General features: G+C 74.3%; 56 protein-coding genes and 1 pseudogene (1 of these 57 cut by a window edge). 25 read left to right on the forward strand and 32 right to left on the reverse strand.

The window, feature by feature from the left end:
• Together J4557_RS08110 and J4557_RS51575 are read left to right on the forward strand one after the other, a co-directional pair.
• Positions 1–181 (forward strand): hypothetical protein (locus J4557_RS08110; protein ID WP_208265820.1); only part of this gene is annotated, 181 nt, incomplete at its 5' end.
• 198 nt (positions 182–379) lie between these two features.
• Positions 380–892, forward strand: a pseudogene (locus J4557_RS51575) (phosphatase PAP2 family protein); the annotation flags it as partial.
• Between the two features lie 59 nt (positions 893–951).
• On the opposite strand, the gene J4557_RS08115 reads toward J4557_RS51575, so the two are convergent.
• The 5 genes from J4557_RS08115 to J4557_RS08135 all read right to left on the reverse strand — a co-directional run bounded on the left by J4557_RS08115 (position 952) and on the right by J4557_RS08135 (position 7,730).
• A complete protein-coding gene (locus J4557_RS08115) occupies positions 952–2,109 on the reverse strand; it encodes a lysylphosphatidylglycerol synthase transmembrane domain-containing protein (protein ID WP_208265821.1) in 1,158 nt (385 codons plus the stop codon).
• The gene (locus tag J4557_RS08120) at positions 2,090–3,268 is read right to left on the reverse strand and encodes a hypothetical protein (RefSeq protein WP_208265822.1); all 1,179 of its coding nucleotides are present in this window, start codon (positions 3,266–3,268) and stop codon (positions 2,090–2,092) included. The genes J4557_RS08115 and J4557_RS08120 overlap by 20 nt, the downstream gene beginning before the upstream one ends.
• A 46-nt stretch (positions 3,269–3,314) precedes the next feature.
• The gene (locus tag J4557_RS08125; RefSeq protein WP_208265823.1) at positions 3,315–6,119 is read right to left on the reverse strand and encodes a bifunctional glycosyltransferase/CDP-glycerol:glycerophosphate glycerophosphotransferase; all 2,805 of its coding nucleotides are present in this window, start codon (positions 6,117–6,119) and stop codon (positions 3,315–3,317) included.
• A gap of 211 nt (positions 6,120–6,330) precedes the next feature.
• Positions 6,331–6,705 carry a BlaI/MecI/CopY family transcriptional regulator gene (locus tag J4557_RS08130; protein ID WP_307799535.1) on the reverse strand — a complete coding sequence of 125 codons (375 nt, stop codon included), beginning with the start codon at positions 6,703–6,705 and terminating at the stop codon, positions 6,331–6,333.
• 80 nt (positions 6,706–6,785) lie between these two features.
• Complete coding sequence (locus J4557_RS08135) at positions 6,786–7,730, reverse strand: LysR family transcriptional regulator (RefSeq protein ID WP_208265824.1); 945 nt, start codon at positions 7,728–7,730, stop codon at positions 6,786–6,788.
• A 103-nt stretch (positions 7,731–7,833) separates the two neighbouring features.
• Between J4557_RS08135 and J4557_RS08140 the strand changes: the two genes are divergently transcribed.
• The 7 genes from J4557_RS08140 to J4557_RS08170 are packed head-to-tail and all read left to right on the forward strand — an operon-like array spanning position 7,834 to position 14,601.
• The gene (locus J4557_RS08140; RefSeq protein ID WP_208265825.1) at positions 7,834–8,829 is read left to right on the forward strand and encodes a fumarylacetoacetate hydrolase family protein; all 996 of its coding nucleotides are present in this window, start codon (positions 7,834–7,836) and stop codon (positions 8,827–8,829) included.
• Positions 8,829–9,788 (forward strand): cyclase family protein, encoded by a 960-nt coding sequence (locus J4557_RS08145; RefSeq protein ID WP_208265826.1) that lies wholly within the window; start codon positions 8,829–8,831, stop codon positions 9,786–9,788. The genes J4557_RS08140 and J4557_RS08145 overlap by 1 nt, the downstream gene beginning before the upstream one ends.
• Before the next feature lie 7 nt (positions 9,789–9,795).
• Entirely contained in the window at positions 9,796–10,923 is a 1,128-nt protein-coding gene (locus J4557_RS08150) for an FAD-dependent monooxygenase (RefSeq protein WP_208265827.1), read from the forward strand.
• The gene (locus tag J4557_RS08155) at positions 10,920–11,945 is read left to right on the forward strand and encodes an amidohydrolase family protein (protein ID WP_208265828.1); all 1,026 of its coding nucleotides are present in this window, start codon (positions 10,920–10,922) and stop codon (positions 11,943–11,945) included. Before J4557_RS08150 ends, J4557_RS08155 begins: the two co-directional genes overlap by 4 nt.
• Positions 11,945–12,883, forward strand: a complete 939-nt coding sequence (locus J4557_RS08160; protein ID WP_208265829.1) for a VOC family protein — start codon at positions 11,945–11,947, stop codon at positions 12,881–12,883. The genes J4557_RS08155 and J4557_RS08160 overlap by 1 nt, the downstream gene beginning before the upstream one ends.
• 15 nt (positions 12,884–12,898) lie before the next feature.
• Positions 12,899–13,837: a fumarylacetoacetate hydrolase family protein gene (locus tag J4557_RS08165; RefSeq protein ID WP_208265830.1), complete on the forward strand. Its 939-nt coding sequence runs from the start codon at positions 12,899–12,901 to the stop codon at positions 13,835–13,837.
• Positions 13,834–14,601 carry an SDR family NAD(P)-dependent oxidoreductase gene (locus tag J4557_RS08170; RefSeq protein ID WP_208265831.1) on the forward strand — a complete coding sequence of 256 codons (768 nt, stop codon included), beginning with the start codon at positions 13,834–13,836 and terminating at the stop codon, positions 14,599–14,601. The genes J4557_RS08165 and J4557_RS08170 overlap by 4 nt, the downstream gene beginning before the upstream one ends.
• A 32-nt stretch (positions 14,602–14,633) precedes the next feature.
• On the opposite strand, the gene J4557_RS08175 is transcribed toward J4557_RS08170, so the two are convergent.
• The 4 genes from J4557_RS08175 to J4557_RS08190 form a co-directional block, all read right to left on the reverse strand.
• Entirely contained in the window at positions 14,634–16,160 is a 1,527-nt protein-coding gene (locus tag J4557_RS08175) for an acyl-CoA synthetase (protein ID WP_208265832.1), read from the reverse strand.
• Between the two features lie 80 nt (positions 16,161–16,240).
• A complete protein-coding gene (locus tag J4557_RS08180; protein WP_190868470.1) occupies positions 16,241–16,696 on the reverse strand; it encodes a MaoC family dehydratase in 456 nt (151 codons plus the stop codon).
• A complete protein-coding gene (locus tag J4557_RS08185; RefSeq protein WP_307799592.1) occupies positions 16,693–17,574 on the reverse strand; it encodes an amidohydrolase family protein in 882 nt (293 codons plus the stop codon). The genes J4557_RS08180 and J4557_RS08185 overlap by 4 nt, the downstream gene beginning before the upstream one ends.
• A gap of 16 nt (positions 17,575–17,590) precedes the next feature.
• Complete coding sequence (locus tag J4557_RS08190) at positions 17,591–18,502, reverse strand: SDR family oxidoreductase (RefSeq protein ID WP_208265834.1); 912 nt, start codon at positions 18,500–18,502, stop codon at positions 17,591–17,593.
• Positions 18,503–18,609: 107 nt separating this feature from the next.
• Between J4557_RS08190 and J4557_RS08195 the strand changes: the two genes are divergently transcribed.
• Positions 18,610–19,056, forward strand: coding sequence for a MarR family winged helix-turn-helix transcriptional regulator (locus J4557_RS08195; protein WP_208265835.1), 447 nt, complete (start codon positions 18,610–18,612; stop codon positions 19,054–19,056).
• A 300-nt stretch (positions 19,057–19,356) separates the two neighbouring features.
• Positions 19,357–19,791 carry a hypothetical protein gene (locus tag J4557_RS08200; protein WP_208265836.1) on the forward strand — a complete coding sequence of 145 codons (435 nt, stop codon included), beginning with the start codon at positions 19,357–19,359 and terminating at the stop codon, positions 19,789–19,791.
• A 23-nt stretch (positions 19,792–19,814) separates the two neighbouring features.
• On the opposite strand, the gene J4557_RS08205 is transcribed toward J4557_RS08200, so the two are convergent.
• From J4557_RS08205 to J4557_RS08220, 4 genes are all read right to left on the reverse strand, one after another.
• Positions 19,815–21,002 carry a ferritin-like domain-containing protein gene (locus tag J4557_RS08205; RefSeq protein WP_208265837.1) on the reverse strand — a complete coding sequence of 396 codons (1,188 nt, stop codon included), beginning with the start codon at positions 21,000–21,002 and terminating at the stop codon, positions 19,815–19,817.
• Positions 20,999–21,835 (reverse strand): phosphate/phosphite/phosphonate ABC transporter substrate-binding protein, encoded by an 837-nt coding sequence (locus J4557_RS08210; protein ID WP_208265838.1) that lies wholly within the window; start codon positions 21,833–21,835, stop codon positions 20,999–21,001. Before J4557_RS08210 ends, J4557_RS08205 begins: the two co-directional genes overlap by 4 nt.
• Positions 21,832–22,974: an acyl-CoA dehydrogenase family protein gene (locus J4557_RS51580; RefSeq protein WP_208265839.1), complete on the reverse strand. Its 1,143-nt coding sequence runs from the start codon at positions 22,972–22,974 to the stop codon at positions 21,832–21,834. The genes J4557_RS08210 and J4557_RS51580 overlap by 4 nt, the downstream gene beginning before the upstream one ends.
• A gap of 91 nt (positions 22,975–23,065) precedes the next feature.
• Positions 23,066–23,248, reverse strand: coding sequence for a hypothetical protein (locus tag J4557_RS08220; protein WP_208265840.1), 183 nt, complete (start codon positions 23,246–23,248; stop codon positions 23,066–23,068).
• A 138-nt stretch (positions 23,249–23,386) separates the two neighbouring features.
• Here J4557_RS08220 and J4557_RS08225 point away from each other — a divergent pair, with 138 nt between their 5' ends.
• Entirely contained in the window at positions 23,387–23,674 is a 288-nt protein-coding gene (locus tag J4557_RS08225) for a Fe-S cluster assembly protein HesB (RefSeq protein ID WP_208265841.1), read from the forward strand.
• Between the two features lie 7 nt (positions 23,675–23,681).
• On the opposite strand, the gene nadE is transcribed toward J4557_RS08225, so the two are convergent.
• The 6 genes from nadE to J4557_RS08255 form a co-directional block, all read right to left on the reverse strand.
• Complete coding sequence (nadE, locus tag J4557_RS08230) at positions 23,682–24,521, reverse strand: NAD(+) synthase (RefSeq protein ID WP_208265842.1); 840 nt, start codon at positions 24,519–24,521, stop codon at positions 23,682–23,684.
• 122 nt (positions 24,522–24,643) lie between these two features.
• The gene (locus J4557_RS08235; protein WP_208265843.1) at positions 24,644–26,473 is read right to left on the reverse strand and encodes an ABC transporter ATP-binding protein; all 1,830 of its coding nucleotides are present in this window, start codon (positions 26,471–26,473) and stop codon (positions 24,644–24,646) included.
• A 304-nt stretch (positions 26,474–26,777) separates the two neighbouring features.
• Positions 26,778–26,918, reverse strand: a complete 141-nt coding sequence (locus J4557_RS08240; RefSeq protein WP_208265844.1) for a hypothetical protein — start codon at positions 26,916–26,918, stop codon at positions 26,778–26,780.
• A gap of 159 nt (positions 26,919–27,077) precedes the next feature.
• Positions 27,078–27,611 carry a S26 family signal peptidase gene (locus J4557_RS08245; protein WP_208265845.1) on the reverse strand — a complete coding sequence of 178 codons (534 nt, stop codon included), beginning with the start codon at positions 27,609–27,611 and terminating at the stop codon, positions 27,078–27,080.
• A 34-nt stretch (positions 27,612–27,645) separates the two neighbouring features.
• Entirely contained in the window at positions 27,646–28,515 is an 870-nt protein-coding gene (locus J4557_RS08250; protein WP_208265846.1) for a PhzF family phenazine biosynthesis protein, read from the reverse strand.
• A 44-nt stretch (positions 28,516–28,559) separates the two neighbouring features.
• Positions 28,560–29,417, reverse strand: coding sequence for a hypothetical protein (locus J4557_RS08255; protein WP_208265847.1), 858 nt, complete (start codon positions 29,415–29,417; stop codon positions 28,560–28,562).
• A gap of 120 nt (positions 29,418–29,537) precedes the next feature.
• Between J4557_RS08255 and J4557_RS08260 the strand changes: the two genes are divergently transcribed.
• The gene (locus J4557_RS08260; protein ID WP_208265848.1) at positions 29,538–30,083 is read left to right on the forward strand and encodes a hypothetical protein; all 546 of its coding nucleotides are present in this window, start codon (positions 29,538–29,540) and stop codon (positions 30,081–30,083) included.
• A gap of 125 nt (positions 30,084–30,208) precedes the next feature.
• Here J4557_RS08260 and J4557_RS08265 read toward each other — a convergent pair whose 3' ends face one another.
• Both J4557_RS08265 and J4557_RS08270 read right to left on the reverse strand, forming a co-directional pair.
• Positions 30,209–30,394: a hypothetical protein gene (locus J4557_RS08265; protein ID WP_208265849.1), complete on the reverse strand. Its 186-nt coding sequence runs from the start codon at positions 30,392–30,394 to the stop codon at positions 30,209–30,211.
• 95 nt (positions 30,395–30,489) lie between these two features.
• Entirely contained in the window at positions 30,490–31,944 is a 1,455-nt protein-coding gene (locus J4557_RS08270; RefSeq protein ID WP_208265850.1) for an MFS transporter, read from the reverse strand.
• Positions 31,945–32,050: 106 nt separating this feature from the next.
• On the opposite strand from J4557_RS08270, the gene J4557_RS08275 reads away from it, so the two are divergent.
• The 6 genes from J4557_RS08275 (at position 32,051) to J4557_RS08300 (ending at position 37,456) form a co-directional block, all read left to right on the forward strand.
• Positions 32,051–32,545, forward strand: a complete 495-nt coding sequence (locus J4557_RS08275) for a winged helix-turn-helix transcriptional regulator (RefSeq protein WP_208265851.1) — start codon at positions 32,051–32,053, stop codon at positions 32,543–32,545.
• Positions 32,546–33,028: 483 nt separating this feature from the next.
• Positions 33,029–33,562: a hypothetical protein gene (locus tag J4557_RS08280; RefSeq protein ID WP_208265852.1), complete on the forward strand. Its 534-nt coding sequence runs from the start codon at positions 33,029–33,031 to the stop codon at positions 33,560–33,562.
• 25 nt (positions 33,563–33,587) lie between these two features.
• Positions 33,588–34,769, forward strand: coding sequence for a sensor histidine kinase (locus J4557_RS08285; protein ID WP_208265853.1), 1,182 nt, complete (start codon positions 33,588–33,590; stop codon positions 34,767–34,769).
• Positions 34,766–35,422, forward strand: a complete 657-nt coding sequence (locus tag J4557_RS08290) for a response regulator (protein WP_208265854.1) — start codon at positions 34,766–34,768, stop codon at positions 35,420–35,422. Before J4557_RS08285 ends, J4557_RS08290 begins: the two co-directional genes overlap by 4 nt.
• Before the next feature lie 118 nt (positions 35,423–35,540).
• Positions 35,541–36,431: an ABC transporter ATP-binding protein gene (locus J4557_RS08295; protein WP_208265855.1), complete on the forward strand. Its 891-nt coding sequence runs from the start codon at positions 35,541–35,543 to the stop codon at positions 36,429–36,431.
• Entirely contained in the window at positions 36,428–37,456 is a 1,029-nt protein-coding gene (locus J4557_RS08300) for an ABC-2 membrane transporter-related protein (protein WP_208265856.1), read from the forward strand. Before J4557_RS08295 ends, J4557_RS08300 begins: the two co-directional genes overlap by 4 nt.
• Before the next feature lie 3 nt (positions 37,457–37,459).
• On the opposite strand, the gene J4557_RS08305 is transcribed toward J4557_RS08300, so the two are convergent.
• Positions 37,460–38,962: an FAD-dependent oxidoreductase gene (locus tag J4557_RS08305; RefSeq protein WP_208265857.1), complete on the reverse strand. Its 1,503-nt coding sequence runs from the start codon at positions 38,960–38,962 to the stop codon at positions 37,460–37,462.
• 23 nt (positions 38,963–38,985) lie between these two features.
• Complete coding sequence (locus J4557_RS08310; protein WP_208265858.1) at positions 38,986–39,948, reverse strand: AurF N-oxygenase family protein; 963 nt, start codon at positions 39,946–39,948, stop codon at positions 38,986–38,988.
• A 104-nt stretch (positions 39,949–40,052) separates the two neighbouring features.
• On the opposite strand from J4557_RS08310, the gene J4557_RS08315 reads away from it, so the two are divergent.
• A complete protein-coding gene (locus tag J4557_RS08315) occupies positions 40,053–40,679 on the forward strand; it encodes a TetR/AcrR family transcriptional regulator (protein ID WP_243775478.1) in 627 nt (208 codons plus the stop codon).
• Here the strand turns inward: J4557_RS08315 and J4557_RS08320 are convergent.
• Positions 40,598–41,674, reverse strand: a complete 1,077-nt coding sequence (locus tag J4557_RS08320) for a LysR family transcriptional regulator (protein ID WP_208265860.1) — start codon at positions 41,672–41,674, stop codon at positions 40,598–40,600. The genes J4557_RS08315 and J4557_RS08320 overlap by 82 nt on opposite strands.
• 117 nt (positions 41,675–41,791) lie before the next feature.
• On the opposite strand from J4557_RS08320, the gene J4557_RS08325 reads away from it, so the two are divergent.
• Complete coding sequence (locus J4557_RS08325) at positions 41,792–42,670, forward strand: NAD(P)H-binding protein (protein WP_208265861.1); 879 nt, start codon at positions 41,792–41,794, stop codon at positions 42,668–42,670.
• Between the two features lie 90 nt (positions 42,671–42,760).
• On the opposite strand, the gene J4557_RS08330 is transcribed toward J4557_RS08325, so the two are convergent.
• Together J4557_RS08330 and J4557_RS08335 are read right to left on the reverse strand one after the other, a co-directional pair.
• Positions 42,761–43,705 carry a Rieske (2Fe-2S) protein gene (locus tag J4557_RS08330; protein WP_208265862.1) on the reverse strand — a complete coding sequence of 315 codons (945 nt, stop codon included), beginning with the start codon at positions 43,703–43,705 and terminating at the stop codon, positions 42,761–42,763.
• A gap of 118 nt (positions 43,706–43,823) precedes the next feature.
• Entirely contained in the window at positions 43,824–45,461 is a 1,638-nt protein-coding gene (locus J4557_RS08335) for a hypothetical protein (RefSeq protein WP_208265863.1), read from the reverse strand.
• 283 nt (positions 45,462–45,744) lie between these two features.
• On the opposite strand from J4557_RS08335, the gene J4557_RS08340 reads away from it, so the two are divergent.
• From J4557_RS08340 to J4557_RS08350, 3 genes are read left to right on the forward strand one after another with little or no spacing between them, the layout of a single operon-like run.
• Positions 45,745–47,013, forward strand: coding sequence for an ABC transporter substrate-binding protein (locus J4557_RS08340; protein ID WP_208265864.1), 1,269 nt, complete (start codon positions 45,745–45,747; stop codon positions 47,011–47,013).
• The gene (locus J4557_RS08345; RefSeq protein ID WP_208265865.1) at positions 47,013–47,948 is read left to right on the forward strand and encodes a carbohydrate ABC transporter permease; all 936 of its coding nucleotides are present in this window, start codon (positions 47,013–47,015) and stop codon (positions 47,946–47,948) included. The genes J4557_RS08340 and J4557_RS08345 overlap by 1 nt, the downstream gene beginning before the upstream one ends.
• Complete coding sequence (locus J4557_RS08350) at positions 47,945–48,790, forward strand: carbohydrate ABC transporter permease (protein WP_208265866.1); 846 nt, start codon at positions 47,945–47,947, stop codon at positions 48,788–48,790. The genes J4557_RS08345 and J4557_RS08350 overlap by 4 nt, the downstream gene beginning before the upstream one ends.
• An 87-nt stretch (positions 48,791–48,877) precedes the next feature.
• On the opposite strand, the gene J4557_RS08355 is transcribed toward J4557_RS08350, so the two are convergent.
• The 6 genes from J4557_RS08355 to J4557_RS08380 are packed head-to-tail and all read right to left on the reverse strand — an operon-like array spanning position 48,878 to position 54,494.
• Positions 48,878–49,639, reverse strand: coding sequence for a DeoR/GlpR family DNA-binding transcription regulator (locus tag J4557_RS08355; protein ID WP_190868246.1), 762 nt, complete (start codon positions 49,637–49,639; stop codon positions 48,878–48,880).
• Positions 49,640–49,695: 56 nt separating this feature from the next.
• Positions 49,696–50,607 (reverse strand): carbohydrate kinase family protein, encoded by a 912-nt coding sequence (locus J4557_RS08360; protein WP_208265867.1) that lies wholly within the window; start codon positions 50,605–50,607, stop codon positions 49,696–49,698.
• Complete coding sequence (locus tag J4557_RS08365) at positions 50,607–51,911, reverse strand: alpha-glucosidase/alpha-galactosidase (RefSeq protein WP_208265868.1); 1,305 nt, start codon at positions 51,909–51,911, stop codon at positions 50,607–50,609. The genes J4557_RS08360 and J4557_RS08365 overlap by 1 nt, the downstream gene beginning before the upstream one ends.
• Positions 51,905–52,753, reverse strand: a complete 849-nt coding sequence (locus J4557_RS08370; protein WP_208265869.1) for a class II fructose-bisphosphate aldolase — start codon at positions 52,751–52,753, stop codon at positions 51,905–51,907. Before J4557_RS08370 ends, J4557_RS08365 begins: the two co-directional genes overlap by 7 nt.
• Positions 52,741–53,625, reverse strand: a complete 885-nt coding sequence (locus J4557_RS08375) for a 1-phosphofructokinase family hexose kinase (protein ID WP_208265870.1) — start codon at positions 53,623–53,625, stop codon at positions 52,741–52,743. Before J4557_RS08375 ends, J4557_RS08370 begins: the two co-directional genes overlap by 13 nt.
• Complete coding sequence (locus tag J4557_RS08380; protein ID WP_208265871.1) at positions 53,625–54,494, reverse strand: SIS domain-containing protein; 870 nt, start codon at positions 54,492–54,494, stop codon at positions 53,625–53,627. The genes J4557_RS08375 and J4557_RS08380 overlap by 1 nt, the downstream gene beginning before the upstream one ends.
• Positions 54,495–54,716: 222 nt before the next feature.
• Here J4557_RS08380 and J4557_RS08385 point away from each other — a divergent pair, with 222 nt between their 5' ends.
• Positions 54,717–54,934, forward strand: the 5' portion of a protein-coding gene (locus tag J4557_RS08385; protein ID WP_208265872.1) for a VOC family protein. Its footprint extends 181 nt past the window's final position; the window shows 218 of its 399 coding nt (coding positions 1–218); its start codon is at positions 54,717–54,719; its stop codon lies beyond the right edge, outside the window.

The following is a 54,934-nucleotide window of genomic DNA, read 5'->3' on the forward strand; positions in this document are numbered from 1 at the left end:
GGCGATCGTGCGGCTGGCGTCCGACGAGGCGCTGCGGGCCCGGATGACCGCCCGTGCCCGCGCGGTCCAGCCGCCGGTGACCTGGCCGGGCGTGCTGCGCCGCACCGAGGACCTGTACGGACTGGCCATCGAACGGCTGGACAGGGCGCCCGACGGGCGGCCCGAGAGAAGGGTGGGCTGAACCGTCCGCGCGTTGCTCCCGCGCCCCGCGGCGCACGGCGCCGGCCCGCGAGCCGCCGCGAGGCCGCGCCGCAAGAGGCCGTGGCTCATCGGCGAGGTGCTGATCGTGCTGGTGCTGCTGAAGGTCTACGACTACGTGCGCTCGCTCGCCGACGCGCGGCGCGGTGCGGCGCTCGCGCACGGACGGGACGTCCTCGGCGTGGAACGCGACCTGCACCTGGACGTCGAGCTCGGGCTGAACAGGTGGCTGACCGGGCACCACGGCACGGCGTGGGCGTCCGTGGAGTGGTACCAGCGGGCGCACATCGGCGTCACGCTGTCCGTCCTGGCCTGGTGCTACATCGCCGGGGCGGACCTCTACCGGCCGGCGCGCAACGCCCTCGTCCTCACGAACCTCGCCGGGATGACGGTCTTCTTCGTCCTGCCGGTGATGCCGCCGCGGCTGCTGCCGGGAGCGGGGTTCGCCGACTCGGTGGCGCTCGCCGGCTTCGGGACCACGCACGGCGGCCCGGTGCCCGCCGACCAGTACGCGGCGATGCCGTCGCTGCATCTGGCTTGGGCGACGTGGGTGGTGGCGGTGGCGGTCGCGCTCCTGCGCCGCCACCGGGCGCGCTGGCTGGCGGCGCTGTACCCTGCGACGACCGCGTTCGTCGTCATGGCGACCGCCAACCACTACCTGCTGGACGTCGTGGCCGGGATGGCGGTGACGGCGGCGGCGGTCCTCGCGACCGGCCTGGTGTGGGCCGGCGAAGGGACGGTCCGCGCGGGCGGTCAGATGATCCGGCGGCGCAGCAGGACGGCGAACACGCAGGCGCCCGGCAGCAGCGGCAGCCAGACGGTGATCAGCCGGTACCCGACGACCGCGCCGAGCGCGGCGGCCGACGGCACGCCCGCCCACACGAGCCCGGCGACCAGCACCACGTCCAGCCCGCCGATGCCGCCGGGCGAGGGCACCAGGGCCGAGACCGAGGAGACCACGAGGTAGACCACGACGACGCTGGTCACCGTGATCGGGACGGACAGGCTGCGCAGCACCGCGAACAGCACGAGGCCGTGCAGGAGCGGCGAGGACAGCGAGCCCAGCCACAGCGCGGTGGCGCGCCCGGGGTGCCGCAGGACCGCGCCGAGCCCGGCGAGCTCGTGCCGCAGCTGGCGCCCGCCCGCGGCGGCGCGGGACCGCAGGGCGCGCGCGAAGCGGGCCGGGCGCAGCCACACCAGCGCGACCCCCGCGGCGACGACGGCGGCCGCGAGACCGCCCTCGATCCACGGGTTCCCGGCCACGGCGGTGGCGACCTCACGGGGGCGCGGCCAGTGCCGCTCCCCCAGCATGCCGAGCGCGGACGGGACGCCCGCGACGGCGACCGCGAGCAGCAGCAGGTGCGTCACCAGCCCGGCCAGCGAGTTCAGCCCGACCGAGCCCATCGCGGCGCCCCGGGTCAGCCCGCAGCGCCGCAGGAACCGCACGTTGATCGCGATGCCGCCGGACCCGGCGGGCAGCAGCTGGTTGGCGAAGGACGCGGCGACCTGCACCGCGAACAGCCGGCCGACCGGGGGGCGCACCGGCATCGAGCCGAGCTGGGTGACGGTGCCCACGCACCACATCGCGGCGGTGGCGAGCGCGGCGACCAGCAGCCAGGCCCGGTCGGCGCCCATCAGGCTCTCACTGCCCGCGTCGAGCGCGACCCGGTGCATGAGCGCGAGGACGACGACCGCGCCCGCGACCGCGGTGCCCAGCACGACGCGCGGCGCCGACGCCTCCGCCGACAGGGCCCGTCCGAGGGCCGCGAGCGCCGCGCGCGGGGAACGGGGCGTGCGCGCGGAACCGGGCCGGCGCGGCGGGCCGGGCGTGCGCGGGGTCGCGCCGCCGCGTCGCGCCGGGGCGTCCGTCCCCTCGCGGGCCGCGTCCTGATCAGCTCCGGAAGGTGTCACTCTCCGCCCCGTCCGCTCGAACGTCCCCTGCTCCGGACCCGTGCGCGCCCTGGCCGGCGGCGTGCCCGGGCGGCGCCGCCGCGGCGTCGGTCACCGCGTCGAGCGCCGCGTTCTGCACCGCCAGGTGGGCGACCAGGCAGCCGGCGGTGAGCACCGCCGCCAGCGGCCGGCGCCGCGCCCGGGTGAGCGCCCGCACGCAGCCCGCGGCGGCGGGCATGGCCGCCAGGGCGCCCGCGGTGAGCAGGAAGCCCGCCGCCGTCCCCGGACCGGCGAGCGCCGCCGGCACCAGCATCCACGCCGCGACGGCCATCGGCAGCAGCGCGTTGCCGGGCCGCCGCCCGCCGGACGCGGCCATCAGCCCGCCGACGGCGAGGAACACCGCCACCGCCGCGAAGCCCGACCAGCCGGGCCATCCGTCCACCCATCCCGACCCGCGCGCCGCCGCCCGCTGGGCGCGCTGGACGGGCTCCGACCCGGACCCGCCGTGCTCGTGCACCAGCCACGCCGTCACGTCCAGGACCAGCCCGGCCAGGACGCTGACCACCGCCTCGCGGTGCCGCCACGCCGGGACGACGGCCAGGGCGGCGCACAGCGGCAGGGCCGGCCACAGCGCCTGCGACGGCCGCATCGCCGCGACGAGCGCGAGGCTCGCCGTCAGCCCGAGCATCGCGGGGTAGTCCTGCCGGTCGCGGGCGACCCGCAGGAGGCAGCCGACCGCGGCGAGCGCCCCGAGCGCGCACCACAGGTCGGGCATCGCCTGGGACCCGTAGAGCTGCGCCGCCCACAGCCCGCCGAACAGCACGCCCGCGCCCGCGAGCGCCTCGGGGCGGTGCAGGGGCCGCCACGCCCACAGCGCGGCGAACAGGCCCGCGCCGGAGGCGACCGCCAGGTAGATCCGCATCGCCGCGGTGGAGGACGTCGCCTGGACGACCGGGGCGACCAGCGCGACGGTCGCGTGCCCGCGCGACACGTCGAGGAACGCGCCCGGGTCGCCGCTGCGGGCCTGCCACACGTTGCCGACCTCGCCGGCGCCGAGCGTCATGCCGGCCGGGACGAAGCGCAGCTGCGCGGCGGTGAACGCCAGCGCGACCGCCGTCACCCAGGCGACGGCGCCGTCGGCGCTCCCCGTCCGGGGCGGTGCGTTCACTGCGGTCGGCATGGTCTCTTTCTACTACAAGGCCGGTAGTACACCAGCGGATCGCCGGTCATCGTCCCCCGCCGACGAAGAACCGCTCGACCACCGCCTTGGCGGCGGTGCCCGTGTCGTACTCGCCGTGGAGCTCGGTGAACCGGCGGCGTGCGGCGGCGTGCCCGCTCCGCACGCCGTCCAGGTCGCCGAGGACGGCCAGGAGCCCGTCCTCGTCCTCGGCGACCGGTCCCGGCACCGGCGCGGGGAGGCCGCCGCGGTCACCGGCCGCGCTCCGGCGGCGCGCACCGTCCGGAGTGTAGAAGACCATCGGCCGGTCCAGCAGCGCGTAGTCGAACATGATCGGGGCCTCGTCGGTGACCAGCGCGTCGGACAGCAGCATCAGGAGCGTCGCGTCGTGGACGGCCGTGGTGTCGATCACGGTGCCGTCCATGCCGGGCGGGATGACGGCGCTCCCGGCGCGGGGCGGGCGGACGAGCAGGACGTGGGTCCCGCCGAGTTCCCGGACGAACCGCTCCAGCGGGAACGCGAGTTCCAGGGAGCGCGCGGGCCGGTCGTCGGCGCCGGTCCGGAGCGCCGGCGCGTACAGCACCGCGTAGCGCCGGTCCCCGCTCAGCCCGAGGCGCCGCCGCAGCGCCGCCAGTTCGTGCGGGTCGCCGCCGGTGATCAGCGGGTCGTTGCGGGGGCAGCCCACCCGGAGCGGTTCGGGGCCCGCGCCGGCCCCCGGGGCGGGAACGTCGTGCTCGGACCGCACGACGAGATGATCGGCGCGGTCGTGGGCGGCGGGCCTGCCCTGCCCGTCCGACGGTCCGTCCGGCGGCGGCGGGGCCGGGCCGCGCGGGATCTGAACGTAGGTGGTCTGCGGGCGCTTCACCAGCCCGGCGGGCAGGCCCTGGTCGTCGACCCAGAACTCGGCGCGGGCCAGCGCCCGGTAGTAGGCCCACGAACCGCGCTTGACCAGCAGCGCGTCGTCGGGGAAGCCGCGCCGGTCGTCGCGGTAGGACCAGATCGCCCGGTACGGGGCGGCGCTGTCGCGCAGCGCCCGGAAGACATACTTGGGATCGCCGCAGTACCGGGCGCCGTGCCGGCTCTCGAACACGACGGTGCCCTTGCTGACCGGGAGCCGGACCAGCACCCGGTTGAACACCGCGATCTTCGTCCGGCGGGACCCGAACCGCTCGCGCAGCCGGCGCTCCGCCAGGACGAACCGGCGCCACCAGCGCCGCCCGGCGCCCGTGCGGGCGACCCGGCGCAGCGCGGGCAGGGTGACGCGGGCGGGCCAGCGCCCGGCCGCCATCCGCAGCGCGAGCTCGCCGGTCGGGGCGACGTAGGCCTCCAGCCGGTCGCCGGCCGCGCGGCCCAGGCGCGGCCGGACGGGCACGGCGAGGTCGCAGTGCGCGGTGCCCTCCGAGGTCAGCCGGACCTCGACGGGGGTGCCGCCGGCCGTCAGCCGGAGCCACAGGCCCCACGTCTGGTCGACCAGCCCGATCGGGCGGATCGCGTGGGAGGGGAAGAAGACCGTCTCCCACGCGATCCGGCCGTTCTCGCGGCGCACGGTCGCCGGGACGTCGAACGCCCGGCCGGGCCGCCGCCGGTCGCGGATCTCCAGCCGGCCGCCGAGCTCGGCGTCCTCGGGGATGCGGCCGAGCGGGTTGACGACGGTGCCGGACATGCGCAGCGCCTTGCCGTCCCGGCGCATCGCGGTGACCCGGCCGCCGAGGACCAGCTCGGACAGCGGCGCCGAGTGCACGCCGAGGCCGGTGATGTCGAGGACGCGGCGGGCCGACGCGGTGCCGAGGTGGTCGCCGGTCCAGTAGATCCGGCCGTCCCGCTCGGCGGGGGCGATCGACAGGACGGGCCGCCCGCCGCCCCTCGGCGCCTGGTCGGCGGCGGCCATCGCCGCCTCGATGTCGCGCTCGCGGACCATCAGCGCGGCGATGGCGGGCATCTTCTCCGCCTTCTCGAACACGGCGTCGTCCAGCCGTTCGAGGTAGGGGCGGGCCAGCCCGGCGAACGCCTCGCGGTGCCAGGGGTCGCGGCTGCGCAGCTCGCGCAGGTAGAGCAGCAGGTCGTGGTTGATGAACTTGACGTCCTTGACGAGGGCGATCTCGTCCGCGCCGTGCGCGCGCAGCGCCGCGTCGATGCGCCGGTGGATCTCCAGCCGGTCGGCGAAGCCGCTCAGCTCGGCGCGCCGGTTGCTGATCGACAGGGTGCCGCCCCGCGGGTCCACCAGCCAGTTGTAGACCCGGTGCGGGATGACCGCGATCCGGTTCGCGGCGAGGTAGGCCTCGGCGCTGAACAGCAGGTCCTCGTAGTGCAGCCGGTCGGCGAAGCGCAGCCCGGCGCGGTCGAGGAACTCGCGCCGGTAGCACTTGTTGGTCGCCAGCGTGTCGTAGAGGAGGTCAGGGTTGTCCAGGATGCCGTCGTAGACGGCGCTCTCCCGGTAGAGCCGGGCGTACCAGGAGTGCTCGCGGTCGGGCAGGACGCGGACGCAGCGGCCGGACACGAGGTCGGCTCCGGAGTCGTCGGCGGCGGCGACCATGTTCCGGCAGGCGTGCGGGTCGAGGGTGTCGTCGCTGTCGAGGAACATCACGTAGCGGCCCTTGGCGTGCCGGAGGCCGATGTTGCGCGGCCGTCCGCAGCCGCCGGAGTTCACCGGCAGGGTGAAGGCGCGGACCCGGCCGGGGTTCCGCGCCGCGAGCCGGGCGGCGACCGCGGCCGTCGCGTCGGTGCTCGCGTCGTCGACGATCACGACCTCCACGCCGGGCAGCGACTGCCCGAGCGCCGAGCGGACGGCGCGGGCCAGCCGCGACGCGTCGTTGTAGACGATCACCACGACGGTCACGTCGGGTTCGGGTGGCATCGGCTCCACCGCCCTCGCTCCTGGTCCGACATCTACTACCGCGATAGTAGAAGTCTCCGGGTAATCGGAACGTAAGCGCCGGGCGCACCGCGCCCGGCCCGGGGATATACCCCGGACCCGGCGGAAACTCCCCGACCGGCGCCCTCGCCCGCGACGGCGGGCGGTGCGTCCGGACGGGGGGATCGAGAAGCCCCTCCCGCGGGGCCGGACCTCAGCCCTCGCCGCCCTCGCTCAGCAGCCGCTGGAGCAGTTCCTCGTCCTCGGGTTCCAGCTCGGACACGAACCGGGCGAGCACGGCGGCGCGGTCGCGGCGGCGGCGCAGCAGCTCGTTCATCGCGGCGGCGGTGTGGCCGGCCTCGTCGACGGCCGCGGAGTACACGAACCCGCGGCCCGCGCGCTCCCGGCTCGCCAGCCCCTTGCGGGCCAGCCGCGCCAGCGTGGTCATCACCGTCGTGTAGGCGGGGGCGCCGGGCAGCACGGCCTGCACGTCGGCGGGGCTCATCGGGCGCGCGCCCTCCCACAGGACGGCCAGCACGGCGTCCTCCAGCATGCCCGCCGGGCGCCGGCCCGGGTCGTCCTCGTTCACCAATGTCCTCGCCCCCGCAGCGGGATTGCCACGTCGATGGTAGGAGGGCCGGGCCCCCGGCCGTCCATGGGGGCATGGTGTCACGCGCCGGGCGCCCGGGCGCCTTCCGCGCCCGGGTCGAGCGCGCCCAGGCCGGCGGCGACGCGCGCGGCGGTCTCGCGGAGCCAGATGTGGGCCGCGTCCTGGGTGTGGACGGGGTGCCACCACAGCGCCTCCTGGACGGGCACCGCCTCGAACGGGCACGGCAGGACGCGGACGTCGGCGATCGGCGCGAGCAGCTCGGCGAGGCGGCGCTGGATGAGGGCGACGCGGCGGGTGCCCGCGACGAGGCTCGGCAGCAGCTGGAAGCTCTGCACCGAGACCTCGACGCGCGGTTCGAGGCCGAGCATGCCGAGCTGGCGGGCGGCCGGCGCGTCGTAGGGGCGCTGGTAGACGACCCAGGGCAGGCGGGCGAGGTCGTCCATGGTGAGGCCGTCGCCGACGTCGGGATGGTCGGCGGCGACCACGCAGACCCACTCGTCGCGGTACAGCTCGACGGTCGGGAGGCCGCTGACGACCCCGTGCGGCATCAGCAGCCCGTCGACAGCGCTGAGCGTCGCGTCGGTGTTCTCCGCGATCTCCGGGCCGACCTGCTGGAACACCAGGCTGGACGCGGGCGAGGCGGCGTGCAGCGCGCGGGCGAGCGCGGCGCCGAACACCGCGACGGCGTAGTCGGAGGCGATGATCGTATACTCGCGCCGCTCGGTGGCCGGGTCGAACTCGGCGCGGCTGGTGAACAGCCGCTCCAGCAGCCCGCACGCGGTCGCGCAGGGCACCACCAGCGCCGTGCCGAGCGGGGTCAGCTCGTAGGCGTTGCCCGTCCGGACGAGCAGGTCGTCGGCGAAGTGGTGGCGGAGCCTCGCGAGCGCGGCGCTGGTGGCGGGCTGGCTGAGCCCGATGCGCCGGCCGGCGCGGGTGACGTTGCGCTCCTCGAGCAGCGCGCGCAGCGCGACGAGGAGGTTCAGGTCGAGGCTCGCCAGGTTCACGGGTCCACCTATCCATCCGGTCGATGGAAGCCATCCGAGGAATCGATTTCCCAGATCTACCTCCGGTGTCCCAAGGTTAGGGCAGACATCGAGAGGACACCCCGTGGAAGATCACGCGCATCCGTCCGGCCCCTTCGCGGTCGGCACGTTCTCCAGCGGCGGCGGCCCGCGGTTCGCGGGCCTGGTCCGGGACGGACGGGTCCTGGACCTGCGCACCGTCCCGGGCCTGCCGGGCGGCGGGGCCACGACCCGCGGCCTGCTGGAGCGCTGGGACGACGCCCTCCCGCTGCTGCACGCCGCGTCGGAGTCCGGCGGCGAGCGGCTGCCGCTCGACGGGCTGGCGGTGCACGCGCCCGTCGAGCCGCGGCAGATCCTGCAGTCGGGCGCCAACTACCGCACGCACGTCATCGACCTCGCGGTGGCGCACGAGCCGGAGGGCGGGCGGCCCGCCGAGCAGGTGCGCGAGGAGACGGCCGCGATGATGGACCGGCGCGCGGCCGAGGACCGGCCGTACATCTTCATCGGGCTGCCCTCGTCGGTGACCGGCCCCTACGACGACGTCGTGATCCCGAGCTGGTGCGAGAAGCCGGACTGGGAGCTGGAGCTGGCCGCAGTGATCGGCCGCCCGGCGTACCGGGTGCCGGCGGACGAGGCGCTGGAGCACGTCGCGGCCTACACGATCGCCAACGACCTGACGGCGCGCGAGGCGGTGTTCCGCCGGGACATGCCGGAGATCGGCACGGACTGGCTGCGCGCGAAGAACCCGCCGACGTTCACCCCGCTCGGCCCGTACCTGGTCCCCTCGGCGTTCGTCGGGGACCCCGGCGACCTGCGCGTGACGCTGCGGCTCAACGGCGACGTCATGCAGGACGAGTCCACCAAGGACATGATCTTCGGCGTGGCGCGGCTGGTGGCGTACGCGTCGCAGGCCGTGCGGCTGCTGCCCGGGGACCTGGTCCTGACCGGCAGCCCTGCCGGCAACGGCATGCACTGGGGGCGGCTGCTGCGGCCCGGCGACGTCATGGAGGGCTCGATCACGGGCCTCGGAGCGCAGCGCAACCTGTGCGTGGCGGAACCCGCGGACGTGAAGGGCGCGTGATGCTCGACCGCACCGACCCCGAAGGCGCGATCGCCGAGGCCGCCGCGAAGTACTCCAACTGGGGGCGCTGGGGCGACGACGACGTCCTCGGCACCGTGAACTTCATCGACGAGGCCAAGCGGCGCGAGGGCGCGGCGCTGGTCCGGCGGGGCGCGTCGTTCTCGCTGTCGCAGCGGTTCGACATGGACGGGCCGCAGAAGGGCTGGCGACGCCGGACCAACCCCGTCCACACGATGCTGGACACCGGGACGGACGCGGCGCTCGGCAACCAGGGCTTCCCGCACGGCATCGGCGGCGCGGACGACGTGGTCGCGATGCCGCTGCAGTGCTCCACGCAGTGGGACGGCCTCGGCCACATCTTCGACCACGGCAAGGCATGGAACGGCCGCCCGGCGGAGAAGGTCGTCACCTCCGACGGCGACCTGGTCACCGGCATCGAGCACATGGCCGCCCCGGTCGCGGGGCGCGGCGTCCTGCTGGACGTGGGACGCGTCGCCGGCGAGGACGGCGAGCTGCCCGACGGCTTCGCCATCACCGAGGAGCATCTCCAGGCGGCCATCGACGCCCACGGCGTGACGGTCGGGCGCGGCGACATCGTGTGCGTCCGCACCGGGCAGCTGACGCGCGCGCGCCGGGACGGCTGGGGCGACTACGCGGGCGGTCCCGCGCCCGGCCTGTCGTTCACCACAGCCGGATGGCTGCACCGCACCGAGATCGCCGCGATCGCCACCGACACGTGGGGGTTCGAGGTGCGGCCCAACGAGTTCGACGACGCGTTCCAGCCGCTGCACCAGGTGGCGATCCCGAACATGGGCCTGCTGATCGGCGAGCTGTGGGACCTGGACGCGCTCGCGGCCGACTGCGCGGCCGACGGCGTGCACGAGTTCTGGCTGACCGCCGGGCCGATCCCGGTCACCGGCGCGGTCGGCGCCCCCGTCAATCCCATCGCGGTGAAGTGAGGTCGGCATGGCAGCAGTCGGGAACGTCCTGATCGTCGGGGGCGGCACGGCCGGTTCGGCGCTGGCCGCCCTGCTGGCGCGGGGCGGCGTGGCGGTGGACGTCGCGGAGATCGAACCGGACGCCGGCGCGCTCGGCTCGGGGATCACCCTGCAGGGCAACGCGCTGCGGATCCTGCGCGACCTCGGCGTGTGGGACCGGGTGAGCGCGTCCGGGTACGCGTTCGACGTGCTCGGCCTGCGGGCACCGGACGGGACGCTGATCGCGGAGTTCCCGGACGCGCGGACCGGCGGCCCGGACCTGCCCGCGACGCTCGGCATGAACCGGCCCGAGCTGGCGGCGGTGCTCGCCGAGGCGGTGCGGGACGCGGGCGCGTCCGTCCGGTTCGGCCTGACCGCCACCGCGCTCGACGACACGGGCGACCGGGTCACCGCGCACCTGTCCGACGGATCGACCGCCACGTACGACCTGGTCGTGGGCGCCGACGGCATCCGCTCCGCGGTGCGGGGGCTGATCGGCGTCGACGCGGCGCCGAAGCCGACCGGGATGGGCATCTGGCGGATCCACACGCGCCGTCCCGAGGACGTCGAGCGCACCGACCTGGTCTACGGCGGGCCGTGCTTCATCGCCGGGTACTGCCCGACCGGCCCCGGCACCATGTACGCGTACCTCGTGGAGAAGGCGCGGCCCCGCGAGTCGGTCGCGGACGCCGACAAGCCGGCGCACATGCGCGCGCTCGCCGAGGGCTACGGCGGCGCCTGGGACGAGATCCGCGCCGACATCGCCGACCCGGACCGGATCAACTACACCTGGTTCGAGTCGCTGCTGGTGGACCGGCCGTGGAACCGGGGCCGGACCGTCCTGATCGGGGACGCCGCGCACGCGTGCCCGCCGACGCTCGCGCAGGGCGCCGCGCAGTGCCTGGAGGACGCCGCCGTCCTCGCCGAGTTGCTGCTGGGCGCCGACCGGCTCGACCAGGCGCTGTTCGACGCGTTCATGGACCGGCGGTTCGAGCGCGCGAAGGCGGTCGTCGAAGCGTCCGTACAGCTCGCGGAGTGGCAGATGCGTCCGTCCCCGGACGCCGACGTCCCCGGCCTGATGGCCCGCATCAGCGCGATCGTGTCGGAGAGGCCGTGAGCGAAGCGAACCCGGCGGCCGCGGGCGTCCCCACCGTCGACGTGCACGCGCACGTGCTGCTGCCGCAGATCGAGGAGGCCGTCGCCGACGCGCCCGGGCACGCCGAGCACCGGGAGCTGGACGCCCGCCGCAACGGCCCGGAGTCGCTGCGGGCCAGCGGCACGATGATCGGCGAGCGGATCGAGCGGCTGACGCGGATCGAGGCGCGCCTCGCCGACATGGACGCCGCCGGGGTGGACGTGCAGATCGTCAGCCCGTCGCCGTCGCACTACCACTACTGGGCCGCGCCCGGCCTGGCGCGCACGGTGTTCCGCATGGCGAACGAGGCCACCGCCGCGCACTGCGCGCGGGCGCCGGGCCGGCTGCGCGGGCTCGGGCTCGTCCCGCTGCAGCATCCGGACCTCGCCGTCGAGGCGCTCGACCACGCGCTGTCGCTCGGGCTGAAGGGCGTCGAGATCTCCTCGCACGCCCCCGGCCGCGAGCTGTCGGACCCGGCGCTGGAGCCGCTGTGGGCGCGGGCCGCCGCGTCCGGCGCGGTGGTGTTCCTGCACCCGTTCGGCTGCACGCTGGACGAGCGGCTCGACCGGTACTACCTGTCCAACATCGTCGGGCAGCCGGCCGAGAACGCCGTCGCGCTGTCGCACCTGATCTTCTCCGGCGTCCTGGACCGGCACCCCGGCCTGAAGGTCGTCGCGGCCCACGGCGGCGGTTACCTGCCGACCTGCCTCGGCCGCGCCGACCACGGCTGGCGGGTGCGCCCCGAGGCGCGGGCCTGCGCGGAACCGCCGAGCACCTACCTGCGGCGGATCTGGTTCGACTCGCTCGTCTACGAGCCGGGCGCGCTGCGCGCCCTGATCGGGGCGGCGGGCGCGTCGCAGGTCGTCCTCGGCTCGGACCATCCCTTCGACATGGGGGTGGACGACCCGCTCGCCCGGCTGCGCGCCGCCCTGCCGCCCGGCCCCGACCTGGACGCCGTGCGCGGCGGCAACGCCGTCGCCCTCTTCGACCTCAAGGAGCACTGATGCCCGACCGCCTCATCACCCATCTGCGGCATGTGGACCTCGCCGTCCCCGACTACGGCAGGCAGCACGCGTTCTACTCGGGCGTCTGGGGCCTGACCGAGGTCGCGGGCGACACCGGGATCTCGTTCCTGGCGGCGGAGGGGTCGCCGGAGCAGTACGTCGTCCGGCTCAGGAAGGCGGACGAGAAGCGCCTCGACCTGGTGTCGTTCGGCGCGGCGTCGCCCACCGACGTCGACGCGCTCGCCGCGCGGCTCGGCACGGCCGGCGTCGCGATCGTCGCCGAGCCCGGGAAGCTGGCCACGCCCGGCGGCGGGTACGGGTTCCGGTTCTTCGACCTCGACGGCCGGACGGTCGAGGTGTCGGCGGACGTCGCCGTCCGCGAGCACCGCAGGCTGGAGGAGCGGGAGGCGGTCCCGGTCCGGCTGTCGCACGTCGTGCTCAACTCCCCCGACCTGGACGCCACCCGCGCCTGGTACGAGACGCACCTGGGCTTCGCGCTCAGCGACACGCTGACGTCCCCGCACATGGGCGAGGTCATGCACTTCATGCGCTGCAACCCGCAGCACCACAGCATGGCGATCGCGAAGGGGCCGCACACGTCCCTGCACCACGTGTCGTTCGAGATGCGGGGGCTGGACGAGTACATGTTCGGCACCGGCCGGCTGCTGCGCGCGGGGGTCCGGATGATCTGGGGGCCGGGGCGGCACAAGGCGGGCGACAACACCTTCTCCTACTTCCTGGACCCGCACGGCAACACCGTCGAGTACACCACCGAGCTGGAGACCCTCGACGAGGACTCCTGGCACCCGCACCTGTACGACTTCTCCGACCCCGACGTCACCGACCAGTGGGGCACCGCCAACCCGATGAGCGAGCTCGTCGCCAAGGAGTCGTTCAACGACCCCGACCGCGGCGTCTTCGTCGCCCCGCCCGTCTGATCCGCAAGGAGCCCCATGCGTCTCGCCACGTACCTGCACCAGGGCGCCCGCCGCTGCGGCGCCGTCGAGGGCGACCGGGTGCTGCCGTTCCCCGGCGGCACCGTCCTCCTCGACGTCGTCGCGGCCGGCTCGGTCCCGGAGCCGGCGGGCCCGGCGGTCCCGCTCGCGGACGTGCGGCTCCTGCCGCCGCTGGAACCGCCGTCGGTGCGGGACTTCGTCGCGTTCGAGGAGCACGTCGAGGGCGTCCGGAAGGCCGTGGACGGCGCGTCCGGCGTCCCGGACGCCTGGTACGACGCGCCGACCTTCTACTTCTCCAACCCGCACGCGATGGTCGGCGCGCACGACGACGTGCCGCTTCCGCCCGGCTGCCGGGCGCTCGACTTCGAGCTGGAGGTCGCCGCCGTCATCGGGCGGGCGGGCGCCGACCTGTCCCCCGGGCAGGCCCGCGACCACGTCTTCGGCTACACCGTCCTCAACGACTGGTCGGCGCGGGACCTGCAGTCGCGGGAGATGCGGGTCGGGCTCGGCCCCTGCAAGGGCAAGGACTTCGCGACCACGCTCGGGCCGTGGCTGGTCACCGCCGACGAGCTGGAGCCCTACCGCGACGCCGACGGGTTCCTGCGGCTCGCGCTGACCGCCGAGGTCAACGGCGAGGTCGTCGGGCGGGACCTGCTGTCGAACATGGGCTGGCCGTTCGAGGACCTCGTCGCCTACGCCTCGCGCGGCGCCCGGCTGCGGCCCGGCGACGTCCTCGGCTCGGGGACCTGCGGCAACGGCGGCTGCCTCGCCGAGCTGTGGGGGCGCGGCGGCGCGCAGGACCCGCCGCCGCTGGTGCCGGGCGACACCGTCACGCTCACCGTCGAGGGCATCGGCACGGTGTCCAACACGATCGTCCGGGGAGCCGCGCCGGTCCCGATCCCGGCCGCGCGCAGGCGGACGCGGGAGCGTCCGTGAGCCGGGTCGCCGGGAAGGTCGTCGTCGTCACCGGCGCGGCGCGGGGCCAGGGCGCGGCGGAGGCCGCGGCTCTGGCCCGCGAGGGCGCGACCGTCATCGCGACCGACCTCGCCGACGACGCTCCCGCGCTGCCGGACGGGGCGGTCTACCGGCGGCTGGACGTGACGTCCGAACCCGGCTGGGCCGGTCTCGCCGCCTGGCTCCGCGCGACCCATGGCCGGGTGGACGGCCTGGTCAACAACGCGGGCGTCACCTGGCGGGCCCGGCTCGGCGACGTCGCCGTGGCGGACTGGGAGCGGGTGCACCGCGTCAACGTCACCGGCGCCCTCCTCGGCATCCAGCACCTCGCGCCGCTGATGCCGCCGGGGTCGTCGATCGTCAACGTCGGGTCCGCCGCCGGGCTGACCGGCCACTACCCGGTCGCCTACACCGCCAGCAAATGGGCGCTGCGCGGCCTGTCGGCGACGGCGTGCACGGAGCTGGGACGCGCCGGGATCCGCGTCAACACCGTCCACCCCGGGTTCATCGAGACGCCGATGACCGCGTCCGCCCCGGCGGCGTTCCGGGACGCGAACAACGCGCAGACGCCCCTCGGCCGCCCCGGCACCGTGGACGAGGTCGCCCCGCTCGTGGTGTTCCTCGTCTCCGACGAGGCGTCCTACATCACCGGCGCCGAGATCCCGGTCGATGGCGGTTACACAGCCCACGGCGGCGCCAAGCCCGTCTCCGACGCCCTTCGTTGGACCTGCGGCGAGTCGCCGTAACGAGGCCCTTCATAACGGTGACTCGCCGCACGTCAGCGGGCGGGGGGCGGGAGGGGGATGCCTCGGAGGCGGGCCTTCTGGACCTTGTTGGAGCCGGTGCGGGGCAGGTCGTCGACCACGTCCAGGTACACGGGGATCTTGTACCTGGCGAGGCGGGCGGCGAGGAACGTCCGGAGTTCGGCGAGGTCCAGGGCGGCGCCGGGGGCGGTGACGACGAAGGCCCGGCCGACCTCGCCCCATCGGGCGTCGGGGACGCCGACCACCGCGACCTCGGCGACGGCCGGGTGCTCGAAGATCGCGCCCTCGACCTCCGCCGGGTAGACGTTCTCGCCGCCGGAGATGAACATGTCCTTCACCCGGTCGACGATGTAGAAGTAGCCCTCGTCGTCGACGTGGGCGACGTCGCCGGAGCGGAACCAGCCGTCGTCGGTGAACGCGGACGCGGTCGCGTCGGGGGCGTTCCAGTAGCCCGGCGTGACGTTCGGCCCCTTGATGATGACCTCGCCGGGCTCGCCGGGCTCCACGTCCGTCAGGTCGGGCCGGACGCACCGGACACCGGTGAAGAACACCGGCACCCCCGCCGACCCGGCCTTGCGCTCGCTCTCGGCGGCTTCGAGGAACGTCGCGCCCGGCGCCGTCTCGGTGAGGCCGTAGCCCTGGCAGAAGACGAGGCCGCGCTCCTGGTAGGTGTGGATGAGCGAGGGCGGCACCGGCGCGCCGCCGGACATCAGGCTGCGGACGGACGACAGGTCGGCGCCGTCCCACCGCGGTGACTGCGCGAGCGCGGCGAACATGGCGGTGACGCCGAACATCCAGGTGACGCGGTGCCGCTCGATGAGGTCGAGGCATTCCTCGACGTCCCAGGACGGCATGATGACCGAGCATCCGCCCTTGAGGAACGTCGGCAGCAGGCACTGGTTCAGCGCGGCCACGTGGAACAGCGGCGCGCTGACCAGCGTCACCTCGTCGCCGGCGACGTCCACGCCGACGAGCAGGTTGTAGCAGTTCCACACCAGGTTCCCATGGGTGAGCATCGCGCCCTTGGGACGCCCGGTGGTGCCGGAGGTGTAGAGGATGCACGCCACGTCGTCGAGCGCGACCTCGGTGTCGGCCGGGGCGGGGTCGCCGCCCGCGACCCACTCCTCGTAGGCGGGCTCTCCCGCGGCCGGTTCGCCGACCGCCACGACGGTCGCGGGAGCGCGCTCGGCGGCGCGGACGACCGGCGCGCATTCGGGGGCGTAGACGAGCACGGACGCGCCGCTGTGGCCGAGCATGTAGTCGATCTCGGGCGCGGCGAGCCGGAAGTTCAGCGGGACGAAGACCGCGCCGAGCACGTGCGCGGCGAACATCGTCTCGACGAACGCCGGATGGTTCGGCCCGAGGTAGGCGACCCGGTCGCCCTTGCCGACGCCGGCGGCGCGCAGCCGGCCGGCGAGCCGCGCCGTCCGGTCGTGGACCTCCCCGTACGTCGTCGGGCGGTCCCGGTAGACGAAGGCGGTGCGGCCGGGCGACATCGCGGCCCGCCTGGCCGGCCATCCCCCGAGTCCTGCGTTCACCACGGTGTTTCACTCCTCTTGCTGAGCAGCGTGTGCGGATGGCCGGCCGGACGGCCCGATCGGGGGGCCGGGCCGGACGGGGGTCAGGCGTAGTGGCGGTAGACGGCCTGGGCGACGCAGGCGGGCTTGGCCTCGCCGTCGATCTCGACGGTGAAGTCGCAGACCATCTGCACGCCGTTCCCCGGGACGTCGGTCACGTCGGCGACCCGGCCGGCGAGCCGGATCCGCGAACCGACGCGGACGGGGCTGGGGAAGCGGACCTTCTCCAGGCCGTAGTTGATGCTCATCTTCGTGCCCTGGATGCCGAGCAGGTCGTTGAACAGCGGGATGACCAGCGACAGCGTCAGGTAGCCGTGCGCGATGGCCGCGCCGAACGGGCCATCCTTCGCCTTCTCGGGGTCGGTGTGGATCCACTGGTGATCGTCGGTGGCGTCGGCGAAGGTGTTCACCCGGTCCTGGGTGATGTCGAGCCAGCGGCTGTGGCCGAGGTCCTTGCCGGCCAGGGCCTTGATCTCGTCGAGACCGGTGACGGTGATCATGCGTTCTCCTTGCCGGTGAGCCCGAGCAGCCGGGCGGCGTTGTCCTTGAGGATCCCGGGGCGGACCTCGGGCTTGATCTCCAGCTTCGCGAAGTCGGCGAGCCAGCGGTCCGGGGTGATGACGGGGTAGTCCGAGCCGAACAGCACCTTGTCCTTCAGCAGGCTGTTGGCGTACCGGACGAGCTGCGGCGGGAAGTACTTCGGCGACCAGCCGGACAGGTCGATGTACACGTACGGCTTGTGGTTGGCGACGGCGAGGGCCTCGTCCTGCCAGGGGAAGGACGGGTGCGCCAGGATGATCCGCAGCTCGGGGAAGTCCACGGCGACGTCGTCCACCAGCATCGGGTTCGAGTACTTCAGCCGGATGCCTCCGCCGCCGGGCACGCCGGCGCCGATGCCGGTCTGGCCGGTGTGGAACAGCGCCGGGACGCCCAGCTCCTCGATCGCCTCGTACAGCGGGTAGGCGACCGGGTCGTTCGGCGCGAAGCCCTGGATGCTCGGGTGGAACTTGAACCCGCGCACCCCGTACTGCTCGACGAGCCGCCGCGCCTCGCGCACGCCCGCCCGCCCCTTGTGCGGGTCGACGCTGGCGAACGGGATCAGGACGTCGGGGTGCTCGGCGCAGCTCTCGGCGACCTCCTCGTTGGCGATGCGCGGCCATCCGGTGGCGTGCTCGGCGTCGACCGTGAACACGACGGCCGCCATGCTCCGCTCGCGGTAGTAGGCGGCCATCTCGGGGATGGTCGGCTGGCGGTGCCCGTGCGCCTTGAAGTACTCCTCGGACGCGCCGAACAGCTCCGGGCTCAGCGAGCCGTGCCCGTCCTTGCTGATCTCGGCGTGGGTGTGGACGTCGATGGCGGTCAGCGCGTCGACGTCGATCGTGAGGTCGGCCATGTCAGCCCTCCGGTGCCTTCGGCGCGGGCATGCCGTAGGTCTCGGGTTCGGCGCCCACGCCCGCGCTCCACTGCTCGGCGATCGCCCCGGCGCTCCAGCCGCCGTCGGCGAACGCGACCGTCTTCTCCTTCGGGTGCGCCCACAGCGCCAGCCGGTCGCCGCCGATCCCGATCGCCTGCCCGGTGACGTCCTTGGACGCGTCCGAGGCCAGGAAGACGATCAGGCCGGTGACGTCCTCGACGGTGCCGAGGCCCTCGTCCCTGCGCAGCCAGGCCGGCAGCGGCTCGCCCGTGCGCTCGGACTCCTCGATGACCGGGCCGAACGCGGGGATCGTCTTGGTCATCTCGGTCGCCGCGACCGGCACGACCGCGTTAACGGTGATACCCGCGCGGGCCAGTTCCATCGCCCAGGTGCGCGCCATCGCCGCGATGCCGGCCTTGGCCGCCGCGTAGTTGGTCTGGCCGAAGTTGCCGCGCTGCCCGGCTGGGGAGGAGATGAGGATCAGCCGCCCGCCGGTGCCCTGCTCGCGCATCCGCGCCGCCGCCGCGCGGGCGCAGGTGAAGGTGCCGCGCAGGTGGACGCGGACGACGTCGTCGAAGTCGTCGTCGGTCATCTTCCACAGCACCCGGTCCCGCAGGATGCCCGCGTTGGTGATCAGCACGTCGAGCCGGCCGAACTCCCGGACGGCGGTGCCGACCAGCTCGTCGGCGGTCTCGGTGCCGCCGACCGCCGCGACCACGCCGGTCGCGGTGCCGCCCGCCGCGGTGATCTTCGCGACCGCCGCGTCGACCGCGTCCCGGTCCACGTCGTTGACCACCACCGAGGCGCCGGCGGCCGCCAGGGCCTCGGCGTAGGCGAGGCCGAGGCCGCGCCCGCTCCCGGTGACGACGACGACCTTCCCGTCCAGTTCCATAGCTCCCCACAATCGACAGGAATCCTGTTGATGGCCAGTGTTCACATTCAACAGGTTTCCTGTCAATGCCCTACCCTGGACGCGTGCACCGCGACCAGGGAGAGCCGATGACCGACAGCCCGCCGCCGACCGCCGGCAAGGCGCCGCCGTCGCTGCTGTACCTGGTCAAGCGGCTGGAGCTGCTCGTCCGGTCGCGGCTGGAGGAGCTGGTCAGGCCCGCCGGCATCACCGCGCTGCAGTACACGGCGCTCACCGTCCTGGAGCGGCACGACGGCCTGTCGGCCGCCCAGCTCGCCCGCGACTCGTTCGTCACCGCGCAGTCCATGGCCGACATGGTCCGCGCCCTGGAGACCCGCGGCCTCGTCCGCCGCGAGCGCAACCCCGCGAACCGGCGCGAGCTGCTCATCCTGCTCACCGGCGCCGGGCGCGCCCTGCTGGACGACCTCGCCGGCCCCGTCGGCGAGCTGGAGGAGCGAATGATCCGCGACCTGCCGTCCCGCCGGGTCGGCCAGTTCCGCACCACCCTCACCGACACCTGGCGCGCGCTCTCCTGACGCGGGGCCGGCCGCCGCACCCGAATCGCCGCCCCGGGCGGCGTTCCCGTGGCAAGATCAGCCGACCCCCTTTCAAGAGCGGAGGCGGCGGCTGTGCAGCCACCATCGGACCAAACGCCATACGGAAACGGCGGATCCCCCTACGGCGCTCCCCAGCAGACGCCTTACGCCGGTCAGCCCCATCCAGGCCAGCCGTATGCCGGTCAGCCGTACGCGGGTCAGCCCTACGCCGGTCAGCAGCAGGCCCCGTACGCGCCGCCTCCGCAGCAGGCCCCGTACGGCGCACCACCCGCCCAGCCCATGCCCCACGGTGCGCAGCAGGCCGCGCACTACGGGACCCAATGCCGCTTCTGCGGCTGCGTCCCGGCGGTCGACACCACCTTCCGCGGCCACCGCGGCATGATCCTGATCATGTCGTTCCTGCACACCAAGGGCCCGTTCTGCCGGGACTGCGGCCTGGCGGTGTTCCGGGACATGACGGCGAAGACCCTGATCGGCGGCTGGTGGGGCTACATCTCCTTCATCGCGACGCCGATCACCGTGCTGATCAACCTCACCCGGCACGGCAAGGTCGCGTCCCTGGCGCCGCCGATGCCGCCGCCCGACGGCGGTCCGCACCGCCACCCCGCCGACCCCGGCCCCCCGCTGATGTCCCGCCCGATCGCCATCATCGGCGCCCTCGTCCCGGTCCTGCTGCTCGTCCTGCTCGTGCTGGTCGGCGTCGCCGGCGGCTGACGGCCGGAGCCGGCGCCGGCCGGCTACATGAAGTTGCGGGTGTGCAGGGCGGACAGCTCGGCGGCCTCGCCGTCGGGGAAACCGAGGTGGGCCAGGCGGCGCCGGCGCCCCTCGTCCATCTCCCTCTGCAGGTCCAGCACCGCCGCGTGCCCGCGCCGCACGGCCCCGGGCGACCACTCGCCGGCGGCGAGGAGGACCAGCGCGTCGAAGACGTCCTGGTTGAGCCCGGTGGACGCGGCGAGGGCGTCGTGGCGGCGCTCCACCGCCGCCCGGAGCCGGGACCGGAAGCGCGGATCGGCCTCGGTCCGGTGCCGGAGGTGCGCGACGCCGAACGCGACGTGCCGGGCCTCGTCCTGCCGGGCGAGGCGGACCGCCTGCCGGGTCACCGGGTCGGGGGCGTGCCGGTCGAGGAAGGCGAGCAGGGCGAGGAAGGTGCCCTCCCCCAGCACCGACAGCAGGAAGGACGCCAGCGAGAAGTCGGGCTCGGTGAGCAGCGTGGCGAGGGACGCGCGGCCGCCGGCGGCGGACGTGCCGAGCGGCCCGCCGCTGAGCGCCGCGCGCCGCGCGAACACCTCGACGTGCCGGGCCTCGTCGGCCGCCTGGACCGCCAGGAGCTGCACGACCTCGCGGAAGTGCGGGTGGACGCGGGCGAGCAGCCGGGCCGGGACGACCAGCGCGGCCTGCTCGTTCTCCACGAGGTACGTCATCACCTGGACGACGGCCCGCTCGATGTCGGTCGGCAGGGCGAATTCGGCGTCCCACGGGACGGCGGTCGCCGGGTCCCACTGCGCGGACGCGGCGTGCGCGTAGAGCGCGGGGGCGATCTCGGCCCAGACCACGTCCCGCTCGGCGAGGTCGAACGCCGGCGCCGGGCCGCCGGGCTCGACGAGCGACCCCCGGGCGGCGAGGCCCCAGTGCGCGGGCGCCTCCGCGACGACGCCGTCCGGTCCCGCCGCGCCGCCCGCCCGTTCCGCGCGCGCCCAGCGGTCGGCGCCTCCCGGGACGATCCAGGCGAGCACGGGATCCTCGCCCGCCGCGACGGTATGGCCGCGCGGGCGGCACCACGCGCGCAGGTGCGCGTCGAGCAGCGGATCGCGGCCCCGGACGCCGAGCCGGGCGCCCGGCGTCAGGTCGCCGAGGGCCCGCTGCACGAGCAGGTGCGCGCCGCTCTCGAAGCCCAGGTCCTCCAGGTCGAGGACGGGGTCGGTCAAGGCCGGTAGCCCGGCGCGGTGATCGCGCCGGCCGGATCGTAGAACCCCTCGTCGTCCACGGCCCGTTCGAGGAGCGCGTAGCCGCTCGTCCGCGCGGGCCGCCAGGCGGTGAGCCCTTCGAGGTCGAACAGCGTCCGGACGCCGGGATCGGACGCGTCCATCGACAGCAGCAGGTCCCGGAACCGGTCCGTCTCGGGCGTGGCGCGGGCGGCGGTCATGGTGCAGTGGTCGTAGGGACGCGTCCGGCCGACCACCCGGGTGCCGTCCGGAGGCAGCGTGCCCTCCCGCACGAACAGCAGGTGGTTGGAGTCGACCATGCACGCCGCCGCGACGCCGCCGGACATCAGCGCGCGGGCCGCGTCGCGCTCGCCGCCGACGTGGTCGCCGTGCAGCCCGACGCCGACGTCGAACCGCCGTACCGCGACCTCCTCCCCCGGCCGGAGCCCGTGCTCGCGCAGCAGCGCGAAGGGGAGCAGCGTGGCCTGCGGCGAGTCGATCGCTCCGGTCCCGACCGTCTCGCCCTTGAGGTCGGCGACGTCCTTGAACGGGGAGTCCTCCCGGACGACGACCACCGAGGTCAGGTCCTGGTCGGTGTCCCGCATGACGAGCGGTTCGAGCCGCCCGCCGGCCAGGCGCCGGGCGCGGATCCACGCCAGCGGCGAGTTCCACGCGGCGTCGACGCGGCCGGCGACCAGGTCGTCCACCTGCCGCTCGTAGTGGGAGTAGAGGACGAAGTCGACGTCGAGGCCCCGCCGGGCGAACCAGGCCCGGAACCCCGCCCAGATCGTGACGACCTTGGGGTCGTAGGCGACGGCGCCCATCACCAGCGTCATCCGGAGGCCCCCGGGAAGAGCGGCATGCCGAGGCTCGCCCGGCCGACGAAGTCGTGCAGGGCCTGCGTGGTGGGCGCCATGACCCGGGCCGCGAGCGAGTCGCGGAAGAGGCGCTCGACGCCGGACTCCTTGCGGAACGCCGCGCCGCCGCAGAGCCGCATCGTCGCGTCCGCGACCTCGGACGCGGCCTCGGCGGCGACGGCCTTGACCTCCAGGACGCGCAGCGTCGCGTCCTCGCGCCCTCCGGCGAGCGCCGCGAGCGCGTCGCGCAGGAACGCGCGGACCTGGTCGGTGCGGATCCGCAGCTCCGCGAACCGCGCGCGCTGCGCCGGCTGGTCCGCCAGCGTCCGCCCGAGGTGCTCCAGCCTCGTCCGGGTCAGGTGCGCGGCGGCCTCGGCGGTGAGCGCCTCCATCAGCCCGAGCGAGAACGCCGCGCTCAGGACCAGGAAGTGGGGCAGCGCCGTCGCGAGGGCGATGTCCAGGCCCTCGCCGTCCGGCCCGAGCATGTCCTCCCGGTCGACGAGGACGCCGTCGGCCCTCACCGGGCTGGACGCGTTGCCGCGCAGCCCCAGGCCGTCGAAGGTACCGAGGACGCTCAGCCCTTCCCGGTCCCGCGGCACCAGCCACAGCGTCATCGGCCCGTCCGCGGCGAGCGGGCGGCTCGACCAGACGTAGCTGTCCGCCTCGCCCGCCGAGGTGACCCAGCTCTTGTCGGCGTCGAGCCGCACGCGCCCGCTTTCGCCGGCCGCGGCGGCCGTGCCGAGCGGCGCCCAGAAGTGGCTGCGCGATCCCGCCTCGGAGAACGCGAGCGTGCTGAGGTGCGCGTCCCCGGCGATCGCCTCCCGGACGTCCTTCGGCCCGTGCGCCTCGATCAGCGCCGTGGCGGCGTAGTGCATCAGCAGGACCATCGCCGTGGACCCGCAGGCGCCGGCGAGCCGCTCGACGACGTGCGCGGCGGCGCCGAGCCCCTCGCCGCGCCCGCCCGCCGACTCGGCGCTGACGAGGCCGAGCAGGCCGGCGTCCGCCAGCGCGCCGACGTTCGCGCGGGGGAAGGCCCCGCCGCGGTCGACCTCGGCGGCCCGCGGGCCGACGGATTCCTCGATGACGTCCTGAACGGCGCGCGCGTAGTCGTAGGACACCCGTCCGCTCCCTTTCGCGTTGAATTCATGGAGCGTCGGCGAAATGGCCGGAATCACCGGAGGCGCCGACGCGCGGCAGTGCCCGCCGGCGTTATTCGAAGTCGTCGGGGCTCAGATCCTCGAGCGCGCCGCCGCGCCCCTCGGGGGACGTCGGCGAGAAGCCCTCCTCCTCGTCCGGGCGCTTCCGGCGCCGGGACGCGCCCTCCTCGCCCTCCGCCCGGGAGCTCTCCGGCTCCTCGTCCCCGGTACCGCCGCCGGCCGTCGGCTCGCTCATCGTCTCCCCCGAATATCGCTGGTCAGGACCTTCCCTTACCCGTGGCGCGCGTCACGGATTCGGTGCGGAGACCCCGGGGTAGACAAAATGCGGCAGTCATGGCCACCGGTTGCTTCAAGCGAGGCTCAGGAGTTCGTTGTGCTCATCGTCACGGGAACGGCCGCCAGCGCCATCCGCAATCTGTCGGGCGGGCCGGGCCTGCCGGGCGGCGCGGGCATGCGGATCGCGCCGCTCGACGACGACGCCTCCCTCCTCGCCGTGACGCCGGCGGAGCGCCCCGCGTCCACCGACGAGGTCGTCGAGGCGGAGGGCGCCCGCGTGTTCCTGGACTGCGCGGCGGCGGCGTACCTGCACGACAAGGTCCTCGACGTCCGCCTCGACGACAAGGGCGCGGTGTCGTTCCTCATCACCGCGCCGACCCGCTGAGGAGGGTTCAGCGCCACCAGTCGTCGAGCGGCGAGACGGGGACGGTCCGCTTGTGCCGGGTCGCGAGGTAGACCGACTCCACCTTCTCCGCCACCTCCGGGGGGACGTCGGCGCCCTCCAGGTAGGCGTCGATCTGGTCGTACTTCAGGCCGAGCGCCTCCTCGTCGGGCAGCGCGGGCCGGCCGTCCTCCAGGTCGGCGGTCGGCACCTTCTCCCAGGTGCTGGGCGGCGCGCCCAGCTCCCGCAGCAGCGCCGCGCCCTGCCGCTTCGTCAGGCCGGTCAGCGGGATGACGTCGACGCCCCCGTCTCCGTGCTTGGTGAAGAACCCGGTGACCGCCTCGGCGGCGTGGTCGGTGCCGACCACGAGCAGCCCGAGCTGCCCGGCGATCGCGTACTGGATCACCATGCGCTCGCGGGCCTTGATGTTGCCGCGCACGAAGTCCCGCAGCACCGGCTCTCCGTCCAGCAGCTCGCGCAGGCCCTCCGCCGCCTCGCCGGCGACGGCGTCCGCGCTCGGCCTGACGTTCACCGCGATCGACCGGTCGGGCCGGATGAACTCCAGCGCGGCCTGCGCGTCGTGCTCGTCGGCCTGCACCCCGTACGGCAGCCGCGCCGCGACGAACGTGGCCTCGTGCCCTTCGGCCCGCAGTTCCTCGGCGGCGAGCTGGCACAGCCGCCCGGCCAGGGTGCTGTCCTGCCCGCCGCTGATCCCGAGCACGAAGCCCTTGGCCGGGGTCGACCGCAGGTACTCCTTGAGGAAGAAGACCCGCTCCCGGATCTCGTCCGCCGGAACAATGGACGCCTTGACACCGAGCTCGTCGATTATCCGCTTCCGTAGGTTCGTCACCGGCACACTGTAGCCGAAACCACCGCAACGTCCAAATAACCCGGAATGCGATTATCATTCGCCATGGTCGGCCATTTCACCGTTGCGCATCACCGGATATCGTCGCGCTGCCCGGCCGCCGCTTATCCGGGGCGGTTCGTCAATTTCGGGGCGTAGCCGTCGGCCTGGAGCGAGAAAAGGCGGGCGTACTCCCCCTGCAGCGCCATCAGCTCGTCGTGGGACCCGCGCTCGGTGATCCTGCCCTCGCTCAGGACGACGATGACGTCCGCGTCGCGGACCGCGCCGAGACGGTGCGAGATGAGGACGCTGGTCCGGCCCCGGCGGTGGCGGCGCAGGGACGCGTGGACGGCGTGCTCGGCGTCCGCGTCCAGGCCCGAGCTCGGCTCGTCCAGCAGGAGCAGGTCGCGGCTCTGGCGCAGGAACGCGCGGGCGAGCGCGAGGCGCTGCCACTGCCCGCCCGACAGGGCGACGCCGGAGCCCTCGTCGCGGTCGGCGAAGATCCTGCTCAGCATCGTGTCGTAGCCGCGCGGCAGCGCCTCCAAGGCGTCGTGGACCCCGGCGCGGGCGGCGGCCTCCCGGATGCGGTCCGGATCGCCGCCGGAGGCCAGGTCGCCGAGCATGATGTTCTCGGCGGCGGTGAGGTCGTACTCCATGAAGTCCTGGAAGACGGCGCCGATCCGCTCGCGGAGCTCCGCCGGGTCCAGGTCGCGCAGGTCCACGCCGTCCCACCGGACGGAGCCCTTGTCCGGGTCGTACAGCCGGCACAGCAGCTTCACGAGCGTGCTCTTGCCGGCCCCGTTCACCCCGACGAGGGCCACGCTGCGGCCGCACGGTATGTGCAGGTCGACCCCGCGCAGGATCCAGGGGTGGTCCTCGCTGTAGCGGAACCACACGTCGCGGAGCTCGATGCCCTGCCGCAGCGCGGGGACCGGCCGGCCTCCCGGCCGGGCCGGCATGTCGGGCTCGGCCTCCACGATCGCCGTGTAGTGGCCGAACAGCAGCAGGGCGTTGTGCGCGTCCGCCCACCGGTCCACGATCGACGTCAGCGCCGCCTGCACCCCCGCGACGGCCGCGACGAACATCGTCACGTCACCGGCGGTGATGCCGCCCGACGCGGCCGCGAGCACGGCCCACACGAGGCCGCCGCCCGCGACGAGCCCGCCGACCAGGGCGAGCAGCCCCTGGCCGCGCAGGGTCTTCAGGTCGACCCGCCGCTCGGCGGCGTTGGTGGCGCGGACCTCGTCGAGCATCCGGGCGCGGAAGAAGTCGCCGAGGCCGAACAGCCGCACCTCCTTGGCCGCCTCGGGCCTGGTCAGCAGCTCTCCGTAGAAGATCTCCCGCCGCATCCCGGGGCTGATCCGCCACATCGTGCGGGCCCGCTCCCGGCTCAGCGCGAGCTGGACGCGGACCGACGGCAGCGCCGCCAGGAAGATCACCGCGACCAGCAGCGGGTTGATCACCAGCAGCGTCCCGACGAACCCGGCCATGGTGATGGCCGCCTGCGCGATGGTCAGGGCCCCGGCGATGAGCCGGTCCGGCGCGTTCTGGCTCGACTCGTGCGCCAGCCGGAGCGTGTCCTGGAACTCCGGATCCTCGAGGCGGCGCAGCCCGCCGTGCGCGTTGACCGCCCCGAACAGCCGGGCGGCGACGAGAGCCCGCACCGCCCGGCGCAACTGGGCCTGCGCGTAGGTGGAGGCGTGCGGCAGGACGACGACGCACAGCCCGCAGACGGCGAGCCCCACCGCGAGGGCCGGGAGCGCGTCGTGGTCGCGGTGGGCGGTGAGCGCGTCCAGGACGCCCTTCGTCAGCCACGCCGTCACGACCGGCGCGAGGCCGGTGAGAACGGCGAGCAGGACCGCCCCGGCGGTCGCGCCGGGGTGCGCCCGCCACGCCAGCGCGGCGACGGCCGCGGTCCGCCGCGGCGTCCCTTCCGCGCGGTCCGCCCGGTTCACGTGCCCGCCGTCATCGGCAGGTCGAGCGCGCAGAGGACGCCGACGAAGGCGACGCTCGGGACGAGATAGGCCAACGCTGGTCCCTCGGGGGCTGGCCGGCCGCGCCGGCACGGAGCGTGCGCCGCGACCGGCACGAACGGCGGATCGTCAGGGGCGGGCCGGCCGGCGCGGAACCTGTCGCTGCGGGACCGGCCGGCGGGCGCGGGACCGGCCGGCGGGCGCGGGACCGGCCGGCGGGCGCGGGACCGGCCGGCGCCGTGCGTCCGATCGCCGGGGCACGGCGCCGGCCGGGGGCCGCGCCAGTTCAGCGGCAGTACGTCTTGCCGGCGTAGATGCAGCAGTGGATGCCAGTGGAGGTCCACCAGCAGGCCTCGGCGCGGGCGGTGGTCTTCGGCAGCATCCTGCCGAGGAGGCGGTCGCCGATGCGGTTGACTGCACGGATCATGGGGGATCTCCTCACGTCGAGCCGGCCCAGCCGGCTGCGGGATTCCGACCGGCGCACGCTGCCGAGATGATCAGCGCTCGCTGGCCCAGAAGCTAACCCCGGCGATCTTCACCGGCAAGGGGCCGGCCGCCGCGCGTCCCCGCCTTGTGCACTCTGCGATCAAGGTCCGCCGGGCGTTGGTGCTTTCTGCCATGCCGCCCGCTCTTGACGCGGCGCAGGCGCGATGTTCAGACGCCGCACCACCACGCCGAGCAACCGGTCCCCCGGGTACAGGCCCCGCTGCCGCGAGTCGACGCTGTCGGGGTTGTCGCCGAGCACCGCGAGGGCACCATCCGGCACCGTGCCGCCCTCCCCGGCGATCCCCGGCGGGACGGGGTCCCCGGGGACGGCCGCCACGCGCTTGACGTTCCAGGTCCGTCCGTCCGGGCCCGCGGGACCCGGCAGGTACGGGCCGTCCGGGGGCGGCTCCAGCACCACGACGTCGCCGCGCCGCACCCGGTGCAGGGGCCGGCGCCGCGCCAGCACGCGGTCGCCGTCGCGCAGCGTGGGCAGCATGCTCGCGCCGTCGACGGTGACGACCACCAGGCGGGTGCGCGCCCACCCGAGCGCCACCAGCGCACCCGCCGCAAGGCCCGCCGCCGCGAAGCCCGCGCCGCCCGGAAGCCGTCTCCGCGAATTCGACATTCGGCTCATGGCCGCCCGATGCTAGCCCTCACGCGCGGACCTCTCACAGCCGCGGCAGGACGGTGGTGCGCTCGATCGTGGCGATGCCGCCGACGCGCACGGACGGCCCCGCCGGGCCCTGACGCGCGGCGGCGGTGATGGCGGACGGCGCGCCGAGCGCGTCGCCCATGTCCACACTGATCTCGATGTCGCCGCGTCCGGCCAGGTGGGCGGCGAGGCAGGCGGTGCTGTTGGCGTTCGCGATGTCCTCGGGGACGCCGATGGACGGCGCGAACATGCGGGCGGCGCCGCGTCCGCCGTCCATGGCGTGGACGTAGGCGCCGAGCAGCCCGAGCGCGTCGCACGCGGCCCGCAGCCGGTCGAGGTCGGGCGTCAGCGCCGCCAGCGCGGCCCGGTCGGCGACGGGGACCAGCAGCCGGGGCCGTCCGACCGACGCCACCCGGGGCCCGTCCTCGGGCGCCGGCCGGGCGGCGCCCAGCGCGGGGAGCATCAGTTCGCATTCCTCCGCCGTCGCATCCCGCAATTCCACCGGCCCGGGATCGAACGTGCTCTTGAACCGGTCTCCGTCGCGGAGGGAAATGCCGGTGAAAACGCGCTTCGAGGTGCGGAGGAGGACTCGGAAATCGTCGCTTCCAGCGCGTTCGGCCAGGACGGCCAGGGCGGCCACCGTCCCGTGTCCGCACGCGGGAAGCTCGCCCTCGGCGGTGAAGAAGCGCACCGACACGGCCGCCTCGGAACGCTCATCGCCGCCGGGTGAAAGGAACACCGCGTGCGAGGTTCCCATCCGGACGGGAACGGCGCGGCGTTCGGCGTCGGTCATCGGCCGGTCGTCCAGGACGGCGGTCGGGCTGCCTCCGCCGGCGTCCCGCCGGCACGCGTTCACGATCGTGACGGCCCGCCCGCGTGCGTTCATGATCCAGATCCTACGGCGCCCCGGCTCGGACGGCCCCGGCGCGGCTAGGACGTGCGCCGCTCCCCCGGCCCCTCGATGTATCGGGCGAGCCACGCGGGTACACGCGGACGGGGATACGCCTCGAGGTCGTTCTGGTAATGCTCGGGCGCCAGGAGCTGGTCGTGCGGAAAGGGACCGTGGCCGTGGTCGTAGTTCACGGTCGTCTCACCGCGGTTCGTGACGGTGAGGAGCAGCCGCCACCACGGCCCGGAGGGCGTCAGCGCCACCGCGTTCCGCTGCTCGCGGACGAGCGCGGAGACCGACTCCGGCACGGGAACGACGACCGTCCGGTGGTACGACGAGAACCGCAGATAAGCGATCTCGGCGGAGACGGTGAAGGCGAACTCCGCCCACAGCCACTCCCATCCGGGCGGTCCGAGAAGGGCGAGTTCCTGCACGATCGGTTCGATCAGCATCGAGGCCTCGGCGGCGGTCACGTCGATGTCGTCGCCGGCCAGAGGGTCGTGGGGCAGCGGGCCGACGATCCTGATCCCGTCGGCGTCCTGCTCCTCCTCCGGTCCGTCCTCTTCGAGCCACCGCACGAAATCGGCCATGTACTCGTCGGAGCCCGTCCCTCGTCCGGCGGAGCCGGCGCGTTCCTGCGCGACGAACCGGTCGATGGCCTGCGGCGGAGGAACGGAGGACGACACCTCCTCGACGCGGCCGGAGTCGCCCACCAGGAACACCGATCTGCCCACCGGCATCTCCAGGAACGCCATGGGGTCGGTCTCGTCGATCTCGACCGGGGCGTACACGCTCCACCCGGCGTCGAAGCGGTCCGCCTCCAATCCCTCGGTGGGGTAGTCCAGGCCGTGGGCGCGGATCCACTTCACCACCAGGGAAATCGCCTGCGCCTCGTCCATTCGCCGGACCTCCCGCGTGCCGTTCCACGGCACCCTACCTGCCCTCCGGGCGCCGGAGAGCGGCGAACCTCACAGCCCGGCCGCCTACCGGGCGCTCCGGCGGAAGACCATTCTGTGCGAATGGAGGTGCGCTTCGGCGAGGACCACGTACATTTCCTGAGCTACGGCTTTCGCGGCGCGTCGGTGCACCCCACGGGAACGGTCACGCCCGCCCGGATCCGCGACGCCGACTGGAACGCCATCAGGCCCGAGATCCGGACCGCGCTCGGCGAGACGCTGTTCGTCCCCCGGGAACGGAAGGCCGATCTCGAAGCGTTCTGCCGCCGCCACCGGATCGCCGGGGCGTCCCGTTCCGACACGTGGGCCGATCTCCTCGAACCGTTCCTCGACACCCGGATCGACGCCGAGCAGGAACGCGCCACGATCGGCCGGCTGAACCGCGCCGGATTCGCTCCGACCGAGATCACCGCCATCCGGAGGCGGCTGGCCCCGCTCATGCTCGCCTACAACTTCGGCGCCATGGTCTGGGAATGGGTCCATCTCGGCCTCTTCGACCTCCTCACCGCCGCCAACGCCCCCGTCATCGACCCCGCTCTCCAAGCCGGACTCGGCGACCGGGCGGCGTTCTACGGGTGGACGATGGCGATCGCCGACCGACACCCCTGACCACGGGGCACGCCGCCGCCGGCCGGACGCGGGCGGGGCGGCGGAGCCGCCGCGCGGCCGGGAGGGCTTCCCGTGCTCCCGGCCGCGCGGTCGCCTCGTCCGCGACTCGGACGATGCGGTACCGCTCAGCGCCCCCGGCGGATGCGGGCGGCCTCCATGTGGATGCGCTCCTCGGTCGCGAGGAGGTCGGCCTCGGCCTTCGCGGTGCGCATCTGCGCGCGCATCTCGCGGAAGCTCGGGGTGCGGCGCCGCTCGGCGGCCCTGGTCCGGCGTCCCGCCCGGGCCCGTGAGAACCGCTGGAAGAGGCTCATGTCCGTCACTCCTCATCGCCACCGGCCCGGCTCGGGTGCCGGACCGTTGTCCCGCGACAACAGATGCCCCGTTCCTCCCGCTTCATTCCCCCGGCTCAGGTGGCGGCCCGCGCGGACCCGGTCGCCGCGGACCCGGCCGGGGTCGTCGCGTCCGGCGGTGCGCCGTCCCGCCCGGCGCGCGTGCGGAGGCCCGACGCGATGACGGCCGCGCCGAGCGTCGCCGCCGCGACGGGGACGATGAGCGCGACGCGCAGGCCGCCCAGCCCCCCGCCCGCGGCGACGTCGACGGCGGTGACGGCCGACAGCCCGAGCGCCGCGCCGAACTGCATCGCGGTGTAGAGCAGGCCGCCCGCCAGGCCGTGCTCGTCCTCGGCGACGCCGTCGGTGGCGGCCATGGTCAGCGGCCCGTACGCCAGGGAGAACGACAGCCCGAGCAGGCACAGAGATGGGAGCATGGCGACGTAGGTCCAGTCCATCCCGACGGGCAGGAACAGCGCGTAGGCGACCGCCGCGAGCACGATGCCGGCGAGCAGCACGCGGGCGTTGCCGAACCGGTTCACCAGGCGCGGCGTCAGGACGGGAGCGAGGACGGTGTCCATCCCGATCACCAGCATGGCCAGGCCGGTCTGCATGGTGCTCCAGCCGCGGAGTTCCTGGAAGTACAGGGTGGCCAGGAACTGGAAACCCGCGAACGCGGCCAGGAAGAGCAGCGCGGCCGCGTTCACCCGGACGAGCGGGGCCGTCCGCAGGACGCCCGGGCGCACCAGCGGCGACGGGGAGCGGCGCTCGACGCCGGCGAACAGCTGCAGGAGCACCAGCGCGGCGGCGAACACGCCGGCGGTCAGGAAGGGGCCGTCGCCGGCGCGCTCCAGCCGGACGACCCCGTACACCAGCAGTAGCATCGCCCCCGTCAGGGTGAACGCCCCCGCCAGGTCGAAACCGTCCGAGGAGCGTCCGGCGCCGGCGTCGCGGACGAGGACCAGCGCCGCCGCCAGGATCAGCGCGGACAGGACGACCGGGGCGAAGAACACCCAGCGCCAGCCGATCGAGGCGAGCGCGCCGCCCGCGACGACGCCGAGCGAGAAGCCGCCCGCCGCCGTCCCCGCGTACACGCCGAGCGCCCGGGTGCGCGCCGGCCCCTCCGGGAAGGCGGACGTGACCAGCGCCAGCCCGGCGGGCGCCATGAAGGCGGCGGCGACGCCCGTGACGAACCGGGCGACCAGCAGCGTCCAGCCCTCGGCGGCGAGCCCGCCGAGGCCGGAGAAGACCAGGAAGACCGCCAGCCACAGCACGAACATCCGGCGGTGGCCCAGCAGGTCGGCGGCCCGGCCGCCCAGCAGCATGAACCCGCCGTAGCCGAGCACGTAGGCGCTGACGACGCCGCTGAGCATCCCGGTGGACAGGCCCAGGTCGGCCCGGATCGACGGGAGCGCCACGTTCAGCATCGCCACGTCGATCCCCTCCAGGAAGATCGCGCCGCACAGCACCAGGAGCACGCCCCATGAGCGGCCCGGCGGGCGCCCGCCGGATCCGGTGACGGAATTGGACATCGGTGCTCGACTCCCTCTCGCGGGGAACCGTGCCCCGGGGCGGTTCCCCGAGTGCCCGCCGGTTCCCTCTTGTTACCGGCAGAATCGTCGGGCACCATCGGTGACCATGGAAGACGGCACTTTCGAGTCCCTCGGTTACTGCGGGGATACCGGCGTTGACGACGACGTCCTCCAGTGGGACCAGCGCGCGGACTGCGAGGTGCGGCAGATCCTCGACCGCATCGCCGACAAGTGGTCGCTCCAGGTGATCGCGCTGCTGGACAAGCGGAGCCTGCGCTTCACCGAACTGCGGCGCGCGATCGACGGGGTCAGCCAGCGGATGCTGACCCGCACGCTGCGGCATCTGGAGCGCGACGGGCTGGTGAGCCGGAAGGTGCACCCGACCGTCCCGCCGCGGGTGGACTACGCGCTGACGCCGATGGGCGCGACCCTGCACAGCACCATCCGCGCCCTGGTCGTCTGGACGGAGGAGCACCAGAACGCCATCGCGGCGGCGCGCACCGCGTACGACCGGCGTGCGGCCGCCGAGCAGGAGGCCGCCGAACGCGAGGCGGCCGAACGCGACGCCGTCGCCCGCGCCGTCCTGCCGGCCCGGGGCTGACCGCGTTCGGCGCGGCGGCCGTCAGGCACCTTCACCATGAGCACGTCGATCCGCATCGACGCCTCGGGGACGCCGGCCGCCACCGCCCGCCATGCTCGACGAGGCGCCGCGCGCCGTTCCGCGCCGGCGGACCCGGCCGATCGGCGGCTGGTGCGGACCTGCGGGTCCCGCTGGACGACCGATGGGAGGAGCCCCTGCAGAACGCGGTGTGGGACGGCGAGACGTCGCTCGACCGGGTCCACGAAGTCTGAGGACGGGCCCGTGGACGGCGAAACGGTCCGCCTGTACGGCGAGGAGGAGTCGGCGGCGTACCGGCTCGGTGACGTCTCGCGGGCGAGTGGCCGGACGCCGACGATCCGTAGGTGCGGACGTCCGCGACCACCGGCCGCCGCCGGACGAACCGGCCCGGAGGACGACCCGCAGGCGCCCTTTCCGTACTTTCGGCCGGTTCGGCGGGCGGCGCGCCTCCCTAGCGTCGTGCGCATGAACGCAGCGGATCGACCGCGGCCGACCGGGGCCGTCCTGACCGACATCGGGCTGGGCGTCGTGTTCGCCCTGGGCATCGCCTTCACCACCTACATGCTCACGGACAGCTGGGGCGGGACGTCCTGGGTCCTCGACCTCGTCATCGCCGTCACGGTGTGCGCGCTCGCGCTGCTGCGCGGGCGGTGGCCCCTGGCGGCGGCGGTCGCGGCGCTGATCGCCTCGGCCGTCGCGATCGCCGTGTCCGTGGCGGCCGGCCTGCCGAGGGAGCCGGGACCCGTCACCGCGCTCGGCCTGGCGGTGCTCGTGGGCTCCGCGCTCCGCAGGCTGCCCGGGCCGGCGGCGGCCGCCGTCGGTGCGGGCGGGATCGCGGTGATCGTGTCGGCCCGCGTCGCCGAGCACGGCGCCGTCACCGGCCTGGCCGCCCTGATCATGATCGGCGCCCTGGTCACGGGCTCGGGCCTGCGCGTGTTCGACAAGACGCGACCGGACCGGAAGCATCAGGCCACGGCCGCGCGGCGGCCGTACCCGTGACGGGCGTGAAGGGGAGAGCGAAGCGATGGCGAACGGCGCGGTCCGGCGGCGGTGGCGCGGCGCGGCCGCGTTGATCGGCTCCCGCCGATGGGCGGGGGCCGCGTCCAACGCCGGGCTCGCCGCCCTGTTCACCGCGGCCATCGCCTGCCAGGCGGCCGCCCTCGCCGACAGCTGGGGCATCGCGAGCTGGCGGCTCGGCGGCCCCGCCGCGGTGGTCGTCTGCGCGCTCGCGCTGCTGCGCCGCCGGGGTCCGGCGTCGACTGCCGCGGGCGGCCTCGCCGTCGCGGCGGCCGCGACCGTCGCGGCGCGCGCGGCGGGCCTGCCCGCCGAGCCCGGCCCGGCCATGGTGCTCGGGCTGACGGTGCTGACCGGCACGGCGGTCCGGGTCCTGCCCGCCGCCCGGGCGGGCGCGGTCGCCGCCGCCGGTCTGGCCCTGGCCGTCGTCCGCCTGGCGGCCGACCCTCCGGTCAGCGCGAGCGGCGCGTCATCGGTGGCCGTGCTGTACGCCGGGGCGTGGCTGGCGGCGGTGTCGGTGGGCCGGTGGCTGCGGATGCTCGACGGCCACGCCTCGGCGACCGCCGAGCGGGTGCGGCGCGAGGAACGCCTCGAACTCGCCCGCGAGCTGCACGACATCGTCGCCCACCACATCACGGGGATGGTGATCCAGGCCCAGGCCGCCCAGATCGTCGCCCGCAGGGACCCGGCGAACGCGGCGGAGCCGCTCGCCGGAATCGAGACCGCCGGCACCGAGGCCCTCGCCGCCATGCGCCGCGTCGTCGGCCTGCTGCGCGACACCGCCGACGCCGCGCCCGCCTCCCCCGGGCCGGAGCGGCTCGACGAGCTGGTCGAGCGGTTCAGCGCGGGCGGGCCGCGGGCGACGCTCCGGTCCTGCGGCGGCGCGGAGTGGCCGCCGGAGGTGACCAGCACGGTGTACCGCGTCGTCCGGGAGGCGCTGACGAACGTCCGGCGGCATGCGCCCCAGGCCGGCTCGGTCGCCGTCACCGTCGCGGAGGAGCCGGAGGGCGTCACCGTGCGGGTCGACGACGATGCCCCGCCGGGCCCCGCCCGGCCGCACCACCGCGCCGGGTACGGCCTCGTCGGCATGCGCGAGCGCGTCGAGACGCTCGGCGGCACGCTGGCCGCCGGCCCCCGGCCCGGCGGCGGCTGGTCCGTGCGCGCGGTCCTGCCCCTCCGGGAGTCCCGATGACCATCACCGTGCTGCTCGCCGACGACCAGACCATGATCCGCGGCGGGCTGCGGCTCATCCTGGAGGACCAGCCCGACATCCGGGTGGTCGGCGAGGCCGCGGACGGGGCCGAGGCGGTGGAGGCGGCGCGGCGGCTGCGCCCGGACGTGTGCCTGGTCGACATCCGGATGCCCCGCCTCGACGGCATCGAGGTCACCCGCGCGCTGGCCGGTCCCGGCGTGCGCGATCCGCTGCGGGTCGTCGTGGTCACCACGTTCGACCTGGACGAGTACGTGTACGGGGCGCTGCGCGGCGGGGCGGCCGGTTTCGTGCTGAAGGACGCCGGTCCCGCGCTGCTCGTCGAGGCCGTCCGCGCGGCCGCCAACGGCGAGGCGCTCGTGTCGCCGTCGGTCACGCTGCGGCTGCTGCGGCACCTGACGGCGGGCGGCGCGCCGGGCGCGCGCACCGCGGACGTCCCGCTGTCCGAGCGGCAGCTGGAGGTCGTGCGGGCCGTCGCGCGCGGGCGCACCAACCAGGAGATCGCCGCCGAGCTGTTCATCTCCCTCAGCACGGTGAAGGGCCACATCGCCGGCATCCAGGGCAGGCTGGGGTTCCGCAACCGGATCGAGATCGCCGCGTGGGCGTGGGAGAACCGCATCGTCGAGGGCGGCTGACCGGCGGCACCGGCCGGCGGCGGGCGGCGGCCGACCGGCCGAAAGTACGGTCGCCCGCCGGGCGAACCGTGCTGCGGGCCGATGGGCGGGCGGGTGCCCTCCTCCGAGGATGAGCGGCATGCCTCACAAGGAACCGCCCCCGGTGCTCCGCGCCGAGGGCCTGACGAAGAAGTACGGCCGCCGCACGGCGCTCAGCGAGGTCGACCTGACCGTCCCGGCCGGGCGCGTCATCGGCCTGGTCGGCCCGAACGGGGCCGGGAAGTCCACGCTGCTGCACCTCGCCTGCGGCCTGATCGAGCCCACCTCGGGGTCGCTGCGCGTGCTCGGATCCGCCCCGGCGGCGGGACCGTCGCACCTGGCGCGGGTCGGGTTCGTCGCGCAGGACACCCCCGTGTACGGGTCGTTCACCGTCGCCGACCACCTGCGGATGGGCGCGAAGCTGAACCCGGGGTGGGACCGCGCCCTCGCCGAGCGGCGCGTCGCGCAGGCCGGGCTGAACCCGGCCCAGAGGGCCGGCGGGCTGTCCGGCGGGCAGCGCGCGCAGCTCGCCCTGACGATCGCCGCCGCCAAGCGGCCCGACCTGCTGATCTTCGACGAGCCGGCCGCCGCGCTGGACCCGCTGGCGCGCGCCGGGTTCCTGCGGAACCTGCTGGAGTCCGCCGCCGAACTCGGCGCCGCCGCGGTGCTGTCGTCGCACCTGCTCGGCGACATCGAGCGCGTCTGCGACCACCTGGTCGTGCTGTGCGCCTCCCGCGTGCAGGTCGCCGGGGACGTCCGGGACGTGCTGGCCGCGCACCGCCGCCTGATCGCGCCGCGCGGCGGGCTCGTCCGGCCGCCCGCCGGGGTCGAGATCGTCCAGGCCGAGAGCGCGGGCGAGCACGACACCGCGGTGGTGCGCGGCGACGCCGTCCCGCCGGAGCCGTACCGGGTCGAGCCCGTCTCGCTGGAGGACATCGTGCTCGCGTACATGACCAGGGCGTCCGGCACCACCGGGGAGGGCCCGCGATGATCTGGTTGACCTGGCGCCAGTTCCGCGTCCAGGCGCTCGTCGCCGCCGTCGCGCTGGTGCTGATCGCCGCTTACCTGGTGTACCTCGGCACCGACATCCGGGACGCCCACGACGCCTACCGGGCCCGCTGCGCCGGCAGGCCCGCCGACTGCCCGCCCGCCCTCGCGCAGTTCCGCGGCGACTACGAGAGCACGCTGCTGTTCCTCGCCGCCGGGCTCCAGCTGATCCCCGTCGTCATCGGGACGTTCTGGGGCGCGCCGCTCATCGCGCGGGAACTGGAGACGGGCACGCACCGGCTCGTGTGGAACCAGAGCGTGACCCGGCGCCGCTGGCTCGCCGTCAAGCTCGCGTTCGTCGCGCTGGCCGGAGCCGCGCTCACCGGCGCCGCCTCCGCGCTGCTCACCTGGGCGGCGCGCCCGTTCGACGAGGCGACCGACGACCGCTTCTCCACCATCGTGTTCGGCGCCCGCGACATCGCGCCGGTCGGCTACGCCGTCCTGGCGTTCACGCTCGGCACGGTCGTCGGGCTCCTCGTGCGCCGGACGCTGCCCGCGATGGCCGTCACCGGCGTCGCGTTCATCGTGCTCCAGTTCGTCTTCCCGAACACGGTGCGGCCCCACCTCCTCCCGCCCGAGAGGGCGACCCTGCCGATGACCGCCCAGGCCATCAACGGGGCGCAGAACATGGGCAGCGTCACCGGCGGCGCCGTCGTCCACGGCCTCGCCGTCCCCGGCTCCCCCGGCGCCTGGGTGAGCGGCACCAGCCCGTTCCGCACGGCGGACGGCCGGACGCTCAGCGGGGCGAGGTTCAACGCGTGCCTGAACAGCCCGCCGCGGACCGGCGCCGGCGGGAGGTTCGGCGACACCGCCGTCTGCCTCGGCCGGCTCCATCTCCACGTCGACGTCGCCTACCAGCCGAGAAGCCGCTACTGGGCGTTCCAGGGGCTGGAGACCGCCGCCTATCTCCTGCTCGCCGGACTCCTTACCGCGTTCGGGCTCTGGCGCGTGCGGCACCGGGTGAGCTGAGGTTCAGACGAGGCTCGCGCGAGGCGCGCGCAGGCGGCCCTCGGCGTAGTCCTCCACGAGGTGGCGGACGGTCTCCATGGCGTCCTGCTTGTTGGTCCCGATGAAGCCGGTCGGGCCGCGCTTGATCCAGCCGGTGGCGTAGACGCCGGGCAGGACGGCGCCGCCCGGCTCGGCGAGGACGCGGCCGCCGGCGTTCGGGATGACCGCGCGGGCCTCGTCGAACGGGACGCCGGGAACGGCGGTCCCGCGGTAGCCGATCGAGCCGAGCACCAGGCCGGCGTCGAGCGTCTCGCGCTCGCCGGTGGGCTCGACCCGGTCGCCGGAGCCGGGGACGTAGGCGTTGCGGCCCAGCTCGACGCCCCGGACGCGGTCGTCGCCGACGATGGCGAGCGGCGACGCCAGGTACCGCAGGACGATCCGCTTCCCGTTCCCCGTCGCGGGCCGTTCCGCCAGCTCGCGGAGGAGCCGGAGCTTCTGCGCGGCGGCGTGGCCGAGGGCGCCCGTGCCGGCGTCGAGGTCGAGGTCGAGGTCGGCGGAGTCGAGCACCAGGTCGATGCCCGGCACCTGCATGAGCCCGACCAGTTCCGGGAGCGTGAAGGCCGAGTGCGCGACGCCCCGCCGGGCGACGATGACGACCTCCCGCACGCGGCCGTCCCGCAGCGCCTCCAGGGCCCGGGGCGCGATGCTCGTGCCGGCCAGGCGCTCGGGATCGGCGGTCAGGATGCGGGCGACGTCGAGCGCGACGTTGCCGTTGCCGACGATGACGGCCCGCTCGTGCGACAGGTCGAACCGGCGGTCGGCGTGGTCGGGATGGCCGTTGTACCAGGCGACGAACTCGGTGGCCGTCGCGGTGCCGGGCAGGTCGCGGCCCGGGACGTCCAGGCGCCGGTCCGCGGACGCGCCGACGGCGTAGACCACCGCGTGGTGCCGGTCGAGGAGGTCCTGGTGCGTCACGTCGCGGCCGACCTTCGTGCCGTAGACGATCCGTATCCCGTCCTGCGCCGCGATCCGGTCGAACAGGTCGCTGACCTGGCGGGTCTTCAAGTGGTCGGGGGCGACGCCGGTGCGCGCCAGCCCGTACGGGGCGGGCAGCCGCTCGTACATCGTGACCCGCGCGCCGGGGACGGTCAGCAGCTCGTCCGCGGCGTACATCGCCGCCGGGCCCGTCCCCACGATCGCCACGTCGAGCGGCTCCCGACCCTCGGGCACCCTCAGCGGGGGGACGTGCGGCGCCAGCAGCGGCCGCACCCGGCCGTCCCGGTAGAACGCCTCGTTGATCTGCACGAACGGCTCCTGCGACTCCGGCAGCCGGTCGTGCGGGACGATCGCGTCGACCGGGCACGCGGTCACGCAGGCGCCGCAGTCGACGCAGGCGACCGGGTCGATGTAGAGCATGTCGGACGTGAGGAAGTCCGGCTCGTCCGGAGTGGGATGGATGCAGTTCACCGGGCAGGCGTACACGCAGGACGCGTCGCCGCAGCAGGACTGCGTGACCACGTGGGGCATGGCTGGGGGCGCTTCCTAACGGGTCAGGCGGCGTGGGCCTGGCGGTGCGGCTCGCCGCGGTACCGGGACGGCCTGCCGTCGATGCCGCAGGCCCTCCACACCTTCCGGGCGGCGGCGTTCATCAGCCCGAGCTCCTCGGCGAGCATCCGCACGTCGCCGAAGTAGCCGCGCAGGATCGCCTTCGACTCCTCGCGCCGCCAGAACGCCTCGCGCATCACCTTGCGGGGGATGCCGAACTCCTTGGCGAAGCGCCGCGGCGGCGCCATGATCGCGCCGGCCAGCCAGCGCATGACCAGCGGGTAGGCGATGGAGGTGACGCCCTTGCCCGCCTTGGTCTGCCGGGCCACGTGCTCGTTGAGGAAGCGGTGCGCGAACGAGATGTGCCGCGCCTCCTCGGCGATGTGGATCTCCATGGTGCGCAGCAGCGCGGGCGGGCGGGCGGCGCCGTCCCGGATGACGTCCTTCTGGAAGTGGTCGATGGGCTCCTCGCCCGCGAGGATGCCGATGAAGAAGATGACCGGCGCGTAGGCGGCCAGGTGCCAGAACGGCGAGGTCGCCCGGTAGGGCGCCTTCATGCCGGGCACGTCCACGCCGGTGCGGTCGACCAGCTCCTGGAACATCTGGATGTGGTTGCACTCCTCCGACATCTCGTGGAGGCAGTACCGGAACTCCGGGGAGCCGTTCGGCAGCCTCATCGCGTACTGCATCATCCCGCGGATGAGCACGCTCTCGAAGACGAGGCCGACCTTCTGCATGTTCGCGGTCCGCCACAGCCCGATCGCGATCTTCTTCTCCTCGGGCTGCGCCTTGTACCAGGGGTGCGCGCCGAGCGGGTCGCAGTCGGGCAGGATCCACCGCGGGTCGGCGGGGTCGACGGCGAAGTCCGGGGAGTCCCAGTCGATGTCCAGGTACGGGTCGAACCGGCGGTGGACCGATCCGTTGGAGAGGGTCCGCAGGAACTCGCGGTACTCGGTCACCTGCGCCATCGGGGACCTCCTAGATCGTTTACACTTCCTATGGGAACTGTAAACAGTGGTCGCTTACCGGGTCAATGGGCGGGGACTGTGGGCCCGGCCATAGAATCGGGCGCATGCCGAGGCAGGACGGGGACATCCACGCCCGCATCCTCGACGCCGCCGCCGCGTGCCTGACGGAGGGCGGGTTCACCTCGAACCGGCTGCTGTCGGCGATCGCGCGCCGGGCCGGGCTGTCGCGCCCGACCCTGTACAAGTACGGCGGCAGCCTCGACGAGATCAAGGACGCGCTGATCGAGCGCGAGCTCACCGCCTACCTCGCCGAGGCCGCGCCGATCATCGACGCCGCCCGCTGGGACGCCGACTACGTGTCGGACCTGCTGGCCTTCCTCGTCGGCCGGGCCCGCCGGCACCCGCTGCTGTCCGCCGCCGTCCGGGACGTCCCCGACATGGTGCTGCCGTGGTTCACGATCCGCGCGGACCTCACGGTCGCCCGCGTCACGGCCCTCGCGGCCCCGGTCGTGCAGGAGAAGATCGACCGGGGCGAGTTCCCGCCGGTCGACGTGCCGGTGCTCATCGACGTGCTGACCCGGATCGTGCTGTCGCTGGTCTTCGTGAACAGCGCCGGCGTCGACGCCGACGACCCGGAGGACCTCCGGCGCTACCTGCGCACCGTCACCGGCTTCATCGTGCTCCTGCCCAGCCCGGGCGAGGGCGCCTCCCCGGCGCCGTCCGCCCGCTGAGCCGCGCCCGCCGGCGCCCCGGCCTCCACCGGCACCGCCGGGTCGGCGGGCCGCGCGACGTCCAGCGGCTGCGCGGTGAGCACGGGCTGCGCGGCGGCCGCGACGGCGGTGGCCGCCCGGACGAACGCGGCGACGGCCGGTGAGCGGCAGTCCTGCGGCCAGGCGATGGAGAACTCCGCCGGGGGAAGGTCGCGCACCGCACGGTAGGCGATGCCGGGACGGGCGTGCCGCCGCGCGATCGACACCGGCACGAACCAGATGACGCCGCCCACCTCCACCAGGCTGAACAGCTCCGTCAGGTCCCGGACGGGCCGGCGGCTCTCGGCGAACGACCCGCGCGCGGCGGGCCGGCCGGGTCCGTCGCCGCCGTCCGGGCCGGGCGGCAGGCCGCCCAGCTCGGCGGGCTTGCCGTCGGGCAGCATCCGGCCGGCGAGGTCGGCGAGCGACAGCGAGGGGCGGGCGGCGAGCGGGTCGGACGCGGCCAGCGCGACCAGCCGGGGCTCGGTCAGCAGCGGTTCCACGTCCAGCCCGCGGCCGTCGGTCAGCTCGGGGACGACCGCGACGTCCGCGCGGCCGTCGCGCAGCGCGGCCTCCTGGTCGCCCCGGCCGCCGAGCACCAACTCCACCGGGATCGCCTCCGCCTCGCGCCGGTACGCGGCGAGGAACTGGGGCAGCAGCCCGGCGTCGAAGTCGGCCTTCAACGCGAGCCGGAGTTCGGGCGCGGGCCGTCCGGCGTTGCGGGTCCGCCGGGCGGCGGCGGTGAGCGCCTCCAGCGCGGTCCGGGCGTCGCGGAGCAGGACCTCCCCGGCGGGGGTGAGCCTGACCTGGCGGGTGCTGCGCTCGAACAGCCGGACGCCGAGGCCGCGTTCCAGCTCGCGGATCGCGCGGGACAGCGGCGGCTGCGCCATGCCCAGCCGCTCGGCGCCCCGCCTGAAGCTCAGCTCCTCGGCGACGGCCACGAAGTACCTGAGCTGCCGCGACTCCAGGTCATTCATATCACCAGGGTATCAATGCGGACCGGATCGATCCTTCAGGTCCGCGGCGGCGGCGGCTTGACTGGTCGATGCCGGCGCCGTTCCGGCGCCCTCCCCTTTCCGTGTCTGGAGACTTCAATGATCGTCATCACCACGCCCACCGGCAGGATCGGCCGGCGGGTCGTCGACGGCGTGCTCGCCGCCGGGGCACCCGTCCGCGTGATCGTGCGCGACGCGTCCCGGCTGCCCGGCCGTGTGCGCGAGCGCGCCGAGGTGGTCGAAGGGTCGCACGGCGACCCCGACGTCGTGACCAAGGCGTTCGCGGGCGCCGACGCCGTGTTCTGGCTCGCGCCGCCGAACCACCGGGCCGAGAGCCTCGACGACGTGTACTCCCGCTTCGCGCAGCCGGCCTGCGAGGCGTTCCGGAGCCAGGGCGTCCAGCGGGTCGTCGGCGTCTCCGCCCTCGGCCGCGGGGTGCTCCCCCACGCCGGCCACGTGACGGCGACGCTGAAGATGGACGACCTCATCGCGGGCACCGGCGTGCACTACCGGGCGCTGACGCTGCCGACCTTCATGGACAACATGCTCGGCCAGGTGGAGAGCATCAGGAACGAGGGCGTGTTCTTCTCGGCGATCTCCGGGGACCGCAAGCTGCCGACGTGCGCCTGCCGCGACATCGCCGACGCCGCCGTCAAGCTGCTGCTCGACCCGTCGTGGACGGGGCGCGGCGACGTCCCGGTGCTCGGCCCGGAGGACCTGTCGAACGACGACCTGGCGCGCATCATGTCCGAGGTCCTCGGGCGGCCCGTGCGGCACCAGCGGATCTCCGTCGAGGCGTTCAAGGAGAGCATGCTCGCGCGCGGGGTGTCCGAGGCGAACGCCGAGGGGCTGGTCGAGATGGCGGTGGCCAAGGAGAACGGCCTGGACAGCGCCGAGCCGCGCACCCCCGAGGCCACGTCGCCCACGACCTTCCGCGAGTGGTGCGAGGAGGAGCTGAAGCCGGCCGTCCTCGGCTGAGCCGCGGACGCGTCGCGGGCCGGACGCCGTGAGCGCGGCGCCCGGCCCGCCCGCGGCGGGACGCGAAACGGCGGGACGCGGAGCGGCCCGTCAGGAGACCCGCGCCATCCGGCGGCGGGCCGCCCGGCCCATCCGCTCGGTCGGACCGGCGTGCGCGCCCTCGCCCTTGCGGACCGGCGCGCCCGGCGGCGGCACGCGGACCTCGATGCGCCCGTCCTGGACGCGGGTCTCGAAGCGGGGTTCCGGCGTGCTGGCCGGGCCGCGCACGATGCCGCCGTCGGAGAGCCGGAAGGTGCTGCCGTGCCAGGGACACGTGACGCAGCCGTCCGCGATCGTGCCCTCGTCCAGCGGCCCGCCCAGGTGGGTGCACGTGGCCGCCAGCGCGTAGATCTGCCGGTCCGCCCGGTAGAGCATGATCGGGACGCCGTCGACGTCCACCGTCCGGTGCTCGCTGTCGGGCAGTTCGTCCTCGCCCAGGACGGGCGTCCAGTCCTGCGGGCCCTGCTGCCAGGCGGTGCGGTTGACGTTGACGCCCATCGTGAAGGACAGGTGGCCCCCGAGGTAGGCGCTGAACCCCAGCACCCCGAATCCCGCGAACCCGAGGGCCTTGCCGGCGCCGCGGGCCCTGCGGGCCCGCATGGCGATGGACGCCCCGTACAGCGCCAGTGCCATGGTGTTGGCGGCGGCGTGGACGATGCCCACCCGCCGTTCGGCTCCGAGGGTGTCGGCCCAGTCGTTCAGCCCGGACATCGCGGTCGGCACGGCGGCGGCCACACCCGTGATCGCCAGCAGGTCGGCGGCGGGTTCGGCGTCGGGTCCCCCGACGGCGTCCAGCAGCGTGGACATGCTCCAGGCGCCGATCGCCACGTCGGTGAGCGGCGGGTGCAGCGGATGGCCCAGGTTGGTCCCGCTCAGCAGGTTGCGGACGATCCGCGGCCGTACCGCGCGCTGGACCGCGGAGCTCAGCGGCCCGGCGACCTTGTCCAGCACCTCCGCCTGTTCCAACCGGCGCACCATCCTGTGCGGCATGCTCATCATTGCCTCCCCAAGGCCCAAGAGAACGGTCGCGTCCCGCGATCGCGCGAAGTCACTCGTCCGCTCCTTATCCGCCCTGCGGGATGCAAAACCGCCGGGCGGCCTCCGGCGCCCGCCGTCAGGGCCCGGTGCGGCGAACAACGCGCACGAAGCGGACGTCCAGGTCGTCGCCCGCGCCGGTGACGAGGCGGAAGTCGGTGCCGCCGCGCAGGCGTCCGGCGAACACCGGACGGGGCAGCCGCACCGTCGCGGTCTTCCACGCGCCGTCGCCCGAGCGCCGGACGTGCGGCGACCGCCCGCCCTCGTACTCGATCCACCACGCGCCGCGGCCCGCGTCGCGGTAGGTCACCTTGACGTCCACCGGCCGCCGGTCGCGCCGGGCGCGGAACCGCTCGTCGACGTCGAAGTACATCGAGGTCTGGCCGTGCGCGCGGTCGGTGCGGAGCCCCTCGTAGGCGGTGCCGTTCTCCTCGGAGAGGACGTTGCGGTGGACGTCGGCCGTGGAGCGCCGCGGGGTGCCGTCCGGCCGGACGTCGCGCTGGACGAGCCAGCGTTCGAGGTTGCGCACCCACGGCCGGGTCCGCCACGCGCGGTTCCCGGTGAACGGCCCGGCCGCGTCCTTCCAGTAGGTGTCCTCCGCGTCGCGCAGCGCGGCCCAGGCGTCCGGGGAGTCGGACGCGGTCTTGCCGAGGCTCAGCCGTAGCCACCGCCACTGGGCCGGGTACTGCTTCATATAGGACGGGCCCGGCACCACGTACACCCAGTTCATCCGCAGTTGCAGCGCCTTCAGGTTCGCCTGGCGGACGGCGTAGTAGGGGTCGGCGGTGCTGTAGCCGCAGTCGTTGAAGCACTCGTTCTCGGTGGCGACGACGTGCCGTCCGTCGTGGACGGGCAGGCTCTCGTCCACCGTCATGTGCCCGTCGGGTTCTATGCGGCTCCCGTAGGAAGGGGCCTCGCCGAGGTGGTGATCGAACTCCTCGGTGATGCCCGTGCGGACGCCGAGGCCGGCGTCGACCGCCTGCCTGGCGAACAGGTCCGTCCTGCTCCCCCACGGACCCCAGGGGTAGTCCTCGCCGGTGAAGACCAGCTTGGTGCGGTACGGCCCGAACAGCGCGGCGAGGTCGCGCCACGCGTGCGCGTACCAGGACCGGTACGCCTCGAAGGTCAGCCCTCGCTTGGCGGCGGCGCCGACGATGTCGTAGTCGAACTCCGCCCAGGTGAAGGCGCCGGGGACGTAGACGAACCGCAGCCGCGGATCGGCGCGCAGGCCGGACTCGACGAACAGCCTCCTGTAGAGGCCGAGGAGCCGTCCCCACACGCACTCGTTCCAGATGGGCAGGTGGTACCGCCCCTCATAGTCCGGGCCGATCGGGTCCACGCCGCACTCGTCGGCCACCCATCCCGGCGCCCATGACGAACCGCTGGCGAAGACGCGCATCCAGAACGGCCGCGCCTGCGCGAGCTGCTCGCGCAGTGGCCGGAACGTCATGTCCTCGGCGGTGCCGGTGGTGTCGTCGCGCAGCCGTCCGGGCCCGCCGGGCTGGAGCTGCCGCCAGGTGAGGTCGAGCCCTCGCAGGTCGACGTGGTACTCCGGGGCGGCCTGCTCGGAGAAGAACCCGCTGTTCGGCGAGGGGCGCACCCATCCGGGCAGCGTCCAGTCGTCCCCCGGCCGGACGCGGACGCTGCCGGTCACCGCGCCCGCCGGCACCGCACCGGACAGCGCGAACAGGACCAGCAGGCCCGAGAGGACCGCCATCGCCCGTCTCATGCCGCCCCCGTCCCGGCCGCCGCCTCGGCCCCGCTCGGCGGTACGGCCGGTCCGCTCGCTTCCGCCATCATCGCCTCCCCCGCCTGATCATTGTCGATCGAATGCCGTCATCAAGCACGATCACGCAACTTCGCTGCAACATCGTGATCGATTGGCGGGGTTACCGACCAGCAATCCACGTGGAGGTCCCGCGATCCCTTGCCCGATGAGCGATTGTGTTCTAAAGTGCCGCGCATCCTGCACAATCGAGCACGAGTATCTGGAGGCGATCATGAGGCAGCCGAGCGGTCGCCGGATCACCGCGCTGGTCACCGGGGTCGCCTTGGTGGCCGGCCTCTCCTCGGCCTGCGGCTCGGGCGGCGGCGACGCGAAGAAGATCACGTTCTGGCACGGGTACACCGACGTCCAGTCCGAGACGATCACCAAGCTCGTCGGCGAGTGGAACGGCGCCCATCCCGACCAGAAGGTCGAGCCGGTCTTCAGCAACAACGACAACACGCTGCAGAAGACCCTCGCGTCCTTCGTGTCCGGCAAGGCGCCCTCGGTCGCCTACCAGTACGGCTCGTCGATCACCGCGCTGACCGGCCGCCACCAGACCCAGGATCTCACCTCGCTGGTCAAGGGCAGCCCGGACGTCGACTGGAACGACTTCTTCCCCGCGGCCCGCCAGGGCGCCACCGTGGACGACAAGATCTACGGGATCCCCGCGCTGGTCGACAACCTCGGCCTCGTCTACAACAAGAAGCTCTTCGACGCCGCGGGCCTGAAGTACCCGACGCCGGACTGGACCTGGGACGACTTCAGGAACGCGGCGAGGAAGCTGTCGGGGAACGGCAAGTACGGATGGGCCTACGTCAACGACGGGACCGAGGACACCGTCTGGCGCTTCCTCGCGCTCCTCTGGCAGGCCGGCGGCGACCTGCTCGACCCCGCGAACAAGAAGGCCGCCTTCGACTCGCCCGCCGGGCGGCAGGCCATGCAGCTGCTGCACGACATGTCCGTCACCGACAAGTCGGTCTACCTCGACACCGGCGACCAGCAGTACCTCAACCTGTTCAACTCCGGCCGGATCGGCATGCTGTGGACCGGCCCGTGGGACCTCGGCCAGATCAACAAGGACGTCTCGTACGGCGTGCAGTACCTGCCCGCCAAGGTCACGCACGCCACGATCTCCGGCCCCGACTACTACATGCTCTTCGACAAGAAGGCGCAGAAGACCGCCTGGGCGTTCCTGAAGTGGCTGACCTCCCCGCAGGTCCACCTGCGGTACGCCACGCAGACCGGTGACCTGCCGCTGCGCGCGTCCGAGGAGAAGCTGCCCGGCTACAAGGACTACCTGGCCAAGTACCCCGGCAACAAGGTGTTCATCGACAACCTCAGCAAGAACGTCACCAAGGCGCGCCCGAACATCAAGCAGTACCCGCAGATCTCGCAGGTGCTCGGCACGGCCGTGCAGGCGGTGCTGCTCGGCAAGAAGCAGCCGCAGGCCGCGCTCGCCGACGCGGCGAAGCAGGTCGACGACATCCTGGCGGGCTCCTGATGGCGTCCACCGCGCTGCCCGCCCCCGCCGCGAAGGACCGGCGGCCGCGCCGGTCGCGGCGGCGGCTGGGCGAGCACCTGGCGGGCTGGGGGTTCGTCTCCCCGGCCGTCCTGCTCATCGGCGTCTTCGGCATGCTCCCGGTGCTGTGGTCGTTCTGGCTGTCCTTCCAGGACACCGACCTGACCTCCCCCGGCACCTTCGCGGGCGGCGCCAAGTACGCCGAGCTGGTCAAGGACCCGCTGATGTGGGACGCCGCCCGGCGGTCGGCGATCTACACAGTGCTGTTCGTGCCGCTGACGATGGTGCTGGCGCTGCCGATCGCGGTGCTGCTCAACCAGCGGATCCGCGGGATCACGCTGTACCGGATGGCGGTGTTCGTCCCGCTGGTGACCTCGACGGTCGCGACCGGGATCATCTTCAACTGGCTGCTGAACCCGCAGTTCGGCCCGGTCAACGCCGCGCTGTCCAAGGCGGGCCTGCCCGAGCAGGGCTTCTTCCAGGATCCGAACCAGGCGCTGTTCGCGCTGGTGGCGATGACGGTGTGGGGGTGGCTCGGCTTCGCCGTCATCATCTACCTGTCCGCGCTGCAGGGCGTCCCGAAGGACCTGATGGAGGCGGCCGCGCTGGACGGCTGCGGCCGGCTGAAGGCGTTCCGGCACGTCGAGCTGCCGCTGCTGGCCCCCGCGTCCGGCTTCCTCGTCGTCTGGCTGACGATCAACTCGCTGCAGCTGTTCGACGAGGTGTACGTGACGACCAAGGGCGGGCCGCTGCGCGCCACCACCGTCATCGTCTACCACCTGTACAACAAGGCGTTCGTGGACTTCGACGGCGGTTACGCGGCCGCGGTCGGCTGCGCGCTGTTCCTGGTCATCCTGCTGGTGACCGTGGTGCAGCTCGCCATCACCCGCCGTACCTCCTTCTACGAGGGCCGATGAGCATGACGACGACGAACGCCCCGGCCGCGCGCCGGTTCCGGCGGCCGAGCCCGCTGCACCTGGTGCTGCTGCCGATCGCGCTGGTGATGGTGGCGCCGCTGCTCTGGATGGTGCTGCTGTCGATCTCCACCGAGGCCGAGACGCGGCGGTTCCCGCCCGGCCTGCCGTCGGGGATCGAGTGGCACAACTACACCGACGCGCTGCGGGACGCGCCGCTCGGGCACTGGCTGGGCAACAGCGCGATCGTGTCGGTCAGCTGCGTGGCCGGGAACCTCGTGTTCTGCTCGCTGGCGGGCTACGCCTTCGCCCGGATCCGGTTCCTCGGCAGCAAGGCGCTGTTCGTCGCGGTCCTGGCCACGCTGATGGTGCCGTTCCAGATCGTCATGCTGCCGACGCTGATCATGGTGCGGACGCTCGGGCTCACCGACACGCTCGGCGCGCTGATCGTGCCGAACCTGGCGACCGCGTTCGGCATCTTCCTGCTGCGGCAGTTCTTCATGACGGTGCCGCGGGAGCTGGAGGAGGCCGCGCGGATCGACGGCGCGAGCCGGCTGCGGATCCTGTTCCAGGTGATGCTGCCGCTGATGCGCCCGACGCTGGCGACGCTCGCGGTGCTGACGTTCCTGCAGACGTGGAACGACTTCCTCTGGCCGCTGATCGCGGTGCAGAGCCCGGAGCACATGACCGTCCAGCTCGGCCTGCAGACGTTCCAGGGCGCGCACACCACGAACTGGCCGCGGCTCATGGCCGGCACGGTGATCAGCCAGCTGCCGGTGTTCGTGCTGTTCTTCGTCGCGCAGCGGTTCTTCGTGCGGTCGGTGGCGACCGCGGGCCTGAAGTAGCCGCGCCACCGGGCCACTTCGGCACCGCGCCACCGCGGCGCGGGTCGCGGGGTCGCGGGGTCGCGGGCGAGCGGGGTGGCCGGGGCCTCAGGCCACGGTCACCTCGACGCCCGCCGCCTGGATCCGGTCCAGCTCGGCGCGGTCCGCGCCGGCGTCGGTGATCAGCATGTCGACCTCCCCGATCGGGGCGATCCGGGAGAAGGCGCGGTGCCCGATCTTGGAGCCGTCGGCGAGCACCACCACCCGGCGGGTGGCCCGCATCAGGCAGTGGTCGGTGCGGGCCTCGATCTCGTCGTGGGTGCTGATGCCGGCCTCGGCGTCGATCCCGTCCACGCCGAGGAACACCAGGTCCAGGCTGATGTCGGCGAGGGTGCGGTCGGCGATCGGCCCCACCAGCTCGTAGGACTCGGGGCGGACGCCGCCGCCGGTGACGACCAGGTCGATCGCGGGCCGCACGGACAGGTCGGCGGCGATGTTGAGGGCGTTGGTGACGACCTTGAGCGCGCGGCCGGTGGACAGCAGCCGGGCCAGCTCGGTGATCGTGGTGCCGCCGTTGAAGCCGACCGAGTGCACCGAGCCGTCGACCAGCCGCACCGCGGCCTGCGCGATGCGGCGCTTCTCCTCCTGGCTACGGCCGCCGCGGTAGCGCATCGGCAGCTCGTAGATGACCTCGGCCGCCATCGCGCCGCCGTGCGTGCGCTTGAGGAGCTGCTGCTCCTCGAGCACCTGCAGGTCGCGGCGGATCGAGGCGGGCGAGGCCTGAAGCTCGGCCGACAGGTCGACCACGCTCACCGAGCCGTGCTCGGCGAGCCGTTCGAGGATGAGGGGAAGACGGTCCTGCTGACGCATCCGATCATTATAGAGTACGAATGGTGCGCGAAAATAGCCGTTTCAGCAAGAGATAATCACGCAATATGCGCGAGTGCTTCGGCGAGGGTCGCCTGCCCCGCGGTGCCGCCGGCGGCGCGCGTGGACAGCGCGCCGCACACCGCGCCCAGCGCGAGCGCGTGGGCCAGGTCGCCGCGGTCGAGCCACCCCGCGAGGAAGCCGGCGTCGAAGCTGTCGCCCGCGCCGACGGTGTCGACGGGGTCGGCGCGCGGCGCGCCGGCGCGCACCGCCGTCCCGTCCGCCCTCAGGGCGACGGCGCCCTCGCCGCCGCGCTTGACGACCGGGACGCAGCCGGCGCCCGCCAGCGCGTCCAGCGCCTCGGAGAGCGCGGCACGGCCGCTCAGCGCGAGCGCCTCGGCCTCGTTGGGCAGCAGGAACGTGCACTCGGCGAGCAGCCCGGGAGCGAGTTCCCAGCGCCCGGACGGGTCGTCGTTGGTGTCCAGCGAGGTCGTCGCGCCGGACGCCCGGTGCCCGCGCAGCAGCGCGGGCAGCGCCCCGGCGAGGCGCGGCTGGAGGAAGTAGGACGCGGCGTGCACGTGCCGCGCCGCGACGTCCGGGACGTGCTCGGGCCCGAACTCGGCCAGGCACCCGGACGCGGTCAGGATCGCCCGGTCGCCGCCGGGCCGGTTGAGGCACACGGTGAGCGCGGTCGGCAGCGTGTCGTGCCGGACGACGCGGGACACGTCGACGCCCGCCGTGCCCAGCGCGTCCAGCACGAAGTCGCCGGCGGCGTCCCGGCCGACCAGCCCCGCGAACGCGGTGGCCAGGCCGAGCCGGGCGGCGCCGTGCGCGGCGATCGCCGCGGACCCGCCGAGCGCGAGCACGCCGCCCCCGACGAGCGTCTCCGCCTGGCCGTAGGGCGGGACGTCGGGGGCGCCGTGCACGAGGACGTCCGGATTGGCGTCCCCGACGACCAGCAGGTCCAGCATCACGTCCTCCGCAGGGCGGCGGGCAGCGCGTCGCCGTGCGCCGCCGTCAGCGCGTCGCACAGCTCCGCGATCCGCTCGACGGGCAGCGCGGCGGCGGTCGCCGGGTCGCACATCGCGGCGTGCCGGACGTGCGCCGGGTCGCCCTCGACGGCGGCGGCGACGGTCAGCTCCACCACGTTCAGGAAGGCGCGGTTCAGCGCCGCGAGCTGCGGGGGCAGCGCGCCGACGTGGTGCGGGTGCACGCCCATCCGGTCGAGCGTCGCGGGAACCTCGACGCCGGCGCCCATCGGCAGGTTGGTGATCAGGCCGGTGTTGGCGGTGGTCACCTGGATGGTGCGGCGCTCGCCGGTGGCGAGGCTGTGGATCACCTGCGGCGCGTACTCGGTGGCGTCCTCGTCCTCGCGCGGCGACGGGCACTCGCCGCGCGCCAGGCAGTCGCGGACCCGCGCGTACTCGGCCAGGTTGCCCTCGCTGATCTTCACGTACTCGCCGACCGGGATGCGCAGCCGCTCGATCTCCGCCTCGTCCTTCAGGTACCAGGGGACGTACTCGGACGAGTGCTCGCTGGTCTCCGTCGGGTAGCGGCCGAGGCGCCGGTACATGTCGACGCGCACCCGCCGCCTCAGCTCGGGGTCGGCCTCGATGGCGGCGTCCAGCGCCGGGTACAGGTCGCGGCCGCGGTGCTCCCACTTCAGCACCCACGCCTGGTGGTTGACGCCCGCCGAGTGGAAGTCGACCTCCTCGTAGGGCACGCCGACCAGCTCCGACAGGTCGCGGACGGTCCAGTACACCGAGTGGCACAGGCCGGCGGCCTTCACCTCCGGCGCGATCGCCGCGAGGTACTGCAGGTTCATCGCCATCGGGTTGGTGTAGTTGAGCAGCCACGCGTCCGGGCAGACGGCCCGGATGTCGGCGGCCAGCCCCTCCAGCAGCGGGAACGTGCGCAGCGCCCGGAAGATGCCGCCGATGCCGAGGGTGTCGCCGATGGTCTGCCGGACGCCGAACTCCGCCGCGACCTCGAAGTCCTTCACCGTCGCGGCGTGCCCGCCGACCGCGACCATGTTGACGACCACGTCGGCGCCCTCCAGCGCGCGGCGCCGGTCCGGCGACGCGGTGATGACGGGCGCGGCGCCGTGCTCCTTCGCGGTGAGCTTCGCCAGGCCCTCGGCGACCTCCAGCCGCTCGGGGTCGATGTCGTGCAGCGCGAGCCGGACGCCGCCGAGCTCGGGGTAGGAGAGGATGTCGCGCAGCAGCTGGCGGGTGAACTCGACCGAGCCGGCGCCGACGAAGGCGATGTTCAGCATGCACGTGATCCAATGCTCTCGGCGGAACGGGGCGCGATGACCTCCAGCAGGTGCGCGACCTGCTCCCGCATGGCGTCGCGGGCGGGCGCGAGGTAGCGGCGCGGGTCGACGCCCCGGTCCAGGTTCGCGCGGACCGCCCCGGTGAAGGCGATGTTGAGGGCCGTGCCGATGTTGATCTTTGTCATTCCCTGACCGACCGCGCGGCGCAGCTCGTCGTCGGCGACCCCGGACGAGCCGTGCAGCACCAGCGGGACCGGCACCGCGTCGCGCAGCCGCGCGATCAGGGCGTGGTCGAGGACGGCGGTGCGCTCGGTCATCGCGTGCGAGCTGCCGACGGCGACCGCGAGGGCGTCGACGCCGGTCGCGGCCACGAACGCGGCGGCCTCGCCGGGGTCGGTGCGGACGCCGGGGGCGTGCGCGCCGTCCTTGCCGCCCACCTCGCCGAGCTCGGCCTCCAGCCAGAGGCCGCGCTCGTGGGCCCAGGCGGCGGCCGCCGCGGTGCGGGCGACGTTCTCGTCGTAGTCGTGCTCGGAGCCGTCGTACATCACCGAGCCGAACCCGTGGTCGGCGGCCTGGTGCATCAGGTCCTCGTCGGTCACGTGGTCCAGATGCAGGGCGACGCGGGCCGCCGAGCCCTCCGCCACGGCGCGGGTGCCGGCGGCGATCGGGCCGAGCCGTCCGCCGTGGAAGCGGACCGCGTTCTGGCTGATCTGGCAGATGACCGGGCGTCCGGTCTCCTCGGCCGCCGCGACGATCGCCTCGGCGTGCTCCAGCGTGATCACGTTGAACGCGGCGACGCCTTCGCCTGGCCGCACCAGCTCGGCCGTGTTCACCAGGGGCATGATGTCTCCCTCACCTTCGTGGCCCGGCGGTGCCGCCGGAGAACGTCGGGGTCGAACTCGCCGGCGGCGGGCGCGGCGACCGCGGCGGCCGCCAGCGCGGCGGCCTCGCCGAGCGCGCCCGGCCAGGGCGTCCGGTCGCGCAGCGCGACCGCGAGCGCCGCCGCCGCGGCGTCGCCGGCGCCGGTCGGGTTGCCGGCGACGACCTCGTGCGGGACGGCCTCGAAGCAGCCGTCGGGCGTGACGGCGACCATGCCGCCGGCGCCGCGCGAGACGACCAGCGCACCGGACTCCCCGGCGGCGGAAGCGTCGAGGCCGGCCGCGGCCATCTCCGCCTCGTTGGGCTTGAGCAGGTCGGGGCGCGCGCCGGCGGCGGCGCGCAGCGCGGGCCCGCCCGCGTCCACCAGCACCCGGGCGCCCGCCTCGCGGGCCAGCCGGGTGAGGACGGCGTAGGCGTCCTCCGGCACGCCCGGCGGCAGGCTGCCGGACAGCACCGCCACCGACGCCCCGGCGGCGAGCGCGGCGAACGACTCCTGGAACGCCGCCCACTCGTCCGGGCGGACGTCCGGCCCCGGCTCGTTGAAGATCGTCGCGTCGGTGTCGACGACCGTGACGGTCCGCCGCGTCTCCCCCGCGACGGCGGCGAAGGCGTGCGGGACCTCCAGCGCGCCCGCCACCAGGGCCCCCGTGGCGCCGCCCGCCAGCCCCGTCACCAGCGTCTCCTCGCCGAGGGCGTGCAGGACGCGGGCGACGTTCAGGCCCTTGCCGCCGGGACGCTGCAGCACCGACGCGACGCGGTGCGAGCCGTGCGGCGTCAGCCTGGGGACCCGGTAGGTCACGTCCCAGGCGGGATTGAGGGTGACCGTGAGGATCATCAGGACAGGATGATCGAGCGGGTCAGGTTGCGCGGCCGGTCCGGGTCCAGGCCCTTGGCCTCGGCCAGCGCCACCGCGAGCCGCTGGACCCGCACCAGGTCCGCCATCGCGTCCGCCCCCGACGCCTCGGCCAGCGCCCCGGTGGCGGCGACCTGCTCGGGCAGGCCCTCCGGCGGCGTCCCGAAGAACCAGGTCAGGCTGTGCTCGTCGGTGACGCTGATCGGGCCGTGCCGGTACTCCATCGCCGGGTACGACTCGGTCCACGCGCCGGCGGCCTCGCGGACCTTCAGCGCCGCCTCGTTCGCGATCCCGTTCGTCCAGCCCGCGCCGAGGAAGGTGAACTGGCCGCGCTCGACGGCGCCCTCGGGCAGCGGCGCCTCGACGGCGGCGCGGCACTGCTCGATCAGGTCCGCGGGCAGCAGGCCGAGGTGCGCGCGCAGCAGCGCGAGCGCGGTCGTCGCGAACCGGGTCTGCACGACGGAGCGCTCGTCGGCGAAGTCGAGCACGACGCGGGCGCCGGCGAGGTCCATGATGGGCGTCCGCGGGTCCCCGATCAGCGCCGTGGTGGGCAGGTCGGTCGCGCGCAGCAGGTCCAGGACCTCCGTCGTGGTGCCGGAGCGGCAGATCGCCACCACCCGGTCGTAGCGGCGCCCGTGCGGGAACTCCGACGCCGGGAACGCGTCGCTCTCCCCCGCCCCGGACGCCTCCCGCAGCGCCGCGTACGCCTGGGCGATGAACAGCGAGGTGCCGCACCCGACGACCGCGACGCGCTCGCCCCGCGCGGGAAGCCCGTCCACCCCGTCCGCCAGTTCGGCGGCGCGCTCCCAGCAGCCCGGCTGCGACGCGATCTCCTCAAGAACGAACGACACCGAGGCTCCTAATTGCTCGTTTGTGCGCCTTATGCGCCAGTAACGTACAAGAGTGAGCACATGTCGGCAAGTAGTCCGCCAAGGCGCCCTGGTCGGCCGGGCACGCTCGCGCCGCGCCGGAAACCGGCGCGGATGGAGCGATGAGTTCCGGGCGCTCCCCTGGTCTGCCTCATCGACGGACCGATCGACACCGACCGGTCGACACAGAAGGGGGAGGGCGCCATGAGCGACACGACCACCACCGCGGCCGTCCGCAGGGTCGCGAACGTGATCATTCCGGTGCGCGACCAGGACCGGGCGCTGGAGTTCTACTGCGGGACGCTCGGGCTCGAGAAGCGCGCCGACCAGCCGTTCGGCGGCGGCTACCGCTGGATCGAGGTCGCTCCGGAGGGCGCCGAGACGCCGATCGCGCTCTGCCCGCCGCCCGAGGGCACCGAGGC

The organism is Actinomadura nitritigenes, from assembly GCF_017573545.1.
In the GTDB taxonomy this organism is placed as follows: Bacteria; Actinomycetota; Actinomycetes; order Streptosporangiales; family Streptosporangiaceae; genus Spirillospora; species Spirillospora nitritigenes.

Bases quoted from the DNA above. Each gene is read 5' to 3' on its own strand.
- J4557_RS08190 (WP_208265834.1), bottom strand. From the start codon at position 18,502: ATGGAACTGGACGGGAAGGTCGTCGTCGTCACCGGGAGCGGGCGCGGC.
- J4557_RS08280 (WP_208265852.1), top strand. From the start codon at position 33,029: ATGAACGCAGCGGATCGACCGCGGCCGACCGGGGCCGTCCTGACCGAC.
- J4557_RS08290 (WP_208265854.1), top strand. From the start codon at position 34,766: ATGACCATCACCGTGCTGCTCGCCGACGACCAGACCATGATCCGCGGC.
- J4557_RS08275 (WP_208265851.1), top strand. From the start codon at position 32,051: ATGGAAGACGGCACTTTCGAGTCCCTCGGTTACTGCGGGGATACCGGC.
- J4557_RS08150 (WP_208265827.1), top strand. From the start codon at position 9,796: ATGGCAGCAGTCGGGAACGTCCTGATCGTCGGGGGCGGCACGGCCGGT.
- J4557_RS08355 (WP_190868246.1), bottom strand. From the start codon at position 49,639: ATGCGTCAGCAGGACCGTCTTCCCCTCATCCTCGAACGGCTCGCCGAG.
- J4557_RS08300 (WP_208265856.1), top strand. From the start codon at position 36,428: ATGATCTGGTTGACCTGGCGCCAGTTCCGCGTCCAGGCGCTCGTCGCC.
- J4557_RS08330 (WP_208265862.1), bottom strand. From the start codon at position 43,705: ATGAGCATGCCGCACAGGATGGTGCGCCGGTTGGAACAGGCGGAGGTG.
- J4557_RS08285 (WP_208265853.1), top strand. From the start codon at position 33,588: ATGGCGAACGGCGCGGTCCGGCGGCGGTGGCGCGGCGCGGCCGCGTTG.
- J4557_RS08195 (WP_208265835.1), top strand. From the start codon at position 18,610: ATGACCGACAGCCCGCCGCCGACCGCCGGCAAGGCGCCGCCGTCGCTG.
- J4557_RS08125 (WP_208265823.1), bottom strand. From the start codon at position 6,119: ATGCCACCCGAACCCGACGTGACCGTCGTGGTGATCGTCTACAACGAC.
- J4557_RS08335 (WP_208265863.1), bottom strand. From the start codon at position 45,461: ATGGCGGTCCTCTCGGGCCTGCTGGTCCTGTTCGCGCTGTCCGGTGCG.
- J4557_RS08270 (WP_208265850.1), bottom strand. From the start codon at position 31,944: ATGTCCAATTCCGTCACCGGATCCGGCGGGCGCCCGCCGGGCCGCTCA.
- J4557_RS08220 (WP_208265840.1), bottom strand. From the start codon at position 23,248: ATGAGCGAGCCGACGGCCGGCGGCGGTACCGGGGACGAGGAGCCGGAG.
- J4557_RS08165 (WP_208265830.1), top strand. From the start codon at position 12,899: ATGCGTCTCGCCACGTACCTGCACCAGGGCGCCCGCCGCTGCGGCGCC.
- J4557_RS08180 (WP_190868470.1), bottom strand. From the start codon at position 16,696: ATGATCACCGTCACCGGTCTCGACGAGATCAAGGCCCTGGCCGGCAAG.
- J4557_RS08325 (WP_208265861.1), top strand. From the start codon at position 41,792: ATGATCGTCATCACCACGCCCACCGGCAGGATCGGCCGGCGGGTCGTC.
- J4557_RS08345 (WP_208265865.1), top strand. From the start codon at position 47,013: ATGGCGTCCACCGCGCTGCCCGCCCCCGCCGCGAAGGACCGGCGGCCG.
- J4557_RS08360 (WP_208265867.1), bottom strand. From the start codon at position 50,607: ATGCTGGACCTGCTGGTCGTCGGGGACGCCAATCCGGACGTCCTCGTG.
- J4557_RS08200 (WP_208265836.1), top strand. From the start codon at position 19,357: ATGCCCCACGGTGCGCAGCAGGCCGCGCACTACGGGACCCAATGCCGC.
- J4557_RS08370 (WP_208265869.1), bottom strand. From the start codon at position 52,753: ATGCCCCTGGTGAACACGGCCGAGCTGGTGCGGCCAGGCGAAGGCGTC.
- J4557_RS08255 (WP_208265847.1), bottom strand. From the start codon at position 29,417: ATGGACGAGGCGCAGGCGATTTCCCTGGTGGTGAAGTGGATCCGCGCC.
- J4557_RS08240 (WP_208265844.1), bottom strand. From the start codon at position 26,918: ATGATCCGTGCAGTCAACCGCATCGGCGACCGCCTCCTCGGCAGGATG.
- J4557_RS08305 (WP_208265857.1), bottom strand. From the start codon at position 38,962: ATGCCCCACGTGGTCACGCAGTCCTGCTGCGGCGACGCGTCCTGCGTG.
- J4557_RS08145 (WP_208265826.1), top strand. From the start codon at position 8,829: ATGCTCGACCGCACCGACCCCGAAGGCGCGATCGCCGAGGCCGCCGCG.
- J4557_RS08320 (WP_208265860.1), bottom strand. From the start codon at position 41,674: ATGAATGACCTGGAGTCGCGGCAGCTCAGGTACTTCGTGGCCGTCGCC.
- J4557_RS08350 (WP_208265866.1), top strand. From the start codon at position 47,945: ATGAGCATGACGACGACGAACGCCCCGGCCGCGCGCCGGTTCCGGCGG.
- J4557_RS08210 (WP_208265838.1), bottom strand. From the start codon at position 21,835: ATGACGCTGGTGATGGGCGCCGTCGCCTACGACCCCAAGGTCGTCACG.
- J4557_RS08160 (WP_208265829.1), top strand. From the start codon at position 11,945: ATGCCCGACCGCCTCATCACCCATCTGCGGCATGTGGACCTCGCCGTC.
- J4557_RS08310 (WP_208265858.1), bottom strand. From the start codon at position 39,948: ATGGCGCAGGTGACCGAGTACCGCGAGTTCCTGCGGACCCTCTCCAAC.
- J4557_RS08245 (WP_208265845.1), bottom strand. From the start codon at position 27,611: ATGAGCCGAATGTCGAATTCGCGGAGACGGCTTCCGGGCGGCGCGGGC.
- J4557_RS08260 (WP_208265848.1), top strand. From the start codon at position 29,538: ATGGAGGTGCGCTTCGGCGAGGACCACGTACATTTCCTGAGCTACGGC.
- J4557_RS08340 (WP_208265864.1), top strand. From the start codon at position 45,745: ATGAGGCAGCCGAGCGGTCGCCGGATCACCGCGCTGGTCACCGGGGTC.
- J4557_RS08375 (WP_208265870.1), bottom strand. From the start codon at position 53,625: ATGATCCTCACGGTCACCCTCAATCCCGCCTGGGACGTGACCTACCGG.
- J4557_RS08315 (WP_243775478.1), top strand. From the start codon at position 40,053: ATGCCGAGGCAGGACGGGGACATCCACGCCCGCATCCTCGACGCCGCC.
- J4557_RS08265 (WP_208265849.1), bottom strand. From the start codon at position 30,394: ATGAGCCTCTTCCAGCGGTTCTCACGGGCCCGGGCGGGACGCCGGACC.
- J4557_RS08120 (WP_208265822.1), bottom strand. From the start codon at position 3,268: ATGCCGACCGCAGTGAACGCACCGCCCCGGACGGGGAGCGCCGACGGC.
- J4557_RS08295 (WP_208265855.1), top strand. From the start codon at position 35,541: ATGCCTCACAAGGAACCGCCCCCGGTGCTCCGCGCCGAGGGCCTGACG.
- J4557_RS08250 (WP_208265846.1), bottom strand. From the start codon at position 28,515: ATGAACGCACGCGGGCGGGCCGTCACGATCGTGAACGCGTGCCGGCGG.
- J4557_RS08365 (WP_208265868.1), bottom strand. From the start codon at position 51,911: ATGCTGAACATCGCCTTCGTCGGCGCCGGCTCGGTCGAGTTCACCCGC.